47 protein-coding genes and 5 tRNA genes (2 of these 52 only partly in view) are annotated in these 57,671 nt (G+C 45.8%); 35 read left to right on the top strand and 17 right to left on the bottom strand.

The window, feature by feature from the left end; all coding sequences use genetic code 11:
- Positions 1-1,394 carry the 3' portion of a TonB-dependent receptor gene (locus tag DBX26_RS04360; protein WP_118117977.1) on the top strand. 568 nt of this gene lie to the left of the window's left edge, so 1,394 of the gene's 1,962 nt are visible here — the last part of the coding sequence; its start codon lies off the left edge, out of view; its stop codon occupies positions 1,392-1,394.
- A 65-nt stretch (positions 1,395-1,459) separates the two neighbouring features.
- Here the strand turns inward: DBX26_RS04360 and DBX26_RS04365 are convergent, their stop codons facing one another.
- Positions 1,460-2,773: a hemolysin family protein gene (locus DBX26_RS04365; protein WP_118117979.1), complete on the bottom strand. Its 1,314-nt coding sequence runs from the start codon at positions 2,771-2,773 to the stop codon at positions 1,460-1,462.
- 194 nt (positions 2,774-2,967) lie between these two features.
- On the opposite strand from DBX26_RS04365, the gene DBX26_RS04370 reads away from it, so the two are divergent.
- The 14 genes from DBX26_RS04370 (at position 2,968) to DBX26_RS04435 (ending at position 21,470) form a co-directional block, all read left to right on the top strand.
- A complete protein-coding gene (locus tag DBX26_RS04370) occupies positions 2,968-4,197 on the top strand; it encodes a DEAD/DEAH box helicase (protein WP_014231201.1) in 1,230 nt (409 codons plus the stop codon).
- A 244-nt stretch (positions 4,198-4,441) separates the two neighbouring features.
- Positions 4,442-5,104, top strand: a complete 663-nt coding sequence (locus DBX26_RS04375; RefSeq protein ID WP_014231202.1) for a TrkA family potassium uptake protein — start codon at positions 4,442-4,444, stop codon at positions 5,102-5,104.
- Positions 5,101-6,468, top strand: a complete 1,368-nt coding sequence (locus tag DBX26_RS04380; RefSeq protein WP_118117981.1) for a TrkH family potassium uptake protein — start codon at positions 5,101-5,103, stop codon at positions 6,466-6,468. The genes DBX26_RS04375 and DBX26_RS04380 overlap by 4 nt, the downstream gene beginning before the upstream one ends.
- Positions 6,469-6,737: 269 nt before the next feature.
- Positions 6,738-9,731 carry a M6 family metalloprotease domain-containing protein gene (locus tag DBX26_RS04385; RefSeq protein ID WP_118117983.1) on the top strand — a complete coding sequence of 998 codons (2,994 nt, stop codon included), beginning with the start codon at positions 6,738-6,740 and terminating at the stop codon, positions 9,729-9,731.
- Between the two features lie 159 nt (positions 9,732-9,890).
- The gene (locus DBX26_RS04390) at positions 9,891-11,360 is read left to right on the top strand and encodes a protein adenylyltransferase SelO (RefSeq protein WP_020336131.1); all 1,470 of its coding nucleotides are present in this window, start codon (positions 9,891-9,893) and stop codon (positions 11,358-11,360) included.
- Positions 11,361-11,500: 140 nt separating this feature from the next.
- Complete coding sequence (locus tag DBX26_RS04395) at positions 11,501-12,226, top strand: response regulator (protein WP_118117985.1); 726 nt, start codon at positions 11,501-11,503, stop codon at positions 12,224-12,226.
- A complete protein-coding gene (locus DBX26_RS04400) occupies positions 12,216-13,658 on the top strand; it encodes an ATP-binding protein (protein WP_014231207.1) in 1,443 nt (480 codons plus the stop codon). The genes DBX26_RS04395 and DBX26_RS04400 overlap by 11 nt, the downstream gene beginning before the upstream one ends.
- Before the next feature lie 161 nt (positions 13,659-13,819).
- Positions 13,820-15,067 (top strand): ABC transporter substrate-binding protein, encoded by a 1,248-nt coding sequence (locus tag DBX26_RS04405; protein WP_014231208.1) that lies wholly within the window; start codon positions 13,820-13,822, stop codon positions 15,065-15,067.
- Between the two features lie 82 nt (positions 15,068-15,149).
- On the top strand, positions 15,150-16,073 hold the full coding sequence (locus DBX26_RS04410) for a carbohydrate ABC transporter permease (protein ID WP_014231209.1): 924 nt from the start codon (positions 15,150-15,152) through the stop codon (positions 16,071-16,073).
- Positions 16,070-16,927, top strand: a complete 858-nt coding sequence (locus tag DBX26_RS04415) for a carbohydrate ABC transporter permease (protein WP_118117987.1) — start codon at positions 16,070-16,072, stop codon at positions 16,925-16,927. Before DBX26_RS04410 ends, DBX26_RS04415 begins: the two co-directional genes overlap by 4 nt.
- A 5-nt stretch (positions 16,928-16,932) precedes the next feature.
- Positions 16,933-18,048, top strand: coding sequence for an ABC transporter ATP-binding protein (locus tag DBX26_RS04420; RefSeq protein ID WP_118117989.1), 1,116 nt, complete (start codon positions 16,933-16,935; stop codon positions 18,046-18,048).
- Positions 18,049-18,347: 299 nt separating this feature from the next.
- Positions 18,348-19,346, top strand: coding sequence for a TRAP transporter substrate-binding protein (locus DBX26_RS04425; protein WP_020336137.1), 999 nt, complete (start codon positions 18,348-18,350; stop codon positions 19,344-19,346).
- 69 nt (positions 19,347-19,415) lie between these two features.
- Positions 19,416-20,105 carry a TRAP transporter small permease gene (locus DBX26_RS04430; RefSeq protein ID WP_065296539.1) on the top strand — a complete coding sequence of 230 codons (690 nt, stop codon included), beginning with the start codon at positions 19,416-19,418 and terminating at the stop codon, positions 20,103-20,105.
- Between the two features lie 3 nt (positions 20,106-20,108).
- Positions 20,109-21,470 carry a TRAP transporter large permease gene (locus DBX26_RS04435; RefSeq protein WP_014231214.1) on the top strand — a complete coding sequence of 454 codons (1,362 nt, stop codon included), beginning with the start codon at positions 20,109-20,111 and terminating at the stop codon, positions 21,468-21,470.
- Positions 21,471-21,509: 39 nt separating this feature from the next.
- Here DBX26_RS04435 and DBX26_RS25630 read toward each other — a convergent pair whose 3' ends face one another.
- The 3 genes from DBX26_RS25630 to DBX26_RS04450 form a co-directional block, all read right to left on the bottom strand.
- A complete protein-coding gene (locus DBX26_RS25630) occupies positions 21,510-21,692 on the bottom strand; it encodes a hypothetical protein (protein WP_065299294.1) in 183 nt (60 codons plus the stop codon).
- A 75-nt stretch (positions 21,693-21,767) separates the two neighbouring features.
- Positions 21,768-23,105: a sigma-54 dependent transcriptional regulator gene (locus DBX26_RS04445; RefSeq protein WP_020336140.1), complete on the bottom strand. Its 1,338-nt coding sequence runs from the start codon at positions 23,103-23,105 to the stop codon at positions 21,768-21,770.
- Positions 23,106-23,107: 2 nt separating this feature from the next.
- Positions 23,108-24,916, bottom strand: a complete 1,809-nt coding sequence (locus tag DBX26_RS04450; RefSeq protein ID WP_118117990.1) for an ATP-binding protein — start codon at positions 24,914-24,916, stop codon at positions 23,108-23,110.
- Positions 24,917-24,962: 46 nt separating this feature from the next.
- On the opposite strand from DBX26_RS04450, the gene DBX26_RS25790 reads away from it, so the two are divergent.
- The 8 genes from DBX26_RS25790 (at position 24,963) to DBX26_RS04485 (ending at position 34,309) form a co-directional block, all read left to right on the top strand.
- Positions 24,963-25,148 carry a hypothetical protein gene (locus DBX26_RS25790; RefSeq protein ID WP_020336142.1) on the top strand — a complete coding sequence of 62 codons (186 nt, stop codon included), beginning with the start codon at positions 24,963-24,965 and terminating at the stop codon, positions 25,146-25,148.
- A 292-nt stretch (positions 25,149-25,440) separates the two neighbouring features.
- Positions 25,441-26,745 (top strand): trigger factor, encoded by a 1,305-nt coding sequence (gene tig, locus DBX26_RS04455; RefSeq protein ID WP_014231219.1) that lies wholly within the window; start codon positions 25,441-25,443, stop codon positions 26,743-26,745.
- 105 nt (positions 26,746-26,850) lie between these two features.
- On the top strand, positions 26,851-27,477 hold the full coding sequence (clpP, locus tag DBX26_RS04460) for an ATP-dependent Clp endopeptidase proteolytic subunit ClpP (RefSeq protein ID WP_014231220.1): 627 nt from the start codon (positions 26,851-26,853) through the stop codon (positions 27,475-27,477).
- Between the two features lie 70 nt (positions 27,478-27,547).
- Complete coding sequence (gene clpX, locus DBX26_RS04465; RefSeq protein ID WP_014231221.1) at positions 27,548-28,828, top strand: ATP-dependent protease ATP-binding subunit ClpX; 1,281 nt, start codon at positions 27,548-27,550, stop codon at positions 28,826-28,828.
- A gap of 130 nt (positions 28,829-28,958) precedes the next feature.
- On the top strand, positions 28,959-31,310 hold the full coding sequence (gene lon, locus DBX26_RS04470; RefSeq protein WP_118117992.1) for an endopeptidase La: 2,352 nt from the start codon (positions 28,959-28,961) through the stop codon (positions 31,308-31,310).
- 191 nt (positions 31,311-31,501) lie between these two features.
- Positions 31,502-31,774, top strand: coding sequence for an HU family DNA-binding protein (locus DBX26_RS04475; protein ID WP_014231223.1), 273 nt, complete (start codon positions 31,502-31,504; stop codon positions 31,772-31,774).
- Between the two features lie 203 nt (positions 31,775-31,977).
- On the top strand, positions 31,978-33,837 hold the full coding sequence (ppiD, locus tag DBX26_RS04480) for a peptidylprolyl isomerase (protein ID WP_020336144.1): 1,860 nt from the start codon (positions 31,978-31,980) through the stop codon (positions 33,835-33,837).
- Between the two features lie 187 nt (positions 33,838-34,024).
- Positions 34,025-34,309, top strand: coding sequence for a ComEA family DNA-binding protein (locus DBX26_RS04485; protein WP_031779272.1), 285 nt, complete (start codon positions 34,025-34,027; stop codon positions 34,307-34,309).
- Between the two features lie 82 nt (positions 34,310-34,391).
- On the opposite strand, the gene rrtA is transcribed toward DBX26_RS04485, so the two are convergent.
- The gene (rrtA, locus tag DBX26_RS04490) at positions 34,392-34,943 is read right to left on the bottom strand and encodes a rhombosortase (RefSeq protein WP_020336146.1); all 552 of its coding nucleotides are present in this window, start codon (positions 34,941-34,943) and stop codon (positions 34,392-34,394) included.
- Positions 34,944-34,946: 3 nt separating this feature from the next.
- Between rrtA and DBX26_RS04495 the strand changes: the two genes are divergently transcribed.
- Positions 34,947-35,570 (top strand): tRNA-uridine aminocarboxypropyltransferase, encoded by a 624-nt coding sequence (locus DBX26_RS04495; RefSeq protein ID WP_065296543.1) that lies wholly within the window; start codon positions 34,947-34,949, stop codon positions 35,568-35,570.
- On the opposite strand, the gene DBX26_RS04500 is transcribed toward DBX26_RS04495, so the two are convergent.
- The 3 genes from DBX26_RS04500 to DBX26_RS04510 form a co-directional block, all read right to left on the bottom strand.
- The gene (locus DBX26_RS04500) at positions 35,567-36,889 is read right to left on the bottom strand and encodes an anti-phage deoxyguanosine triphosphatase (RefSeq protein WP_118117994.1); all 1,323 of its coding nucleotides are present in this window, start codon (positions 36,887-36,889) and stop codon (positions 35,567-35,569) included. The genes DBX26_RS04495 and DBX26_RS04500 overlap by 4 nt on opposite strands.
- Positions 36,890-36,912: 23 nt before the next feature.
- Positions 36,913-37,497 carry a 5'-deoxynucleotidase gene (gene yfbR, locus DBX26_RS04505; protein ID WP_014231229.1) on the bottom strand — a complete coding sequence of 195 codons (585 nt, stop codon included), beginning with the start codon at positions 37,495-37,497 and terminating at the stop codon, positions 36,913-36,915.
- A gap of 90 nt (positions 37,498-37,587) precedes the next feature.
- The gene (locus DBX26_RS04510) at positions 37,588-38,802 is read right to left on the bottom strand and encodes a pyridoxal phosphate-dependent aminotransferase (protein WP_014231230.1); all 1,215 of its coding nucleotides are present in this window, start codon (positions 38,800-38,802) and stop codon (positions 37,588-37,590) included.
- A gap of 217 nt (positions 38,803-39,019) precedes the next feature.
- Between DBX26_RS04510 and DBX26_RS04515 the strand changes: the two genes are divergently transcribed.
- The 7 genes from DBX26_RS04515 to DBX26_RS04545 all read left to right on the top strand — a co-directional run bounded on the left by DBX26_RS04515 (position 39,020) and on the right by DBX26_RS04545 (position 46,550).
- A complete protein-coding gene (locus DBX26_RS04515; protein WP_065296558.1) occupies positions 39,020-40,327 on the top strand; it encodes an isochorismate synthase MenF in 1,308 nt (435 codons plus the stop codon).
- Positions 40,324-42,042 (top strand): 2-succinyl-5-enolpyruvyl-6-hydroxy-3-cyclohexene-1-carboxylic-acid synthase, encoded by a 1,719-nt coding sequence (menD, locus tag DBX26_RS04520; protein ID WP_118117996.1) that lies wholly within the window; start codon positions 40,324-40,326, stop codon positions 42,040-42,042. The genes DBX26_RS04515 and menD overlap by 4 nt, the downstream gene beginning before the upstream one ends.
- Positions 42,029-42,823 carry a 2-succinyl-6-hydroxy-2,4-cyclohexadiene-1-carboxylate synthase gene (menH, locus tag DBX26_RS04525; protein WP_118117998.1) on the top strand — a complete coding sequence of 265 codons (795 nt, stop codon included), beginning with the start codon at positions 42,029-42,031 and terminating at the stop codon, positions 42,821-42,823. The genes menD and menH overlap by 14 nt, the downstream gene beginning before the upstream one ends.
- Before the next feature lie 26 nt (positions 42,824-42,849).
- Entirely contained in the window at positions 42,850-43,716 is an 867-nt protein-coding gene (gene menB / locus DBX26_RS04530; protein WP_118117999.1) for a 1,4-dihydroxy-2-naphthoyl-CoA synthase, read from the top strand.
- A 126-nt stretch (positions 43,717-43,842) separates the two neighbouring features.
- The gene (gene menC, locus DBX26_RS04535) at positions 43,843-44,832 is read left to right on the top strand and encodes an o-succinylbenzoate synthase (protein ID WP_020336155.1); all 990 of its coding nucleotides are present in this window, start codon (positions 43,843-43,845) and stop codon (positions 44,830-44,832) included.
- Entirely contained in the window at positions 44,817-46,250 is a 1,434-nt protein-coding gene (menE, locus tag DBX26_RS04540) for an o-succinylbenzoate--CoA ligase (RefSeq protein WP_118118001.1), read from the top strand. Before menC ends, menE begins: the two co-directional genes overlap by 16 nt.
- Before the next feature lie 120 nt (positions 46,251-46,370).
- A complete protein-coding gene (locus DBX26_RS04545; RefSeq protein WP_118118003.1) occupies positions 46,371-46,550 on the top strand; it encodes a hypothetical protein in 180 nt (59 codons plus the stop codon).
- Between the two features lie 25 nt (positions 46,551-46,575).
- On the opposite strand, the gene DBX26_RS04550 is transcribed toward DBX26_RS04545, so the two are convergent.
- The 3 genes from DBX26_RS04550 to DBX26_RS04560 form a co-directional block, all read right to left on the bottom strand.
- Positions 46,576-47,508: a YeiH family protein gene (locus tag DBX26_RS04550; protein WP_118118005.1), complete on the bottom strand. Its 933-nt coding sequence runs from the start codon at positions 47,506-47,508 to the stop codon at positions 46,576-46,578.
- Between the two features lie 132 nt (positions 47,509-47,640).
- Positions 47,641-49,515 carry an MFS transporter gene (locus DBX26_RS04555; RefSeq protein ID WP_065302123.1) on the bottom strand — a complete coding sequence of 625 codons (1,875 nt, stop codon included), beginning with the start codon at positions 49,513-49,515 and terminating at the stop codon, positions 47,641-47,643.
- A 13-nt stretch (positions 49,516-49,528) separates the two neighbouring features.
- Entirely contained in the window at positions 49,529-50,119 is a 591-nt protein-coding gene (locus tag DBX26_RS04560) for a TetR/AcrR family transcriptional regulator (RefSeq protein ID WP_118118007.1), read from the bottom strand.
- Positions 50,120-50,435: 316 nt separating this feature from the next.
- Between DBX26_RS04560 and DBX26_RS04565 the strand changes: the two genes are divergently transcribed.
- Positions 50,436-51,311, top strand: a complete 876-nt coding sequence (locus DBX26_RS04565) for a Tim44 domain-containing protein (RefSeq protein ID WP_014231241.1) — start codon at positions 50,436-50,438, stop codon at positions 51,309-51,311.
- Between the two features lie 430 nt (positions 51,312-51,741).
- Here the strand turns inward: DBX26_RS04565 and DBX26_RS04570 are convergent.
- From DBX26_RS04570 to DBX26_RS04590, 5 genes are all read right to left on the bottom strand, one after another.
- Positions 51,742-51,826, bottom strand: a tRNA-Tyr gene (locus tag DBX26_RS04570).
- An 86-nt stretch (positions 51,827-51,912) separates the two neighbouring features.
- Positions 51,913-51,997 (bottom strand) — tRNA-Tyr (locus tag DBX26_RS04575).
- An 86-nt stretch (positions 51,998-52,083) separates the two neighbouring features.
- Positions 52,084-52,168: transfer RNA gene (locus DBX26_RS04580), tRNA-Tyr, on the bottom strand.
- A gap of 86 nt (positions 52,169-52,254) precedes the next feature.
- Positions 52,255-52,338 (bottom strand) — tRNA-Tyr (locus tag DBX26_RS04585).
- Positions 52,339-52,424: 86 nt separating this feature from the next.
- Positions 52,425-52,509: transfer RNA gene (locus DBX26_RS04590), tRNA-Tyr, on the bottom strand.
- A 282-nt stretch (positions 52,510-52,791) separates the two neighbouring features.
- On the opposite strand from DBX26_RS04590, the gene DBX26_RS04600 reads away from it, so the two are divergent.
- The 3 genes from DBX26_RS04600 (at position 52,792) to DBX26_RS04610 (ending at position 57,557) form a co-directional block, all read left to right on the top strand.
- Positions 52,792-53,886, top strand: coding sequence for an efflux RND transporter periplasmic adaptor subunit (locus DBX26_RS04600; RefSeq protein WP_024372700.1), 1,095 nt, complete (start codon positions 52,792-52,794; stop codon positions 53,884-53,886).
- Positions 53,886-56,999: a multidrug efflux RND transporter permease subunit VmeF gene (gene vmeF, locus DBX26_RS04605; protein WP_020336162.1), complete on the top strand. Its 3,114-nt coding sequence runs from the start codon at positions 53,886-53,888 to the stop codon at positions 56,997-56,999. The genes DBX26_RS04600 and vmeF overlap by 1 nt, the downstream gene beginning before the upstream one ends.
- Before the next feature lie 240 nt (positions 57,000-57,239).
- Positions 57,240-57,557, top strand: coding sequence for a DUF1244 domain-containing protein (locus tag DBX26_RS04610; protein WP_014231244.1), 318 nt, complete (start codon positions 57,240-57,242; stop codon positions 57,555-57,557).
- A gap of 79 nt (positions 57,558-57,636) precedes the next feature.
- Here the strand turns inward: DBX26_RS04610 and DBX26_RS04615 are convergent, their stop codons facing one another.
- Positions 57,637-57,671, bottom strand: partial view of a PLP-dependent cysteine synthase family protein gene (locus DBX26_RS04615; protein WP_118118014.1) — the final stretch only. 1,060 nt of this gene lie beyond the right edge of the window; the window shows 35 of its 1,095 coding nt (coding positions 1,061-1,095); its start codon lies off the right edge, out of view; its stop codon occupies positions 57,637-57,639.

Raw genomic sequence — 57,671 nt, forward strand, 5'->3', positions numbered from 1 at the left:
GCGATGGCTGGAAAGGCCATGCTTACGCAAGTGGTGAACTGACGCCAGAACTGGCAGGTAGCATCATCGTTGAAAGCTCGACTCGTGATCCATGGCGCACCGATGCGACGCCTGATTACGATGCTTTGGAGAAAAAAGATACCACAAACGTGTTTGGTGAAATGTCATGGCAACTGACCGATGAGCAAAAGCTGATTGCCGATGTAACTTACACCAAGGACGAACGAAAAGCCGAGTGGGTGCACCCTCGTTCCGGAGACCAAACCAATACTCAGGATTCTACGCGCTGGAATTACGGTTTAACGCATGAAGGTAATTGGTCAGGGTTTGACTCTCAGGCTCGTTTGTATGGCGAAACCATGGATTTGAATGACGGCAGTACCGCGTACACCAATGGCTCGGCGGACGTTGAGTTGCAGAATAATTACGCCGATTTCAAACTGTCTGGTTTATGGCGAGACAGCCACGAGTGGGTATTTGGCGGCGAATTCCGTACCTCTGAACTGACCAACAGTCGCGACATTCCTTCTGGTGATATCGATTACCACCAAGGTGCAGTGTTCCTGCAGAGTGAGTTCGATTTGGACAAACTGGCGTTGACGCTGGGTGGCCGTGAAGACTTCCATGAGGTCTACGGCAGTCACTTCAGCCCACGTGCTTATGCAGTCTACAGTTTTACCGATGAATTTGTTGCAAAAGCGGGCGGCGGCGGCGGCTTCCGTGCTCCGGGTATGATGGAGAGTAGCGACCAAGTTCGTGTGATAAGTTGTGGTAACCGTTGCTGGTTAACCGGTAACGATGATTTGAAACCGGAAGAGTCAGAAAGCTATGAAGCGGGCCTGGCTTACGAGACGGACTCGCTAGGTCTGGGCTTGACCTACTACTACTCTAAGCTGAAGAACAAAATCGAACGAGACACCAGCACCGCGGTGGGTATGGATGGCACCATGCCAATCATCACTTACCAAAACATTGGCCGAGCAGAAATCAAAGGCATAGAGGTGGAAGCTTGGTATGACATTACTAAGAACATCAATTTGTCAGCGAACTACACGTACACGGATGCAGAGGATAAGAGCTCTGGCGAAAAGCTAACAGATACGCCTGAACACTTGGCAAACTTGGATGTGAACTGGCAAGTATTCGACTCGTTGACCACTTTTGCTCGCGTCAACTACATCGGTAAGCAGGTGATCACAAATCTAAGTAGCGAAGATAAAACTGTGGACGGCTACACATTGGTTGGTCTGGGCGTTTCTTATGACCTCCAGCAAGTGAACCTGAAAGCGGGTTTGAACAACATCTTTGACGTTGAGCTGGATGACGAAGATGACTACTACGGTTACTCAGAGAAAGGTCGCAGCGCGTACGTAAGTGCAACTTACCTGTTCTAATTCAGTAGATTTCACATCAATAAAGAACGCCTCCCACTGGAGGCGTTTTTTTATGCCGCTTACTTCTAAGTCTCAGGTTCTTCGGGTGTTTCCGCAGGCACTTGTTGGGATGCTTTAACTTGCACGATGCGGTTACTTTTCATCAGCAGTACTTCAAATTGCCAGTTCTGGTACTCGATGATTTCTCCTTGAGCAGGCACACGATCTATTAACCAAGTAAGGAAGCCGTTTAGGGTCTGAAAACCTTCGCTTTCTTCTCCTTCAATGTTGCTCAGCTGGAGTTTGTTTTTGAGTTCATTTAATGGGATGAGTGCGTCCATCAACCAACTGCCGTCTTTTTGCTGTTTTGCCCATATGTGCTGAGGCTCCATACCCAGCTCTCCGGCGATTGACTTGAGTAAGTCATAGAAGGTCACTAACCCTTGCACATCACCATATTCGTCGACGATAAATACCATCTCGGTACTGGTTTGTTGCATATAGTTCAGTAAAGGCAGTCCTTTCATCGACTCGGGTACAAAACGCGGTTGCTTTAGACGTTTATTAAGCCGTTCAATCGAGATCTTGTCATATTCATCCAGCAGCACTTTGGAAGAAATCGTACCGATGATGTTATCCAGGCCGCCTTTGCATATTGGCCAAACCGAGTGCTGGGTTTGTCGAAGGCTTTTTAGGGTTGCGTCAATGGGTAGTGTGGCGTCGAGGTAATGAATTTCAGAGCGAGGCGTCATTAACGAGAGTGCAAGGCGGTCGTTAAGATGGAGTAGATTTTGGATCATCAATTGTTCCTGAGGCTCAATAGCGCCAGATTCGGAACCTTCGCTAACGATGGCGACGATATCCTCTTCTGTGACGACCTCACTTTTACTCTCATTTTGCCCCAATATCCTGAGCAAGGTATCGGTGGTAAAGGTCAAAAGAAAAACAAATGGTCGGGCTAAGTTGGCTAACCAATGAATTGGGTAAGCCACATTGATGGCAATCATCTCTGCATTATTTTGCGCGATACGTTTGGGAACCAATTCACCTATTACAATGGCGAAGTATGTGATCAACAGAACCACACTAAACGTGGCTACAAAGTTGGCAATCTCTTTTTCTACACCCTGACTCACTAACCATTGCCCTAAAGGAACGGAGAGTGTGGCTTCGCCAAAGATGCCGCTTAGTAGACCAATTACAGTGATGCCGATTTGGATCGTTGATAAAAACTGTGTCGGATTATTCTTGAGTTCCAAAGCCAGTGTTGCGCGTTTGCTGTTTTCTGCCATCGTTTTTAGACGGCTTGTTTTGGCTGCGACCAATGCAATTTCCGACATCGCAAAGACGCCATTGAGCGTAATTAAACCTATCAATCCTACTAGCAATAAAATATCCATGAAGCCTTCCAGTCATCCACACGTTAGTAGCATAGCGAGATTCCGGCTGAGTAAATGTGAAGTAGCGGATAAATCCCGTTTTCTTGCTAAGCTTATGTTTTATTTAAAGGGTAGAACTTCTCAGTACAGCTAAGCTGATTAATCACTCTGTTACTGATACACTACGCGCCCATTTCCTCCGTTGAGACGTTTCTATGCCATTTTCTAAGCTTGGTTTAAGCGCACCAATCACTGATGCAGTGATGGCGCTAGGTTATGAAAAACCGACTTCTATTCAGCAAAAAGCCATTCCGATTGTACTGCGCGGGCGTAACTTGATCGCAGCAGCGCAAACCGGTACCGGTAAAACAGCCAGCTTTGTATTACCAATCTTAGAGAAGCTCAGTCAGGGTGAAACGCAGCGTAAAAAACGTGCGCGTGCCATCATTCTTACGCCAACGCGTGAGCTAGCGCTTCAGGTACACCAAAGCATTGAAGCCTACGGTAAGAACCTGCCATTACGCTCAATGGCGATGTTTGGTGGCGTTGAATACGCACCGCAGAAGCAAGCATTGATCGAGGGTGTGGACATTGTTGTCAGTACGCCGGGTCGTCTGATTGATCTGTACGGTCAACGCTCGATTCACTTTGATGAAGTAGAAATGCTGGTCTTAGATGAAGCAGACAAGATGCTGGATATGGGCTTTATCGATGCAATAGATAAAATCGTTGATTGCATGCCAGAGGATGTGCAAAGCCTGCTGTTTTCCGCCACGCTTTCTAACCCAGTTCGTGACTTAGCCAAGAATGCGATTGTCGATCCTGAAGAGATTACGATTGCGAAACATAGTGCTTCTAAATCAAACATTAAGCAGTGGATTACAACCGTCGATAAAGACATGAAATCGTCGTTACTGAGCCACATGCTAAAAGAGAATGACTGGTCACAAGTTCTGATATTTATCGAAACCAAACACGGCGCTGCGAAATTGGTCAGCCAGCTGGAGAAGCGTGGCATTGTTGCGGAAGCGTTCCACAGTGGGCGTAATCAGCGTGTGCGTCAGGAGCTGATTGAGCAGTTTAAAGCCGGGGAGATCCAGTACCTGGTCGCGACAGGCGTTGCGGCTCGCGGTATCGATATCGATAATCTGCCAGTGGTTATTAACTACGACTTACCTTACCCGGCGGATGAATACGTACACCGAATTGGACGTACAGGTCGTGCTGGTGCGCAAGGTGAAGCGATTTCACTGGTATCAAAGGACGACTTCAAAAACTTATGCATGATTGAAAGCCGATTAGGCCACTTGCTTGAGCGTGTTGAAATTGACGGATTTGCACCAAGAAAACCAGTACCAATTTCTATTCTTAACTATGTGCCAAAGAATAAGCGCAAACCTCAGGAAGACCGTTCTCAATCTGATAAACGTCAGACGAGAGATTGATAGCAGGGTAAATACCTCTTGATAGTAAGCCGCATTTTAATGCGGCTTTTTTTATATTCTTGATCTTTAGATATCTATCTTTTGTTAAGCATAACGATGAAAAAAAACAAATCATGTCATACGCTTAACATTTGTAACCTAAGCTTGGTAAGGCTTTGGTTAATTTTCTGTCGTCTGGTTTGCACAGGGGAAAAAATAGGCGCAGACTTTTTCTCTTGCTACTAAATGCATAAAAGAGGCATAAATGAAAAAAGGTGATAAGCAATTCGCTGTTATCGGCCTTGGTCGATTTGGTTTGGCTGTATGTAAAGAGCTGCAAGATGCGGGCTCTCAAGTTTTAGCGGTAGATATTGACGAAGAAAAAGTAAGAGAAGTTGCTGGGTTTGTAAGTCAGGCTATCGTTGCAAACTGCACCCACGAAGAGACGGTCGCTGAGCTTAAACTCGATGATTACGATATGGTGATGATTGCGATTGGCACCGACGTTAACGCCAGTATTCTCGCCACCTTGATTGCGAAAGAAGCAGGGGTAAGATCGATTTGGGTAAAAGCGAACGACCGCTTTCAGGCCAGAGTCCTGCAAAAAATTGGGGCTGATCATGTCATCATGCCAGAGCGTGACATGGGTATTCGTGTTGCACGTAAAATGCTCGACAGGCGAGTGCTCGATTTCCATCCATTGGGCAGCGACTTGGCAATGACCGAGTTTGTGATTGGTTCTCGCTGGATGGGAAAAAAGCTAGGCGAGCTGTCTCTATGTCAGGTTGAAGGTGTGCAAGTTCTTGGCTTTAAACGTGGGCCGGAGATCACTAAAGCGCCCAGCATGGATGTGACCTTAGAAATTGGCGACCTTATGATTGTGGTTGGCCCAGAGGAAAAACTGGCCCGCACATTGAAGTCACTATGATGCATTTTCACCAAAAAGGCTTATTTTACGTCCCAGATAGCCAAAGGACAAAAGAGAAGGGCAGCGAGCCTCGGATTATCCTAATGAGTTTTCTCGGAGTGCTATTGCCCTCTGCGATACTTCTCACGCTTCCCGTCTTTTCTGTCAGCGGATTATCGATCACCGATGCTTTATTTACGGCGACTTCTGCGATCAGTGTAACGGGCCTCGGCGTTGTGGATACCGGTCAGCACTTCACGTTGGCGGGTAAAATTCTCTTAATGTGCCTAATGCAAATTGGTGGATTAGGGCAAATGACTTTGTCTGCTGTGCTGCTCTATTTATTCGGTATGCGGTTGAGTTTACGTCAGCAAGCATTGGCCAAAGAAGCGCTCGGTCAGGATCGGCATGTTAACCTGCGTAATCTGATTAAAAAAATCATGGTATTTGCCCTAGTGGCAGAGACGCTGGGTTTTATCGTTCTGTCTTTTCGCTGGGTGCCGGAAATGGGCTGGCAGACTGGAATGTTCTACGCGTTGTTCCATTCAATTTCCGCATTTAATAACGCAGGCTTTGCCTTATTCTCAGATAGCATGACCCGATTTGTGAATGACCCTTTGGTGATCTTTACCCTTGCAGGGTTGTTCATTTTCGGTGGCTTAGGTTTTACTGTTGTCGGGGATATCTGGTTAAACTGGCGTAAAGGGTTTAACTCCTTCCATCTTCATACTCGAATCATGCTGATTGCGACGCCAGTACTATTGTTGGTGGGCACGCTACTGTTTTGGCTGTTAGAGCGAAGCAATCCGACTACGATGGAATCGCTACCTTTGTCAGCGCAGTGGCTTGCAGCATTTTTCCAGTCGGCGAGTGCACGTACCGCTGGTTTTAACAGTGTTGATTTATCTCAGTTCTCTCAGCCAGCCTTACTCATCATGATTATTCTGATGCTGATTGGTGCTGGTTCTACCTCAACTGGCGGCGGGATTAAGGTTTCGACTTTTACCGTTGCTTTTTTGGCGACCTGGACTTTTTTACGCCAAAAGAAACACGTCGTGATATTCAAACGCACCGTCAACTGGCCAACTGTCACTAAGTCGCTCGCGATTATCGTGGTGAGCGGAGCAATACTGACAACCGCAATGTTTCTACTGATGATTACTGAGGATGCGGCGTTTGATAGAGTTATGTTTGAGACGATATCCGCCTTTGCCACAGTCGGCCTTAGCGCAGGTCTGACGGCAGAACTATCGGAACCGGGAAAATACATCATGATCGTGGTGATGATCATTGGCCGTATCGGTCCTTTGACTTTGGCTTATATGTTAGCTCGCCCAGAACCTACTCTGATTAAATACCCAGAAGATACGGTATTGACCGGTTGATTTATAAGAGAAACATCAGAACTTTGCTTTGATCGCTGTTTAAAAAGCAGCGATCTCCCATCTGGATCAAATACGAGGTCTGCCACGCAAATTTGTTTGTGAAATTTCGAACCTTTATGCCATCGTTTTCACCTTTCTGTACCATGCATTCGACAAATCTATATTAACGGCCGGACTTAACTTGCAGGCATAAGCTTCACCAATGGAAACTGTGACTATAGGCGTTGATGTAGCGTGCTGAAAGCGAATTGAGAACAAGGAGTCGTATTTTGAAATTCAACCTAGTTGCGTTAACCGTGTTATCTGCTTTACTGGCAGGAAAGAGCATGGCAACCACACCACCGTCACCTATCTGGCATGAAATCAAGTTAACTGACGGAACGTCAAGCGAAGCGATTTTAAGAGGGACCGCAGATTTCCACTGGTTTGAAGATAAGCAAGGCAACGCGCTTATACAGAGAGACGGAGACTGGTTTTTTGCGCAAGTTTTGCGTGAATCAGACGCCCTAGAATTAGTGTCTACAGGTATAAAGAAAACGCAAACTTCTGTAGCGCCCGAATCTTCCAAGTCTCGACCAGATTTATCTATCCAGCCCCACCTTTCCTCATTACGAACCATGGAGCCTATGGCGCGTAAGAACCTATTCCGTGCAGCTTCAGATACAGATGTAGTTTATAGGGCAATGAGTAGCTCTGGAGTGACGCAGCAACCTCTCTTAGTTGTCCAGGTTTCGTTTACTAATCAGGTTATGAAGCATGATTTTGAGCAACGAGTCTTCGATCAAAACGGGCAAAGTGTCGTTGACTATTATGACAAGAACTCTTTGGGGAAATATAAGGTTATCCCAGCGATTGAAAGCTACGGTACGGTGAACGATGGTGTGATTGACGTGACTGTACCACTGCGTCATCCAGATTGTCATGCCAGCACCAGCGATAGCCTTTGTACAGATAAAATGAACCTTGTGTTCGCAGAAGCGTATCGCAAGCTTGACCCATATATAGATTTGTCGAGTTACGATCGTGATCGGGATGGCACCGTGGATGCGACAGAGCTGTCGGTTATGTTTGTATTTGCTGGTGGTGACCGTTCGACGGGAGTTCTAAACAAGCCGGCAATCTGGCCTCATAGGTACTTTCATAACGATGTTCAAATCGATGGCACGACTATTAAAGACTACTGCTTGTTTGCTGACTATCAGGCAACGCACCAATCTACCTTAGGGGTTATCGTTCATGAACTAGGGCACCTAATGCTCGGATTGCCTGATCTTTACGCTCGATACAGTAAGGCGTCGATCGGTACTTGGGGCGTCATGGGTGCGGGCTCATGGTCGATGAAGCCCGGCGATTCTTATCCTGGTGAAACGCCAGTCAATATGACTGCATGGAGCAGGCATGCCGCTGGTTTTGTAGTGCCGACAATTGCTCATCAAAGTAACATGCCTCACGGATTAACAGATGATGAAGTTAAGCTGGTCTACCTTGATCCATACCTCAAAGAATATGGTCCGCGAGTGTATTTAGAAAATCGAACTTTCAAAGATTATGACCAAGCTTTGGCTGCTGAAGGTGTACTTGCCATGTCTGTCAACATTCTCAATCAGTTCAATGGATTGGGGAATATGCAAGTTCAAGTGATGCAAGCGGATGGCAGAGGTGAATTGGAAAAGGGCGAACGAAGCGATCAGGGTGATTTATACCCTAATGGCGGCAGCGAGATTTCTGATTTCTCTAACCCAGGGTTGAATGTCATCACAGGGTTCGACACTGATGTTTCGATTTCAGATATTTCTAGCAGTGCAAATGGCGGTAGTTTTTTACTAACCAAACTGAATGATGCGAATAAATCGGCGTGGTTAAACACCTTCCATCAAGAATTCGTCTTCTCAAATGATGAAAATGTGTTGGCAGTGCTGCTTGATTTAAGTCGAGATACAGAGTTGGATGGATTACAGATCTATGCTGAGAAAAGTTCACCACAGCGCGATATGACCTTTCGCGTGTGGCGCTTCCCTAACGAGGGTAATAATGAATATAGCTTGGTATTGAATCAACAAAATGCGGAACTATTGCAACAAGGTAGTTTCAAGAAGTCATCTCGGATTCTATTTCCGCACGCGACACAGTTAAGTGCTGGTCAACATATTATTGTGGTTGAAATTGAAGGTGGTGAATTCGAAGAAAGCTTCAACTTTAGCCGCTTATTGGATATGGAGAAAGCAACTCAACCCAAGATGTGGGTTGGCAAGAGCAGTGAGCAGTATTCTGAAGGCTTGCTTGAGTCTAGCTTCTCAACGGTTCCGTTTGCTGTATTGCTGAACTACGAAAACGCCAAGATTGTTGAAGCACAGCCAGATATTTACCAGACGGATAAGAACACAGTACTGTCACTGAACTTGATGTCTAACGACGTCGTTGCTACCGACTACCAGTTTGAGGTCGAGGTATTTCAACAGCCTGTCCACGGCACCATTACAGACAATCAGTACCAACCTGATCATAACTTTGTCGGATTTGACAGTTTCCAATACCGATTGGTGTCGGCAGATGGTTCACTCGCTTCCTCTACAGTCAATGTTTCGATTGAAGTAATAGGGTTCAATGCTGCCCCAAATGCTGTTACAGATGTCATTAGCACCGAGTTGAAAGCTGGGAACCGTGTATCGTTATCCGCCGCCAACAGCAGTGACCCCGATGGCGATGCTTTGACTTATCAGTGGAAGCAGGTTGCTGGCGATACTGTCTCTTTGAGTAATCCAAGTGATGTGACTGCCAGTTTCGAGATTCCTAAGGGAGCTAAAGCAGGGGACGTTTTCACATTCCAACTGACGGTGACAGATGTGAGTGCCGCTTTATCTATCGCTTTGGTCGAAATTGAAGTTCAAAACAGTGCACCGATTGCCTCAGCTGATGCGGTGACGGTAGCGGTGAATGAACGCATTGTGATCGACGTACTGGCGAATGACACCGATATGAACGGCGACAGCCTCGTGGTTCAAAGTGTGGATAACATTTCAGGTATTGGTTCTGCGTATATTGAAAATGGTAAGGTGACTTATCAGGCACCAGATAGCGCAGCTGATAATGGCATGTTGGAGTACGTGATTTCTGATGGTACAGGCGCGACAGCAAAAGGTGTAATCAGCGTTGAAGTTGTCGCAGCCAGTAGTAATAAAGGTAAGAGCTCAGGTGGCGGCGGAAGTGTCGGTTACTGGTCTCTTATGTTACTTGCGCTGTTAGGTTGGAGACGTCGTCACTAATACCAATCTCGTTCTAGACGTAAGCCACTCACTTCGAGTGGCTTATTTGTTTTCGAGCGATAGAAGCAGTAAATACCCATGTTGAATTCATGGCTGAATGGTGATTGGGATCGGACGTATACTGACTAGTAGTTAGTCTTTTTAGATAAGGAACCCAATATGTCCATTTGGCAAGGGGTCAATTTCACCCATCGTTACAGCCAACTGCCTTCGGCATTTTTCACTTTCATAGAGCCACAACCGTTATTGAACACTCAATGGGTGGTTTGGAATGGGGATTTTGCCCAGCAGTTTGGTTTGCCCCCTATAGCCGATGAAACGCTGCTTGAGGTGTTTTCTGGCCAAGCAAACTTTGATGAATTTCGTCCATTAGCGATGAAATATGCAGGGCATCAGTTCGGTACTTACAATCCGGATTTAGGCGATGGTCGAGGGTTGTTACTGGCTGAAATCCAACGACAGGATGGTACGTGGTTTGATATCCACCTAAAAGGCGCAGGTCTTACTCCTTATTCGCGCATGGGTGATGGCAGAGCAGTGCTGCGTTCGACGATTCGTGAATATTTGTGCAGTGAAGCCATGCAAGGACTCGGAATACCGACTACCCGTGCGCTGGGTATGATGGTCAGCGATACGCCGGTTTACCGTGAAAAAACGGAAAACGGCGCGATGTTAATTCGTATGGCGGAAACTCATATTCGATTCGGTCACTTTGAGCACTTCTTTTACACCAATCAACTGGCAGAGCAGAAGCTGTTGGCGGATAAGGTCATAGAGTGGCACCTGCCTGAATGCGCTCAAGCCGAAAAACCATACGCTGCGATGTTTGCCAATATTGTGGAGAAAACGGCGGACATGATTGCGAAATGGCAAGCTTTTGGCTTTGCCCACGGCGTTATGAACACCGACAACATGTCTATCCTTGGTCAAACTTTCGATTATGGACCATTTGGATTTTTGGATGACTACGATCCTGGCTATATCTGTAATCATTCCGACTATCAGGGGCGTTATGCGTTTGACCAGCAGCCGCGAGTTGCACTTTGGAACCTTTCGGCACTGGCACACGCGTTATCTCCGCTGGTGGAGCGTACAGATTTAGAAGCTGCACTTGGCCAGTTTGAGGTTCGTTTAAGCCAGCAATTTAGTCGCTTGATGCGCAGTAAGCTTGGTTTAAAAAACAGAATCGATGAAGATTCGCGCTTGTTTGAATCTATGTTTGAGTTACTCAATCAGAACAAAACAGACTATACGCGCTTTTTTAGAACGCTATCTAACTTAGACAAAAAGTCGCCTCAAGATGTGATTGATTTGTTTATTGATCGTGAAGCAGCCCAAGCGTGGTTAGATCTTTATCTGGCACGATGCGAGTTAGAAGTCGATGAGCTAGGCAGACCAGTCACCACAGAACAGCGTTGTGAACAAATGCGTCGTGCGAATCCGAAGTACATTCTTCGTAACTATTTGGCCCAACTAGCAATAGATAAAGCCGAAGAAGGCGATTTCAGTGAAGTCAATCGGTTGGCCGCACTACTGCGTCACCCTTACGATTCTCAGCCTGAGTTTGAAGAGTACGCGAAATTGCCACCAGAGTGGGGCAAAAAAATGGAAATAAGCTGCTCATCATAAGGGATTTATTTTAGTGGTTTGTTAATAAGATGTGACATTTGTCCGCGACAGGTTCAAAGTATTTATAAATTGTCGCTGAATATGAATTCTGGTACCGATTACACTTGCTCTGAAATATAAGTGATACATTGGATGGAAAAATGTCAGCTAGAATTCTGGTCGTAGATGATGATCAAGAAATTTGTGAATTGCTACAGGAGTATCTGACGAAACAAGGATATATCGTCAGTGCCGTGAATGATGGTGAGCAAATGCACCTTCACATTGAGCAACATGGGTACTCAGACCTTATTTTGCTCGATGTGATGTTACCCGGTGAAGATGGTTTTTCTTTATGTCAGGCGGTTCGTCGGCATTCGTCTACACCAATCATTATGTTGACCGCAGTTTCAGATGACACCGACCAAATCATCGGCTTAGAAATCGGCGCTGATGATTATCTCGCCAAGCCATTTAATCCGCGTCATCTTAATGCACGCATTAAAGCCGTATTGCGCCGAGTTAAAGTGACCAAAGAAGAGCAAGTCAGTCCTTTAACAGCCAAGCCTATTCGTTTTGGTGACTGGCTGTTGGACACTTTGTCACACAGAATAACCCATCAAGAAACCCAACAGTCGCACGATTTATCCGGCAGTGATTTTTCGCTGTTGATGCTTTTTCTAAAACGTCCGAATCAAATAATAGACCGAGATACGATCTCAGTAGAGACGCGAGGTCGGGAAGCGTTACCCTTTGAACGAGGCATCGATGTTCAGCTCAGCCGTTTGCGCCAACGTCTCGGTGAAAGCACCAAATATCCACATTACATAAAGACGATGCGAGGCAACGGTTACTTACTCGCTGTGCCAGTCAGTTATGAACAATAAATGGTGGCGTTTTCTCAGGCGATTTAAGCCAAACTCGTTAGTTAATCGTACATTAGGCTTAACGTTATTGGCGGTGATTTTGGCTCAAGGTGTGGCAACAACCATTTGGTATACCGAGTCAAAACAGAAAGAACTGGCGGGGATTCGCGATGCGTCTCAAAGCATGGCGAATATGTTCTCCTCAACGGTAACCTTCTTTCAGTCGTTGCCTGTCAGCTATCGTCATATTGTGCTCGACCAGATCCGTAATATGGGCGGGACGCGCTTTTTTGTGTCGTTTAATCGAGAGCAGCTCATTGTTGAACCAATTAAAGATACTCCGCTTAAGTTGGCTTCTCTCGAAGCGATAGAAGAGGTGCTGAAAAAGAAGCTCCCAAAAGTAGACACGATTTTGGTTGACTTCTCGTTGCCCGAAAACCTACGTTTGCTGAAAAACGATATCTATTTGAGCGATTTACCCAAGTCGTGGGCACATCACACCCTAACGTTGAGCCCAATCGATCCTCCGGTGTTGGTTGTGCAACTCGAACTAGCCAAAGATGAGTGGCTCTATATCGCCGCTTTGCTGCCAGCCCCTTACGTCAATCTAGACGATACCTTAATTGAGCGAGAGCAGATCCTGTTTCTGATTTTTTCTACCACGATTTTATTGGTTCTCACTTATTTGCTGATGAAAAGGCAGGTGAAGCCGTTAAAGCGATTGGCAAAAGCCGCCAATGAAATGAGTATGAACGTAGAGCAGGCTCCGCTACAAGAAGAGGGCGCGAGTGAGCTTGTCACCGCCACACGAGCATTTAATCGGATGCAGCAGCGAATTCGTCATTATATTTCTGATCGGGAACAATTGTTTTCTTCAATCTCCCACGATTTAAAAACGCCCATTACCCGCCTAAGGCTGCGCGCTGAGCTGCTGGAAAGTGATATCAAACGTGAAAAATTTAACCGCGATCTTGATGATCTGGAAATGATGGTGAAGGGGGCGCTTCAGACCGTAAGAGATACAGAGTTGCATGAAAATACGGTCAATGTTGACCTGAATGACGTCATTACTAGCGTGATTGAGCCTTATAATCAGCAACAAACACGGGTGACGTTTTCGCCTAGTCCCATTAAATCAATCGTTGCAAAGCCATTGGCGATAAAACGCGTTATCGGCAACTTGGTTGATAATGCGGTGAAATATGGGGAAAAAGCGGAAATAACCCTCACCAACTTTGATGGCCGGGTCAAAATCGAGATTTGTGATCAGGGGCCGGGCATTCCAGAAGATCAGCTCGACATGGTATTTGAGCCGTACTATCGGTTGGCTGATGATGATCAGGGCCACGGGTTAGGGCTTGGAATTTGCCGTAATATTCTCCACGGTCATGGCGGAGATCTCATAATTGACAACTTGCCTAGTCGCGGGCTACGTGTTCAAGTGTTTGTTTAATATCAATTAAAAACTCAATGTAACATGATTGTTACGTTAAGGTTACGCTTTGTTTCAATCAAAATTTTCTCATTGGATAGACTGACTTTAGTTCAAGTATCAACGCTTGAGGTCATCGAGTCGTCGACCTGAATGTCTAATCCAATACACGGAAGATAATAATGAAACTAAATAAAACCCTACTAACTCTTTCTCTGCTCTCTGCGGCAAACATGGCTAACGCGGGTGAAGTCGAAGTGCTTCACTGGTGGACGGCTGGTGGTGAAGCAAAATCTGCGGCTGTTCTGAAACAAATGCTGGAAGAACAAAATCATACCTGGAAAGACTTTGCAGTCGCTGGTGGTGGTGGCGAGTCAGCGATGACCGTGCTTAAAACTCGCGCGGTATCTGGCAATCCTCCATCGGCGGCTCAAATCAAAGGACACGATATTCAGGAGTGGGGCAGCTTAGGTTTCCTTACTTCACTGGAAAGTACGGCGAAGCAGGAAAAGTGGGATGACCTACTACCGTCTGTTGTCACTAAAGTGATGAAGTACAAAGATGAGTATGTGGCTGTACCGGTTAACGTTCACCGTGTTAACTGGCTGTGGGCAAACCCGGAAGTGCTGAAAAAATCAGGTGTAGAACTTCCAACAACGCTGGACGAGTTTTTTGCTGCGGCAGACAAAATTAAAGCGGCCGGCTTTATCCCACTTGCTCATGGTGGGCAGCCTTGGCAAGACGCGACCGTGTTCGAAGCCGTCGCACTGGACGTGCTGGGAAGTGAAGACTACAACAAAGCGTTTGTAGACCTAGATATGGACGTATTGTCTGGCGATAAAATGGTCGAAGTTTTCACCAAGTTTAAGAAGATCCACGACTACATTGACGCTAACTCACCAGGGCGTGACTGGAACGTTGCGACCTCGATGGTGATTAACGGTGAAGCGGCTATGCAGATCATGGGTGACTGGGCGAAAGGTGAATTTACTGCGGCGGGTAAAGTGCCGGGTAAAGACTACATTTGTGCGCCTGCGCCAGGCACTGACGGTCAATTTACGTTCAACATTGATAGCTTTGCTTTCTTTGAACTCAGCAACGAAGAGAACAAAAAGGCACAGCAAGACTTAGCTCGTACCATTCTGACCAAAGAGTTCCAGGAAGTCTTTAACCTGAACAAAGGCTCCATTCCAGTTCGTCTTGATATGGATATGGCGAAATTTGACCAATGTGCTCTGGACTCAATGGAAACCTTCAAAGCCAGTGCTCAGTCCGGTGATTTAGTGCCGAGTATGGCACACGGCCTGTCGACCACAAGCTATGCGCAAGGTGCAATCTACGATGTTGTGACCAACTTCTTCAACGATGACAATGCGGATCCGAAACAAGCAGCACAAAAGCTAGCGAAAGCAGTGAAAGCCGCTATCTAATCCATTGACAGATCACACCCTAAAGGGCGTACAGGCTTGTAGGGAGCCTATGCGCCCTTCCTTTAAGACGTAAGGATTCGTTATGGAGCATGTTGTGAATCGGTATCCAAAGAAGTCCCACGCGAAACTCAGTTTGGCGGACAGACTTCAGCACTGGTTGCCGAAAATCGTCCTTGCCCCGACCGTTCTGGTAACTGTGGTATGCATCTATGGTTACATCTTCTGGACGGCGGCATTATCAATGACCAACTCCCGTTTTCTGCCAAGCTTTAACTTTGTTGGTTTTACTCAGTATGAAAAGCTGATGGATAACGATCGCTGGATCACTTCTATTAGCAACCTTGGTATTTTTGGGCTGCTATTTATGCTCATCGCTATTGTTCTTGGCGTGGGCTTAGCCATTTTGCTTGATCAAAATATTCGTCAGGAAGGTGCAATTCGGACCATTTATCTTTATCCGATGGCACTCTCCTTTATCGTGACGGGTACCGCCTGGAAATGGATTCTCAATCCTGGTTTGGGTATTGAGAAGTTGATGCAAGACTGGGGTTTTACCAATTTCAAATTTGACTGGTTAGTAAATTCTGACCTGTCTGTGTACACCTTGGTGATAGCCGCTGTTTGGCAGTCGTCTGGTTTTGTCATGGCGATGTTTCTGGCGGGTTTGCGCGGCATTGATTCATCCATTATCAAAGCGGCACAAATCGACGGCGCAAGTCTGCCAACCATTTACTGGCGCATCATTATGCCTTGCTTAAGACCTGTTTTCTTTAGCTCGGTAATCATCACTTCACACATTGCGATTAAGAGCTTCGACCTGGTAACCGCTATGACGGCTGGTGGCCCGGGGTACTCTTCAGATTTGCCAGCGCTGTTTATGTACGCGCACTCATTTACTCGTGGTCAGATAGGTTTGGGGGCTGCAAGCGCGATGATGATGTTGGCAGGTATTCTCGCCATTTTAGTTCCTTATTTGTACTCAGAGCTTAGGGAGAAAAAGTCATGATGCGTAGTGTGAATTTCTCTCGGCTGTTTATCTACTTCGGGTTAGCGTTTTTTTGCTTATTTTATTTGATGCCGTTGTTCGTGATGGTGGTGACTTCATTCAAAACACTGCCAGATATTAAAGCGGGCAACTTGATGAGTCTGCCAACCGAATGGGTCTTCGATGCCTGGTATAAGGCGTGGGACAACGCTTGTACGGGCGTGAAATGTGAAGGGGTAAAAGGGTATTTCTGGAACTCGTTCCAAATGGTGATTCCTGCAGTGGCGATCTCTACGCTGTTGGGCGCATTTAATGGTTACGTTGTGACCAAGTGGCAATTCCGGGGTTCAAACTTGTTCTTCAGCTTGCTGCTGTTTGGCTGCTTTATTCCGTTTCAGGTAATTTTGTTACCAATGGCGGCGGTGCTCGGTAAGTTAGGTTTGGCAAATACAACCACCGGCTTGGTTATCGTTCATGTGATTTATGGTATGGCGTTTACCACGTTGTTCTTTCGTAACTTCTACATCAGTATTCCGGATGAGCTTGTCAAAGCCGCGAAGTTGGATGGGGCAGGTTTCTTTACCATTTTCTTTAAAATTCTTCTGCCAATCTCGACGCCAATCATCATGGTGACGGTGATTTGGCAGTTTACCGCTATTTGGAATGACTTCTTGTTTGGGGTTGTCTATTCAGGTTCCGAAACACAGCCAATTACGGTTGCCCTGAACAACTTAGTTAACACCAGTACAGGGGTGAAAGAGTACAACGTCGATATGGCGGCGGCGATCATTGCAGCGTTACCAACGCTACTCGTTTATGTATTAGCAGGAAAATACTTTGTTCGTGGCCTTACGGCTGGATCGGTAAAAGGATAATTATTATGGCAACACTCGAACTTAAACAAATCCGTAAAACCTATCCAAAAGCGGAACAAGAGACGTTAAAAGGTATCGATATCAGTATCGATTCGGGAGAGTTTCTTATCTTGGTTGGCCCATCTGGTTGTGGCAAGTCGACACTGATGAACACCATTGCGGGTTTAGAGAACATCAGTTCCGGTGACATCGTGATTGATGGTAATAATGTGTCGAATGTGGAACCGAAAGATCGCGATATTGCGATGGTGTTCCAATCGTATGCGCTATATCCAAATATGACGGTAAGAGGCAACATCGAATTTGGTCTCAAGATTCGTAAAATGGCGAAAGAGGCAATTGATGCCGAAGTGGAGCGAGTAGCGGAAATGCTACAGATTGATCATCTGCTTGACCGTAAGCCTTCGCAATTATCAGGTGGTCAGCGCCAGCGAGTTGCGATGGGACGTGCGCTTGCTCGTCGCCCGAAGCTCTATCTGTTTGACGAGCCACTTTCGAACTTAGATGCGAAGCTGCGTGTTGAAATGCGCCACCAGATCAAGCGTCTTCACCAGCAACTGAATAGGACGATTGTGTACGTAACGCATGACCAGATTGAGGCGATGACACTCGCGGACCGTATTGCGGTAATGAAAGACGGTGAGTTACAGCAACTCGGAACACCACAAGAAATCTACAACAAGCCTAATAATATGTTTGTCGCAGGTTTTATGGGCTCACCTTCGATGAACTTCATTAAAACCATGGTCGATTTGGATGCTCAGGATAACCCCGTGATAAAAGTGACAGGCAGTAACGCGCAGGAGCATCACATCAAGCTGCCAGCTTCGATGCGAAAACAAGATGGCAAAGAGATTGTGATTGGCTTGCGTCCGGAACATATTACGGACAGTGAGAACCAAGATTCTACCGCAACGACGAAACTCGACCTCCAGCTTGAAGTCCTTGAGCCAACGGGGCCAGATACCATCGCGATGATTAAGGTCAACGATCAAGAAGTCGCTTGTCGCTTGTCTCCGGAGTTTGATGTAAAGGTCGGTCAGGTCGCGCCGCTGCATTTTGATTTGTCCAAGGCGGTTTTCTTTGACGCTTCAACTGAGCAACGCATAGAGTTTCACTAACGATAAGAGCAAGGCAAATCAACAACTCGTAACTTTTAAATGGCAGCCAAGCGGCTGCCATTTTTATTTGCTGATTTACGGATGTGTCTAAATCCACCCACTTAATCATTTGGCGTGGGTAGATTTCACCCATTTCAAAAATAATTTTGTGATCTAGGTAAATGCATCGTGAATGGTATCTTTTTAAGTGTCTGATTTATAAAAATAAAAACATAGTTAAAGAAAGTGGTTCGGTCCTTGCTTTAGTAGATGTATCAACACCCAGTGATGGGGTTGTTCATTTATCAAGGAGAATAATAATGTTTAAGCCTGTTACCCTACTAACTGCCTCAATTCTTGCTGTTACCAGTTTTAACGCTGCCGCAAACTGTGACCCAGGTGAGCTGGTCATCAAATTCAGCCACGTAACCAACACCGACAAACACCCGAAAGGGATCGCGGCGTCGCTGCTTGAAAAGCGTGTCAATGAAGAGATGAACGGTAAGGCGTGTATGCAAGTGTTCCCTAACTCGACGCTTTACGATGATGACAAAGTACTTGAGGCTATGTTGAATGGGGACGTACAACTTGCTGCACCTTCACTGTCTAAGTTTGAAAAGTTCACCAAAAAATTCCGTTTGTTCGACCTTCCTTTCCTTTTTGATGACGTAGACGCTGTTGACCGCTTCCAAAACTCTGAGGCGGGTGAAAAGCTTAAGAATGCGATGAACCGACGTGGTATTCGAGGACTAGAGTTCTGGCACAACGGTATGAAGCAAATCTCAGCCAACAAGCCACTGGTTCACCCGGAAGATGCTAAGGGGCTTAAGTTCCGCGTACAGGCTTCCGATGTATTGGTTGCGCAGTTTGAGCAATTGGGTGCTAACCCTCAAAAAATGTCATTTGCCGAAGTGTACGGTGGCTTGCAAACCAAAGTTATCGATGGTCAGGAAAATACTTGGTCGAATATCTACGGTAAAAAGTTCTTCGAGGTTCAAGACGGTACGACTGAAACCAACCACGGAATTTTGGATTACCTAGTGGTTACTTCTACCAAGTGGTGGGATGGACTTCCAGACGACGTACGTGACCAGCTTGCGACGATTCTTAAAGAAGTGACTCAAACCCGTAATGCTGAGTCAAACCGCGTAGAGCAACAAAACAAAGAGTACGTTATCGAAGCTGGTGGTGTGGTTCGCGAGCTGACGCCAGAACAGCGTGAAGAATGGGTAGCAGCGCTTAAACCAGTTTGGAACAAGTTTGAAAAAGACATTGGTTCAGAGTTAATTGAAGCGGCATTAGCGGCCAACCAAAAATAACTCAACATAATGATAAGCGGCTCCCGTTCGTCGGGAGCCAAACTTACCTGATTCGAGCGATGTACCGTTATGGAACACTCATTTTTTTCGAAAGTCGGTCAGTTTACCGACAAGGTTGAAGAGACCTTAATTGCTTTCTTCCTCGGAGCGATGACGATGCTGACATTTGTCAACGTCGTGATGCGTTACTTATTCAATGACAATATTCTTTGGGCGCTTGAAGTTACTGTTTTTCTTTTTGCCTGGATGGTTCTCGTAGGCGCTTCATACGGCGTGAAAAAGCATTTTCACATCGGTGTTGACGTGGTGATTAACTTATTACCTGAACGGTTTAGAAAGGCTTGTGCTTTGCTTGCCGTGTCATGTTGTTTGACATTTTCAATTCTACTTCTCATTGGTTCATGGAATTACTGGTACCCGTTTGCCACAGAGCGAGCATGGTACGAGACGGATGATATTCCGATGCCAGAGATGTTGCAGTTTATGGCTGACTGGCTGAACGAAGGCGAGCGCTACGAGAAGCTGCCTCGATTTATTCCTTACATGGCGCTGCCAATTGGTATGGCGTTACTGACGTTTCGTTTTGCTCAGGCGGCCTACCAAATACTGACTGGCAAGCTTGACCGTCTGATTTCCAGCCATGAAGGTGAAGAAGAGTTAGAAGCACTTAAAGAAGAGCTTAAAGATGCGGGTGATGTGATGGAACCCACGCAGGGCAAAGACAACAGCCAAGATAACAACAAGAACAAGGAGCACTAACCGATGGATATTTTATGGTTATTCTTGATGGTGATTGGCTTCATGCTGTTGGGCGTTCCGATCGCGGTTTCACTGGGCCTATCCAGTATTTTATTTTTGATGTGGCACTCAGATGCGTCTCTGGCATCGGTTGCTCAAACGCTTTTTAATGCGTTTGAAGGACACTACACTTTACTTGCTATCCCGTTTTTCATCCTCGCATCGAGCTTTATGTCAACTGGCGGCGTAGCGAAGCGCATCATTCGTTTTGCGATTGCAATGGTCGGCTGGTTCCGTGGTGGTCTTGCTATGGCTTCGGTTGTGGCATGTATGATGTTTGCCGCGCTGTCAGGGTCGTCACCGGCGACGGTAGTTGCGATTGGTAGCATCGTTATTGCAGGTATGATCAAAAACGGCTATTCCAAAGATTTTGCCGCAGGGGTTATTTGTAACGCGGGCACACTTGGTATCCTGATCCCACCTTCTATCGTAATGGTTGTGTATGCAGCAGCGACAGATGTGTCGGTAGGTCGTATGTTCTTAGGTGGTGTTATTCCGGGCTTATTAGCCGGTGTGATGCTGATGATTGCCATCTACATTGCTGCCCGAGTTAAGAACTTACCGAAACAACCTTTTGTCGGCTGGAAAGAAGCCATCGCGGCAGCTAAGGACGCAATCTGGGGATTGATGCTGGTAATCATTATTCTCGGTGGTATTTACGGCGGGATTTTTACACCAACGGAAGCGGCGGCAGTGGCAGCGGTCTACTCCTTCTTAATAGCAAACTTTGTTTACAAGGACATGGGGCCGTTTGCCGATAAACAGAATACCAAGCCTGCCGTGGTGAAAGTCATTCAGAGCTTTGTTCACAAAGACACTCAGCAAACGCTGTTTGAAGCCGGTAAGTTGACGATCATGCTGCTGTTTATCATCGCAAACGCGCTGATACTGAAGCATGTTCTGACAGAAGAACGCATCCCGCAGATGATCACCGAGTCGATGCTTTCTGCTGGTTTAGGTCCAATCACATTTTTGATCGTGGTAAACGTTCTGCTCTTGATTGGCGGCCAGTTCATGGAACCTTCTGGTTTGTTGATCATTGTGGCGCCACTGGTATTTCCTATCGCCATTGCTTTAGGGATTGACCCTATTCATTTGGGTATCATGATGGTGGTGAACATGGAGATTGGGATGATCACGCCGCCTGTAGGGCTTAACCTCTTTGTTACAGCAGGGGTGGCTAAAATGTCGATGATGAGTGTTGTTAAAGCGGCGTTGCCTTGGGTGGCGGTAATGTTCCTGTTCCTCATTATCGTAACGTACATTCCTTGGGTTTCAACATGGTTACCGACGATGTTGATGGGGCCGGAGATTATTACCAAATAACGGGCTCAGACTCATTAATGCAAAAAGAGGTGTGACATGTCACACCTCTTCGTCTATTGATTTGTAGTCATGTCTTCTGGGCTGAGAGTTTATTCTTCGCTCGTAGCCATGCCATTTTTGTTTATTCTTTCTGCGATCCTCACCGGAGCGTCGTTCTTCCTGATAATGTCCGTCGACAACCACTGTTTCCCTAATCACAGGTATCTTCGTTTTCTCATTCATGCTTAGCGCTACCAACCATGGAACTATAAATAGTATGAGACAGGTTGACTAAAGCGACAAATGTGATGTCAGGTTTTATTTATACAGATCTTTATCAATCTGATAGCGTTGCATTTTGTCATACAGTGTTTTGCGAGGAACATTCAATTGAGTCATGGTTTGCTTAATACTGCCATTATGCTCGAGCAATGCGCGCTCAATGGCTGCTTTTTCAAACTCTGCCACTTGCTCAGCCAAGCTAGAGGAAGGAGCCGGAACCGGGCTTGTATCTCCGAGTTGAATCAATTTCCCAAGCAGGACAAAGCGCTCTGCTGCATTTCTCAGCTCTCGTACATTGCCGGGCCAGTCATGCGCCATCAAAGTCGCTAAATCTTGAGACGACAAGCTCGGGGAGCTTTTTCCGTATCGAGAGGCCGCTACGAGCAAAAAGTGATGGAAGAGAGCAGGGATATCCTCTTTGCGCAGCCGCAGAGGGGGTAAATCCAGTGTGACGACATTCAGTCGATAGTAGAGATCTTGGCGAAATGTACCTTCTTCGGCGGCACGTTTTAAATCCACTTTGGTTGCCGCTATTACGCGAATATCAAGGGGAAGGAGTTCGTTTGAGCCGACTCGTTCAATAACCCGCTCCTGAAGAACGCGCAGTAGTCGAATCTGTGCTTGAATGGGCATGGATTCGATTTCATCCAGGAATAGTGTCCCGCCTTGAGCAAATTCGAATTTACCAATCCGGCGACTTTCTGCGCCAGTAAATGCGCCTTTTTCATGGCCGTAGAGTTCACTTTCGATCAGGTTTTCCGGTACCGCACCACAGTTTACGGCGACAAAGTTGTGATTTCTGCGCAAGCTTTGTTCATGTAATGAGCGAGCGACGAGCTCTTTACCTGTACCTGTCTCACCGAACAACAAAATATCGGCATCGGTATCGGCAATGTGAGAAATCGTATCGCGTAGCATCTGGATACTGACCGTTTCGCCGATAATTCGAGGGCCGAGAGCCTGACTGGCTTTGAGTGATTGCCGTAACTTCTCGTTTTCATTCGTAAGCTGACGCTTTTCGATCGCGCGCTTGACCGTTTCAACCAACTGTTCAGGAGAAAATGGTTTTTCAATAAAGTCGTAGGCACCTTGATGTAACGCGTTCACCGCCATTGATATGTCACCATGCCCAGTAATCATGATCACTGGCAGGTGGTTGTCTCTTTGCACCAGAGTATTAAGTAGATTCATTCCTGATATGCCGGGTAAACAAATATCAGTGATAACAACGCCAGGTTCCTCGCCGTTTTTCATCGCCAGCAGAGCGGACTCTGCATCGGGGAAAAACTGTGCGTCGATATCGGCCAGCTCGAACGTCTGTTCTATTGCTAGCCTGAGATCCGCTTCATCATCAATAAAAAACACCTGACACATAATTATTCCTCTGAACCTTTTTCAGCGTGTATTGCTACAACAGGTAAACAAACTGAGAATCGAGCGCCACCCTGCGCTTGGTTGTAAGCACTTAATTGGCCGTTCATTCCACTCAATATTTGCTGTGATATCGACAGTCCCAAACCCAGGCCATTTTTCTTGGTAGTCAGAAATGGCTCACAAAGTTCGGTGAGGGAACGTTGTCCTATCCCTGGGCCATTATCATCGATATGAACCATGATTTGATTTCGATTCTGGTCATGTTCTATCGAAAGCCAGACCTGTCTATTCTCTTGATCTTTGACCGCTTCAATCGCGTTACTTAGCAGGTTGACTAGGACTTGTTCCAGCTGAATCGTGTTGATAAAAACCTCTGCATCCTGTGTCATTAGATCGGTCGACAAGTTTACGCGGGCTGACTTGAAAGCAGGCTTCATTAACTCTTTGGCAGAGGCGACGACAGGTAACAGTCGAGTTTTGGTTAGCTCAGTACCACTGGTTTTCTTGGCAAATGAGCGCAGTTGTTGGCTGATATTCGCCATACGATCAGTGAGCGCTGAAATACGGCTTAAATTGTCTTCGACTCGTTCAAATTTTTCTTTTTGTAAGAATAGCTTACCGTTTTCCGCGAAACTGCGAATTGCCGCAAGGGGATTATTCAGTTCATGGCTAATGCTTGCGGACATTTGACCCAGTACAGCGAGTTTTGCTGCCTGAACCAGCTCATCCTGAGTGACACGTAGTGTTTGCTCTGCCTCTGTTCGTTGAGCGATCTCTGCTTGCAATTCCGCAGTACGAGCCATTACTTGATATTCCAGTTTTTGATTGGCTTCTTGCTGAATCAGCTCGAGTTGTAAATGGCGTTGTTGGCGGTGATAAATCAGCTGGCCGATAAGGAATAGAATGGTAAAAATGAGAGTAAGTACCAGCAGGTAACCCAAGGTTATCCATACGATTGATTGTTTAGGTGACAATACCCTCATGGTCAGTTTTATCTCGGGAAGAGCGAGAGAAGAAACCACCAGAGTGCCTTTATTGTATGGGTAACCTTGCTTTAATTCGCTAATAGGTAGGCTCAGATCTCCGACGAAATTTAAACTACGAATTTGCGTTTCAAGATATTGTCGGCTGGCCCAAACTTGTTTTTTTTCTACCTCACTAAGCTGTTGTAAACTTTTGAGTAGCCAGTCCGTTCTGCTGCTCATGAATACAATGCCGTTAGGATCACTGGCGACAAATACGCTATCTGGTTGCTGCCAGTTATCTTCGATTTTACTCAAATCCATTTTTACGACCACAACGCCAATCACGCCGCCTGCGTAAACGATGGGAGAAGAGTAGTAGTAGCCCCGCTTACCAGACGTGGACCCAAGCGCGTAGTATTGGCTCTGCTCACCGATGATGGCTTGTTTGAAATAAGGACGAAAAGCAAAATTGCGCCCGACAAATGAATGCCTTTGCCGCCAGTTACTGGAGGCGATGGTGGTTCCCCATTGATCAATGAGATAAGTGTCGGAAGCCGCAATGACTTGATTTACTGATTCCAGGTAGCGATTCGTCACTTCAAGTTGCGCGCTATTTTTTGGGTGCAGCAATGCTTCAAACAAAGGTGCATCTTTTGCCAGTAGGTTAGGAATATGAGCGTACTTATCCAATTTGTTCTTAATATGGCTAGAAAACTGTTCAAGCTGAGACTGGTGTTTATCCAGTAGCGATTGATAACTGTTTTTCCAGACCCAGTGGCCGCCAACAAACGCACACAGGAAATATAAGGCGAAAAAAATCAGTAGAATACGGTTTCGTTGTGACATTCCTTCGTTCCTGACTTTGCTACTTCTTTGTAATTAAGAAATGTTAATGGCTTGTAGGTTAGATTGGGGATTTAGTTGCCAAGTCTGTGGAGTAAAACAAGAGCAAGATCTCTTTTTACGCTTTTCAATAAAAAAAGCGGTCGATTCCCTTGAAAAAGTCGCTATTGTCCCCATTCTAGATATGCCGATGTTTCTGATGCGGGTGTTTTATCGCATTTTTTACAAAAAATGAGGCAACATTCGAGAATTTAGTGCAGACAATGTCCACATAGTGGCTATTGGCTCGACAGGGTAGTAACAGATCGCTAGAATGTCGCGTCTAAAAATCTGTCTTGAGGCTAATAGGAGATACCTTTGGTGATGACACTGAAGATATCACTGATTAGTCCGGTACTGATGAACAGTATCGATACTCGATTTAAATTAGGTGCTCGGACAGAACACAACACAAGGATGAAGCGTTAACTCAGGTGAGTTACGCTCATACGCTCGGAAAACCGAGCCACTTTAGAGGTTTATATATAATGCAAGTTACTGTTGAAACGCTAGAGGGCCTAGAGCGCCGTCTAAACATTACTGTTCCAGCTGCAAACATCGAAGACGCTGTAACAGCTGAACTACGCAACATCGCTAAAAACCGTCGTTTCGATGGTTTCCGTAAGGGTAAAGTGCCTCTAAAAATGGTTGCTCAGATGTACGGCAAAGCAGTACGTCAAGACGTTCTTGGTGAAGTTATGCAACGTCACTTCATCGAAGCGATCGTAAAAGAGAAAATTAACCCAGCTGGCGCGCCAACTTTCGCTCCTGTAGAAAACAAAGAAGGTGCAGACCTAGTTTTCACAGCAACTTTTGAAGTTTACCCAGAAGTAGAGCTTAAAGGCCTAGAAAACATTTCTGTAGAGAAGCCTGTAACTGAAGTTAAAGATGCAGACGTAGAAGAGATGATCGATACTCTACGTAAGCAGCAAGCAACTTGGACTGAAGTTGAAGAAGCAGCAGAAGACGGCAAGCGCGTAAGCATCGACTTCGTTGGTTCTATCGACGGTGAAGAGTTCGAAGGCGGTAAAGCTGAGAACTTCCCACTAGAAATGGGCGCTGGTCGCATGATCCCAGGTTTCGAAGACGGTATCGCAGGTAAGACTGCTGGTATGGAATTCGACATCGACGTGACTTTCCCAGAAGACTACCACGCTGAGAACCTAAAAGGTAAAGCAGCGAAATTCGCTATCAAAGTGAACAAAGTTGAAGCACGTGAACTTCCAGAGCTTAACGACGAATTCGTTTCTAAGTTCGGTGTTGCTGAAGGCGGTGTAGAAGCGCTTAAAGCTGAAGTTCGTAAGAACATGGAACGCGAACTTAAGCAAGCTGTTAAGAACCGCATCAAAGAGCAAGCTCTTGACGGTCTAGTTGAGCAAAACGAAATCGACGTACCTGCTGCACTTATCGATCAAGAAATCCAAGTTCTACGTCAGCAAGCTGCACAACGCTTCGGTGGTAACCCAGAAGCAGCTGCACAGCTTCCACGTGAACTGTTCGAAGAGCAAGCTAAACGTCGCGTAGTTGTAGGTCTTCTACTTGGTGAAGTAATCAAGTCTGAAGAGCTAAAAGCGGACGACGAGAAAGTTAAAGCGCTAATCGAAGAAATGGCGACTGCATACGAAGATCCATCAGAAGTTATTGCTTACTACGAGCAAAACGAGCAAATGATGAACAACATGCGTAACGTAGCGCTAGAAGAGCAAGCAATCGACGCGATCATCGCTAAAGCACAAGTTTCTGAGAAAGAAGTAGGCTTCAACGAGCTACTTAACCAGCAACAACCTGCTTAATAAGCAATATCTTGCGTAGAAGGTTGACTTCACGTTAACTATTCTGCTAACAATGGTCCGTATGATACTCATCATCCGGGCCATTTATTTTAGGGACATAAGAATATGAGCTACCAAGAAAAAAATGCAATGTCGCCAATTATGGACGCACTAGTACCAATGGTGGTTGAACAAACTTCCCGAGGCGAACGTTCTTACGACATCTATTCCCGATTGCTAAAAGAGCGTGTGATTTTTTTAACAGGTCAAGTGGAAGACCACATGGCAAACCTTGTCGTGGCTCAACTACTTTTCCTAGAATCTGAAAATCCAGATAAAGATATTTTCCTATACATCAACTCTCCAGGCGGCAGCGTAACAGCAGGTATGTCTATTTATGACACCATGCAGTTTATCAAACCGAATGTAAGCACAGTATGTATGGGCCAAGCATGCTCAATGGGTGCCTTCCTACTTGCTGGTGGTGCTCCGGGTAAGCGTTACGTTCTGCCTAACTCACGTGTGATGATCCACCAACCGCTAGGTGGTTTCCAGGGTCAGGCTTCTGATATCCAAATCCATGCTCAGGAAATCCTGACTATCAAGCAGAAGCTAAACAAGTTGTTAGCAGAACATACAGGCCAGCCACTTGAAGTGATTGAGCGCGATACTGATCGTGACAACTTCATGTCAGCAGAGCAGGCTGTGGAATACGGTATCGTGGATGCAGTGTTACGCCATCGCGGCGAGTAATTTGCCAGCGCATTTTGGCAAAAATTGATATACACTCATTCATGAAGAGTAAAGGCTAAGAGGTTAGCGAATGACAGATAAAAGCAAAGAAAGTGGCAGCGGTAAATTGCTGTACTGTTCTTTCTGCGGCAAAAGTCAGCACGAAGTTCGCAAGCTAATCGCAGGTCCGTCAGTGTACATTTGCGACGAATGTGTCGACTTATGTAACGATATAATTCGCGAAGAAATTAAGGATGTTCTCCCTAAGAAAGAATCTGAAGCGTTACCAACGCCAAAACAGATCCGCGAACACCTTGACGACTATGTGATCGGGCAAGATTACGCGAAAAAAGTGCTTGCAGTTGCGGTATATAACCACTACAAGCGTTTACGCAATGGTGATACAACGAGCGAAGGTGTAGAGCTTGGTAAGAGTAATATCCTTCTAATTGGTCCTACAGGTAGTGGTAAAACATTGCTTGCTGAGACACTAGCTCGATTCTTGGATGTGCCATTTACAATGGCTGACGCAACTACGTTAACCGAAGCAGGTTACGTGGGTGAAGACGTAGAAAACATCATCCAAAAGCTTCTGCAAAAATGTGATTACGATGTAGCTAAGGCTGAACGCGGCATCGTATACATTGATGAAATTGATAAGATTTCACGCAAAGCTGAAAACCCATCCATTACGCGTGACGTATCTGGTGAAGGTGTTCAGCAGGCACTGTTAAAACTTATCGAAGGCACGGTTGCTTCTGTTCCACCTCAAGGTGGTCGTAAGCATCCTCAGCAAGAATTCCTACAAGTGGACACGTCTAAGATCCTGTTCATCTGTGGTGGTGCATTCGCAGGCCTTGATAAAGTGATTGAACAACGTGTAGCAACAGGTACTGGTATCGGTTTTGGTGCTGAAGTTCGTTCTAAGAATGAAACCAAAACTGTCGGTGAGCTATTTACTCAGGTTGAGCCTGAAGATCTAGTGAAATACGGTCTGATTCCTGAATTCATCGGCCGTCTGCCAGTAACTACTACATTGACAGAGCTTGATGAAGAAGCGCTTATTCAGATTCTATGTGAACCGAAGAACGCGTTGACCAAGCAGTACGCAGCATTGTTTGAATTAGAAAATGCTGAGCTTGAGTTCCGTGAAGACGCACTACGCGCAATTGCTAAGAAAGCGATGGAGCGTAAAACGGGTGCTCGTGGTCTACGTTCAATTCTGGAAGGTGTTCTACTTGAAACCATGTACGAGCTACCATCTGCAACAGATGTGAGTAAAGTGGTTATTGATGAATCAGTCATCAATGGCGAGTCAGAACCGCTGCTTATTTACAGCAACGCCGATAATCAGGCCGCTGGAGCAGAGTAAATCAAGCCATGAATAAAAAGGAGGTAAGTAATTACCTCCTTTTTTTATTTCTCTTATTGAATCCAAACAATTAGCCCCCATATACTGCCTTAAGTAATACGTTAAACGTGAAAGCGGAAGAGAGAATTATATGAACTTGGAACGTTCCGAGAGTATCGAGATCCCGGTACTACCTCTACGTGACGTAGTGGTCTACCCGCACATGGTCATTCCATTGTTTGTTGGTCGTGAAAAATCGATTAGCTGTCTAGAAACGGCGATGGAAACAAACAAACAAGTTCTGCTTGTGGCACAAAAGCAAGCGGATACAGACGAGCCAACGGTTGACGACCTATTTGAGGTAGGTACGGTAGCCACCATTCTTCAGCTTTTAAAGCTTCCTGATGGCACAGTAAAAGTACTGGTTGAAGGTCAGCAGCGTGCGAAGATTAATCACTTTAAAGAGAGCGATTTTTTCTTAGCTGAAGCTGAATTCATCTCGACACCTGAGCTGGATGAGCGTGAGCAAGAAGTTATTGTTCGTAGTGCGATCAACCAGTTCGAAGGCTTTATCAAGCTGAACAAAAAAATCCCACCAGAAGTTCTGACTTCGCTAAATGGGATTGATGAAGCCGCGCGTCTAGCCGATACCATCGCAGCTCACATGCCTTTGAAATTGGTCGACAAGCAACAGGTACTTGAGATCATCGACGTTACCGAGCGTTTGGAATTCCTTATGGGCCAAATGGAGTCGGAAATCGATCTGCTGCAAGTTGAAAAACGCATCCGTGGCCGCGTTAAAAAGCAAATGGAGAAGTCTCAGCGCGAGTACTATCTGAATGAGCAAATGAAAGCGATTCAGAAAGAGCTAGGTGAGATGGAAGATGCGCCGGATGAATTTGAAACGCTGCAGAATAAAATCGAAGAGTCCAAAATGCCTCAAGAGGCGCGTGAAAAGACAGAACAAGAGCTACAAAAGCTTAAGATGATGTCTCCAATGTCTGCGGAAGCAACAGTGGTGCGTAGCTACATCGATTGGATGGTGAGCGTTCCTTGGGCTAAGCGTTCTAAAGTGAAAAAGAACCTGGCTAAGGCAGAAGAGATTCTAAACGAAGATCATTACGGTCTTGAGCGCGTCAAAGAGCGTATTCTGGAATACTTGGCAGTACAAAACCGTATTAACAAGCTGAAAGGCCCAATCCTTTGTCTTGTTGGTCCTCCAGGTGTGGGTAAAACCTCTCTTGGCCGTTCGATCGCATCTGCGACTGGGCGTAAATACGTGCGTATGGCGCTTGGTGGTGTGCGTGACGAAGCTGAGATTCGTGGCCACCGTCGTACTTACATCGGCTCACTACCGGGTAAGCTTATCCAGAAAATGTCTAAAGTTGGGGTTAAAAACCCGCTATTCCTTCTTGATGAGATCGATAAGATGTCTTCTGACATGCGCGGTGACCCAGCGTCTGCACTGCTAGAAGTTCTGGATCCTGAGCAAAACAACTCGTTCAACGATCACTACTTGGAAGTAGATTACGATCTGTCGGATGTAATGTTTGTTGCGACGTCTAACTCGATGAATATTCCAGGTCCGCTTCTTGACCGTATGGAAGTTATCCGTCTTTCTGGTTACACAGAAGATGAAAAACTGAACATCGCGAAACGCCACTTGGTAGATAAGCAGTTGAAGCGTAACGGCCTGAAACCAAACGAGATTGTTATCGAGGACTCAGCGATTGTCGGCATTATTCGTTACTACACTCGTGAAGCGGGTGTACGTAACCTAGAGCGTGAAATTTCTAAGATCTGTCGTAAGGCGGTGAAGAATATCTTGCTGGATAAAGACATCAAGTCTGTGACCGTATCCATGGATAATCTGAAAGAGTACTTGGGTGTTCAGCGTTTTGACTATGGTAAAGCTGACGAAAGCAACCGTATTGGTCAGGTGACGGGTTTGGCTTGGACTGAAGTTGGTGGTGATTTGCTAACGATTGAAACTCAGTCTATGCCGGGCAAAGGTAAGCTGACACAGACGGGTTCTCTTGGCGACGTGATGCAAGAGTCTATCCAAGCAGCCATGACAGTTGTTCGCTCTCGTGCTGAAAAGCTGGGTATCAACACCGATTTCTACGAGAAGAAAGACATCCACGTGCATGTTCCTGAAGGTGCGACACCAAAAGATGGCCCAAGTGCTGGTACAGCAATGTGCACTGCTTTGGTCTCTGCGTTAACTGGTAACCCAGTGAAAGCGGAAGTGGCGATGACGGGTGAAATCACACTACGTGGTGAAGTTTTGCCTATCGGCGGTCTAAAAGAAAAATTACTTGCGGCACATCGTGGCGGCATTAAAACGGTACTGATTCCAAAAGATAACGAGCGTGATTTGGAAGAGATTCCAGAGAATGTTATCGCAGATCTGACAGTTATCCCGGTTCAGTGGATTGATGAAGTACTGAAAGTTGCACTCGAGCGAGACCCGACGGGCGTTGAGTTTGAAGCTAAAAAATAGTGATGTGTAGCAAAAATAAGTAAAAGTTTGCGCTGATAAGCCTAAAAAGGCTTGTCAGCGTTTTTTTTGGGCGCTAAGTTAGTTTTGATAGCTCTCAGCCCTTTATGTATAAGGGTTGAAGCATATTTATTAATTATGGAACGAAAAGTCATCACAAAAATAATCACAGATGGCACAAAGGGGAAATTACAGTGAATAAAACTCAGTTAGTTGAACAAATCGCAGAAAATGCAGATATTTCTAAAGCGTCAGCAGGTCGTGCACTAGATGCATTCATTGAAGCAGTAAGCGGTACGCTTCAAACAGGTGACCAAGTTGCTCTAGTTGGTTTCGGTACTTTCAGCGTTCGTACTCGCGCTGCACGTACTGGTCGTAATCCAAAAACTGGTGAAGAAATCCAAATCGCAGAAGCAAAAGTGCCTTCATTCAAAGCTGGTAAAGCACTAAAAGATTCAGTGAACTAATTCATAGGGCTTTGACTCTATAAAGGCTATTTGAATAACTTTTGCTCAAACAATTCGTTTCGAACAAAAATTTACAATCTTCGGGCCGAACTTTCTTAAATTATGCGCATCATACTGATGCGCATTTCTTTTTCTGGTACTATTGCGGCATTATTTCTATTAGATAGAAGCAGTAGGCTTCAATTGTGGAGAGCAATTAAATTATGATGGATCGACTACGCGAAGGCGTGAATAGCATCGCGGTCAAAATTATCCTTGGGCTTATCATCCTGTCTTTCGTATTCGCAGGTGTAGGTAGCTACATTGTTGGTGGCACTAACAACGCAGCAGCGAAAGTTGGTAACACGGATATCCCTCGTGGCGAGTTCGAGATGGCTTACCAAAATGAGCGTAACCGCATGCAAGCTCAATTGGGTGACTACTTCTCTCAAATGCTGGCAGATCCGGCATACGTTGAATCTTTCCGCAAATCGGTTCTTGATCGTATGATCAATGATGTGTTGCTTGATCAGCAAGCAGAAGCACTTGGTCTTCGAATCAGCGATGAGCAGGTTCGTAGCATGATTCTGGAAATGCCTCAGTTCCAGTCAAACGGCCAATTCGATCAGGAAATCTACCAAGCGTCTTTACGTCGCGCCGGTTTCTCACCAGATACTTTTGCTGAATACATGCGTCGTGAGCTCGTTCGTGAGCAGCTGCTTAATGCTCTACAAACCAGTGAGTTCACTCTTCCTGGTGAAGTACAAGTTCAAGGTGAGCTTTTCACTCAAACTCGTGATATCCGCACTGTTGCTATCGATTTCGAAGAGTTTGCGAAAAACGTAGAACTAACCGATGAAGAAATTCAAGATTACTACAAAGCGAACCAAGATAACTTTACTCGCCCAGAGCAAGCTAAAGTGGCTTACATTGAACTGTCTGCTGAAGCACTGAAAACACAGATCGAAGTATCTGATGAAGAAGTGCAAAAGTATTACGACGAACACCTAGATAAATACTCTTCAGAAGAGCAGCGTCGTGTCGCTCATATTCTGGTAGAAGGTGATGATGAAGCGAAAGCTCAAGCTATTTTGGATGAGTTAAATAACGGTGCTGAGTTCGCAACACTTGCAGAAGAAAAATCTGATGACTTTGGCAGCGCTGAAATTGGTGGTGACTTAGGTTGGATTGAGCGTGATGTAATGGACCCGGCGTTCGAGGAAGCGGCTTTCGCACTTGAGAACGTTGGCGATGTGTCAGAGCTAGTGAAGTCTGATTTCGGTTACCACATTATCAAGCTTGAAGAGCTAAAAGATTCAGTTGCAAAACCATTTGCTGATGTAGCTGCTGAAATCAAACAAGAACTGGTTGATCAGAAAGCGGTTGATAAATTCTATGAGCTACAAAATGAGCTTGAACGTGTTGCCTTTGAATACCCTGATTCACTGGACGACGCATCGAAAGCGGTAGATCAAGAAGTGAAAACGACTGGCTTTGTTTCTCAAGCGGATGCACCAGAAGTACTTCGTAACCCTGCTGTGATGCAAGCTATCCTAAGCCCTGAAGTTAAAGAAGACGGTCTTAACTCTGAAGCGATCGAAGTGGCACCTGAACACATTGTCGTTGTTCGTGTTGAAGAGGCTCGCCCTGAGACGGTTCTTCCTCTTGACGAAGTGAAAGACCAAGTGGTTACTGAACTTTCACGAGTGAAAGGTGAGCAGGGTGCACTAGAGCTTGGTACAAAAGTTGTAGCGGCTCTGAAAGAAGGCAAAACGGAAGTTCTTGCTGAAAATAACTTAGCGTTCGGCGAGAAAGAAACAGTCGATCGTCGCTCTCCGTTTGCACAGACTGTATTTGCTATGGCAAAACCAGTTGAAGGTAAGCCTGTATACGCGCAATCGAAAGATCTAGAAGGCAACGTTGTTGTTATTGAACTGGATGCGGTTAACTCTGAGCTAGATAGTGCCCTAGAGGATCAAGTAGCAATGCAAATGGAACGTTCATCTTCGCAACAAGATCTGTCTTCTGTACTGGCAGTGCTACGAGCGAATACCGACATCGAATACTTTGTTGTGAGCAACTAAGCAGTAATAATGTAATTTGCATGTCAACTAAAACGGGTCGCGCAAGCGGCCCGTTTTATTTTCTGCTCAACAAACTTCAATGAATAGCGAGCTTTACCTAAATTAGTTCCGATGTTTTTATCAGCAACAATACTGAGACCATCGTTGAAATTTATATCTCAACTAATAGGGAGAGCATATGTTTAATATGAAATGGGTTTTAACTTTATTGTTATGCGTATTTGCACCGTTTGGGTTGGCCGCAGATACAACAGCGGATAAATATGAAGGAATTGAAATTACCGTAAACATCAATTCAGCGACAGCTGAAGAGATTGCAACAATGCTGAAAGGGATTGGTGAAAAGAAAGCGCAAGATATTGTCGATTATCGTACAGAGCATGGCCCATTTAAAACAGTGAGTGACCTGGGGAATGTTAAGGGAATCGGAGATGCTACTTTGAAGAAAAACGAGGGTCGCATCATCCTCTAGCCACGGCTTTTGTTCATTGCGTTATTGAGTTTAGTATCCGGTTACTGTTTTTCGAGCCAAGTTATTTCTTGGCTCGGTTTTTTTACCCAAACAAACGGCGACGACTGCCTTTTTCCAGCAGTGCCATACCCAGCCCGCCAATCGTCCCAAATAGGTGGGCATCAATTGCGACGCGTGCACCAATCATAGCTGCTGTGCTTGTTGATGGGCCGTAAAGCTGTTCCCAAACCACTTTAGCTATCAAACCGCCAACGAGTAGTAAGCTGCTTCTTCTGGCTTCGAACACCTCTCTTAACGCCCAAAAGCCAAACAGGCCATGCAGCACACCAGAAAGTCCCACATAGACTTTCATGTTGGTGAACAAATTCAAAGCACCGACGAAAGTACACAGCAGTAGAAAGACAATGAGGAAGTTTTTTGTACTCGGGCGGAAAACAAAGCTAATAATCCATAGTCCGGCCAGGTTCATGCCTAAATGAGCAAAGTTGGTATGAGTTAAATTTCCTGTTACGATTCGCCACCATTCACCGTGGCGAATATTATAGGCGTGCCACTCGCTCAGGCTCGCCATTGGTTCAAATTGCAGTGCTACGCAGATAACGCTGATGATAGTCAGCAAAGTATAAAGGTTCACTCTATGTCTCGTTATTGTTCTCAGTGTGGAAAATCGCGCAAAGCTTGTATTTGCTCTTGGATTGTACCGCTAGAAAGCGAAGTCGAACTTATCATTCTTCAACATAGTAGTGAAGAGCATCGGCCACTTGGTACGGCACGGATTCTAAAATTAAGCTTAGACAACTGTACTTGTTTGATCGGTGAAGATTTTTCTCAGGATGAATCCTTAAACAACTTACTGGCGGATGGCGATTATGAGCATTTGATTCTCTACCCATCGGAGCAATCCGTATGCCTGTCTGAAGTTGAAGAAGAGAAGCGTATAAACAACAAGAAAATTCGTCTTATCCTGTTGGATGGAACCTGGAAGAAAGCGTACAAGATGTGGCAGCTTTCAACCAACCTACATGATTTACCAACGGTGAAGTTGCCTGCAAACCTTCAGGGTGGTTATACGATCCGAAAAGCACCTTCTCAGAACAGTTTATCGACGGTAGAAGCGGGCTTTTATGCACTAAGCATACTTGAACCTCAACAGAACTTTACGCCTCTGCTGAATGTGTTTGAAAAGATGATTGAGTTTCAAATCGCCCAGATGCCTCCGGGCGTTTTTGAAAAGAATTATCTGAAGGACAGTAACGACTAAAGCACGATCGACGAGAATAATTGTCGATGCAGTTTCTGCGCATGGCTGTCGGTCATGGCTGAAATGTAGTCAGCAATGACCCTCATTTTGTCGCTTTCAGTGTCAGCCTGGCACCAAAGCTCTTTGGTGTGTATCGGAAGTAAACGTTCAGGCGCGGCCGTCAGCGCTTCAAAGATATCCATGATAATTTGTTGACCTTTGTACTCCACAATTTGCACTTGTGGAACCTGGATGACGTACTGGCTAACGAAGTGTTTCAAAACATCGAGGGCTTTTGCTGTTTGCGGCTCTAAACAAGCATTCCAGGCGAGAAGCGGACTAGTGAAGGCGACATCCACAGGCTTAATTGAAATACTGGTCAGCAATGCATTGACCATACCGCCAATCGCGTCTTTTCGTTCATGGTGTTTACCACTGAACAGCATTTGCCCAATGGAGTCGATATGTGCCTCAAACCACGGGTCACCACAGTCGGCTAATTGGCTGGCAGCGCCTTCTTGCCATTGATGGGGCGTTACCATGCCGAGAACAATCGCATCTTCTAAGTCATGAACGCCATAGGCGATATCATCGGCTAACTCCATGATGGAGCAATCAAGCGATTTAAAGCGCGTTTTGCTGTGTTCCAAATCGGATTCTGGCTCATTGCGCATTTGGCTAAGCTGAGCTTTATCATTGTCTGTAAGCGGCTCGAGTACCCAGTCGAACAGCGCTTTGTCGCAGTCGTATATTCCTTTCGCTGGGTACCATTCGTGCGCTTTCAGTTTTCGTTGGTGTTCTGCTGGCGCAGGTAAAACGGTTGAGCGAGTCTGGCTTATTAGAGCGGGGTACTTTATCAGACCGAGCAGAGTTCGGCGCGACAAGTTCATGCCAAAGTGTTCTGTATACGGCTCTAGCTTGGTCACGATACGAAAGGTTTGAGCATTACCCTCAAAACCACCATGTTCTCGCATCATGTAATTTAGCGCGATTTCACCACCATGCCCGTATGGAGGATGACCGATGTCATGTGCCAGACAGAGCGAATCTATCAGGCTATCTGATGGTAATAGATCGCGAAATTCCGCTTGTTTCTTTTTGAGCTGAGCAACGATTCCCGTTCCCAGCTGAGCCGCTTCAAGTGAATGGGTTAACCGGGTGCGGTGAAAGTCTTCTAAGCTGTTACCGTGCACCTGGGTTTTAGCCTGTAGGCGACGGAATGCGGCAGAGTGCAGGATTCGGGCTCTGTCACGTTGGTACGGGCTTCTGTGGTCATCTCGACGGATCTTATGTTCATCGTCATGGCGTTGTTGCCATTGTGAGTGCAATTCAAATGACACGAATATCTCCTTTGACTAAGACCTTAACTGATTTCATCCAGTGACAACTCAAAGCTTGGTGCAAAGGTAGTCAGAAAGTAATCCATTTCTGGTGTGTGACGCTCTTGCAATGTCACTTCAAGTCTCTTTTTCGCTAAAGCAAACTCGTGGTTACCTGCACTCAATTCCTCCAAGCATTTCAAATAGGCGCAAATGGAATCAGCTTGCTTGACAATTTTTGCGTCTTCTTCGTGTGCGGAGTGAGAGAGAAGAAATGGGGCAAAGTCTTCATGAAATTCTTCAGGAAGCATAGACAGAAGCTTTTGCTCAGCAGCGGCTTCAATCTTTTTATACTCTTTCGCGATTTCTGGATTGTAGTACTTAACAGGCGTTGGTAAATCGCCAGTAAGCACTTCACTTGAATCGTGATACATCGCGAGAAGGGCAATACGTTCAGGGTTCAGAGCGCCGCCGAACTTCTTGTTTTTGATTAACGCGAGGGCATGGGCAACAAAAGCGACTTGTAAGCTATGTTCCGAAACGTTTTCTGGTGATACAGAGCGCATCAAAGGCCAGCGTTGGATCAGCTTCATTCTTGCCAAGTGGGCGAAAAAATGGCTCTCTTTCATAGCTTTCTCCGTTTCTGGTGTAAAAAAGGAACTCACTAGGAGTTCCTCTAAGCATATGAGAGATCAGTACTAATTACTACCAGTGATTCATTACTGGCTATAAGTCGTTAAGAAGCGCTCGAATCGTCCGATTGCGGTTTCAAGATCTTCGACATGTGGGAGTGTCACGATGCGGAAGTGATCCGGTTTTGGCCAGTTAAAGCCGGTGCCCTGAACCAAAAGCACTTTTTCTTGTTTCAGGAAGTCCAACACCATTTGCTGATCGTTTTTGATGTTGTACATCTTGGTATCAATTTTCGGGAACAGATACATAGCGCCTTTCGGCTTAACGCACGATACTCCCGGGATTTGCGTGATCAGCTCATAAGCGCGATTACGCTGCTCGAGCAGGCGACCACCAGGTAAAATCAGTTCATTGATACTCTGGTATCCACCCAGTGCGGTTTGGATTGCGTGCTGCATTGGCACGTTTGCACACAAACGCATTGACGAGAGCAGTTCCAGACCTTTTATATAGCCAGGTGCGAGGTGCTTCGGCCCTGTAAGGAACATCCAGCCACCGCGGAAACCACATACACGGTATGCTTTTGACAGGCCGTTGAACGTCATCACGAGCACGTCTTCAGTCAGTGTCGCAACAGAGGTGTGTGTCGCACCGTCGTAAAGAACTTTATCGTAGATTTCGTCTGCAAAAATAATCAGATTGTGCTGACGCGCAATTTCAATGAATTCAAGTAAGAAATCACGGCTGTAAACCGCACCCGTTGGGTTGTTCGGGTTGATTAAAACGATGCCGCGAGTTTTCGGCGTGATTTTACTCTTGATATCTTCTAAATCTGGATACCAGTCTGATTCCTCATCACAAATATAGTGAACCGGTTTACCACCCGATAGTGCCACAGAAGCAGTCCACAATGGGTAATCCGGAGCAGGAATTAGCAGCTCGTCACCATTGTTTAACAGCGCCTGCATCGACATCATGATCAATTCTGATACACCATTGCCTACATAGACATCTTCTACGTCTAGAGAGCGAATGCCTTTACGCTGATAATGCTGAACCACGGCTTTACGAGCCGAATAGATCCCTTTGGAATCGCAGTAACCTTGAGAAGTTGGCAGATTTCGGATTACATCGACTAAAATCTCATCAGGGGCGTCAAAACCAAATGGGGCGGGGTTACCAATGTTTAGCTTTAGGATTTTATGCCCTTCTTCCTCCATGCGCTTAGCATGTTTGAGTACAGGACCCCTAATGTCGTAGCAGACATTATCGAGTTTTGACGACATCCCGATATTTTGCATTGTTTAATTCCTAAAAATTCGTTAATTTCTTTATTAAAATACAATAATTTGTATTTTAATAGAATATATATCTGTAAATTATCTGTTTATAGTCTTTGTTTTGCACCTGTGCTGTTCTACGAGTTTGCAAAAGATCGCATACAGCCTTGATTTGCTTTAGGTCTAAACTTAGAGTAGCCATAAGTTACCCTTTATCCTCACATACTACGAGGTTGATTTGTCACAGTTCCATCAAGCCGTACAAAGAATTATCAAGCGAGTTCAGAAAATACAAGGCAATCCAATGCGTTTGGTCGAGCCTCTTGGCGAGAAACCACACTTTTCATTGATTGATTGGCTTGATGCGCAACCACTTTTTCCCAAGTTTTATTGGCAATCCCGTGATACTCGTGAAGAAGTTGTCGCTCTAGGACAATTGCATTCTTTTGTCGACCCTGGTTCAGCCTATACGATTCTGGGAGAGGGCCAGCGAGTTTGGGGCGGGCGCTCTTTTGACGGCCAGCATGAGAAAAACCGTCGCTGCATGACCTCGTTTTTCTTTTTGCCGCAAATAGAACTGATTCGCTTTGATGAGCAATGGTCTTTAGCGGTTAATGTTGCTGAAGATACATCACGTACATTAGCTGGATTACACAAGCTGGCTTGTGATGTCGCAGCCTTAACGCCAATTTCTACTCACATACGGTTAATAGAGCATACTCCGACTCAGCCTGAGTGGGGAGACCTGGTAGACAAAGTACTGAATGGTATTGAAAATGATGACTTTAAAAAGGTCGTTCTGGCACGTCGTTCCACGCTTCACCTCGATAGAGAGTTGAGTGCAGCACAATTGCTCAAAGCAAGTGCCAGCCAAAATCATCATAGCTTCCATTTTCTGTTCAGTTTGGATCGTAAGCACAGCTTTATGGGCTCTACCCCAGAGCGTCTCTATGCGCGGGTGGGGCATGAACTTCATACTGAAGCTTTAGCTGGAACCATTGGTCGTGGGGATAATGCGACCCATGATATGGAACTGGCTAACTGGCTATCGCAAGACCTTAAAAACCTGAAAGAAAATCAGTATGTTGTGGATGATATTGTTGAGCGTTTGTCCCCTCACTCTGAATCAGTCGAGGTGGAAACGGAGCCCCGATTGGTGCGACTGAGAAAAGTGCAGCATCTCAAACGTAATATCCACGCAAGCCTCAAAGCTGGCATAAATGGTGTGCAGCTGCTTTCTGCATTACAGCCTACCGCGGCCGTTGCTGGTTTACCTCGCCAAGAGTCTATGCAGTTCATCCTTGAAAATGAGCCGTTTGCTCGAGGTTGGTACGCAGGTTCTATGGGGTACATTAGTCACGAACGTGCGGAGTTTTGTGTCGCGATAAGAAGTGCTTTGGTACTTGGTGATCAAGTTCAGTTGTTTGCCGGGGCAGGGATCGTACCTGGCTCAGTTGCCGAGCATGAATGGGCTGAACTGGATAAGAAAATGTCAACGTTGTTAACGCTCATCTCTGAGCACCCGCCACTTGGAGTGGCATCATGAGTCATGATCAAGCCGTACTAAATCGTATTTGGTCTGAAACACTGTTGATAGAGCTGAATCGATTTGGAGTTGAGCATGTGTGCATCGCGCCTGGTTCACGTTCAACACCGTTAACGCTGGAAGCCGCCGATAATCCTAATTTTACGATTCATACCCATTTTGATGAGCGTGGATTAGGCTTTATGGCGTTGGGCTTAGCGAAAGCCAGTCAAAGTCCGGTAGCGGTCATTGTGACTTCGGGTACTGCTGTCGCGAACTTACTGCCAGCGATTGCGGAAGCTAAATTAACCGGTGAGAAGCTGGTGCTGTTAACCGCAGATCGTCCGGTAGAACTGGTTGGCTGTGGAGCGAATCAAGCCATCAATCAATTGGGCATTTTTTCTCAACATGTGTCTGCGAGCTTGAATCTGCCAAGTCCGACAGAAACTACGCCACTTAACTGGTTGCTTACATCCGTTGATGAAGTGATGTTTACACAGCAGCTGGAAGGGAGCGCTGTACATATTAACTGTGCTTTCCCTGAGCCTCTCTATTCCATATGCTCTAAACGCGAATATCAGCACTATCTCAGCTCTGTCACCGCTTGGAGGGAGAGCCACCGTACTTACACTCAGCGTTTTTCGTCTCTCGCAGTCAGCGACATCCCTTGTTTGGAACAGAAAAAAGGTGTTGTGATCATTGGTAGTTTGCCTTTGGAAGAGTCCGAAGCTGCGCTTTCATTTGCTCAAAAGATGGGTTGGCCGGTATTGGCTGATCCACAAAGTGGTGTCAGCTCCGAGTGGGGGCACTACGATTTATGGTTGACCTTGCCGAATCTGGTACAGCAGCTTGAATTGTGTGACCTGATCATCCAGTTCGGCAGCCGCATTATCTCCAAGCGTCTTAATCATTGGATTGAAACTCAGGTTACCCGGGGAGTTGCAGAGCGAGAAACTGAATATTGGTATATTTCCCAGCGCCCAGGCCGAAATAACCAAAGCCATCTGCCGCAACTGCATTGGGTTGAATCGCCAAAAAGTTGGGTGGAACGTGTCGCTGCTGTCAATTCAATTGAGTCTGGATGGGCAAGCCAGCTAAAAGCAGACGTTGAGCAAATCAGCCTGCACATTAGACACTCGTTTTTAAGTGCATCGACCTTCGACTTAAATGAAGTTGCCGTGGCGGTTGATATCGAAGAAAGAGCGAAAAACGTAGACGTCTTTCTTGGCAATAGCCTGTTTGTCCGTTTAGTCGATATGTTTGGTCGTCTGGGCCAAAGTGAGGTGTTTTCTAATCGTGGCGCTTCTGGTATTGATGGAATTCTGGCTACGGCATCTGGCGTACAGCGCTCTCGTGACAATCCATTACTGGTTTATATTGGTGATACATCCGCGTTGTACGATCTTAACTCTCTGTCGCTGTTTACTCATTCGAAGCGGCCTGCTGTTATTGTTATTACCAATAATGACGGCGGCGCCATATTTGATATTCTCCCTGTGCCACAGGAACATCGCCAGACCTATTACCAAATGCCTCATGGTTATCAGTTTGAACATGCGGCAAAACAATTTGGCTTGAGTTACCAACAGCCCAAAACGTTAGAACAGTATCAGGCACTGGTCTCCGATCACTTTGAGCGTGGCCAAGGTACACTGGTAGTAGAAGTACAAACACCACCTAGCCAAGCGGTGGAACTGATTAAAATATTTAATAAAAACCTGCATGCTAAGTTCTAAATACTTTACGGCAACTGGAAAACACCAAAGCGTCAAACTCCCTACTTTGGTGTTTTTGCATGGCTTGTTAGGAAGTGGGGAGGATTGGCAAACCTGTATCGATGAGTTGACCGAGTTTGAACGGGTGACCATAGATCTACCCGGCCATGGGGCTAGCCAGGCTACCTGTTGCTCCGATTTAGATGATTGCTGCAAATCCCTTAATTCCACACTATCTTTATTATTTTCTTCTCACCAACCGCTTGTTTTGATTGGTTACTCCATGGGTGGCCGAATTACCATGCATGGATTAGCCAAGAACTGCTTTCCAGATCTCAATATTTGCGCCGCGTTTATTGAGGGGGGAAACTTCGGGCTTCAAACAGAGTCAGAGAAACGAGCGAGGTTTGAAAACGACTATCGCTGGGCGTCGCGCTTTGAAATTGAACCTATTGAACATGTTTTGAGCGATTGGTATCAGCAAACGGTGTTTTCTTCACTAAACCATGAGCAAAGACAAACATTGATTGCAAAGCGTAGTGCTAATCTTGGCGATGCTGTCGCGAAGATGTTACGTGCGACATCGTTGGCAACACAGTCGTATCTGTTACCAGCATTACAAGCGCAACCAGTACCGGTTTATTACCTTTGTGGTGCGAAAGATAAAAAATTCTGTCAACTGGCAGCAAATAGCGGGTTGATGTATCGACAAATTGAGGGAGCCGGACACAACGTCCATCAAGAGCAACCCAAACAATTTGCGATGTATATAAAGCAAATAATTGAATCTCACTTAAAGTGAGAGTAACGATAACAATGGGAATCACCATGGCAAAAACAGTAGGCATTTCTGAAGAAGAACTTTACGCTCCGGTTGAATGGAAAGATTGCAGCGAAAAATACGATGATATCCATTATCACAAGTCTGTAGATGGCATTGCGAAAATAACCATCGCGCGTCCACAAGTGCGTAATGCGTTCCGCCCTCAAACAGTGAAAGAGATGATTGATGCATTAGCAGACGCACGTTATGACTCTGCTGTTGGTGTGATTATTTTAACCGGTTTGGGTGAAGATGCGTTCTGTTCTGGTGGTGACCAGAAGATCCGTGGTGATTACGGCGGTTACAAAGATGATCAGGGCACTCACCATTTGAATGTTCTGGACTTCCAACGTGACATCCGCACTTGTCCAAAACCAGTCATTGCTTCTGTTGCTGGCTGGGCTGTCGGTGGTGGTCATGTTCTGCACATGATGTGTGATTTAACCATTGCCGCTGATAATGCGCAGTTTGGTCAGACTGGTCCTAAAGTCGGTTCGTTTGACGGCGGTTGGGGTGCCTCTTACATGGCTCGTATCGTCGGTCAGAAAAAAGCACGCGAAATTTGGTTCCTGTGTCGTTTCTACAATGCGCAAGAAGCATTAGATATGGGCTTAGTGAATACCGTTATACCACTGGAAGATCTTGAGAAAGAAACCGTTCGCTGGTGTCGTGAAGTACTTCAGCACAGCCCAATGGCGCTGCGTTGTCTGAAAGCGGCGTTGAATGCTGACTGTGATGGTCAGGCAGGCTTACAAGAACTGGCAGGTAACGCGACCATGATGTTCTACATGACCGATGAAGGTCAGGAAGGCCGTAACGCCTTTAACGAGAAGCGTCGCCCAGACTTCGATAAATTCCCTCGTAACCCTTAATCCGTATAGAAGAGAAGCCATAGGGCTTCTCTGAATTAAATTTAGAGCCCAAGGATCTTGTCCTTCGGGAGGACGCTGATTTGTCTTTTAGCGTGCTTGGGCTATACGGACGACTAGGAGAGGATTATGCGTAAAGCTAAAATTTACCGTTACTGCCTTCCCATGGATAGTGGCGTAATACTGCGTGATAACAAACTGACCGAGCGTGTCGGTTACGTTATTGAGTTAACCGATGGTGAGCAGGTTGGCCTTGGTGAAGTGGCCCCTCTTGTAGGGTTTAGCCACGAAACTAGCGATGAGGCGGGTATGCAGCTTCAGGACCAGGCTGAACGTTGGGTTGCCGGATTGCCGATTGATTACGCCAATATGGTGCCGTCGGTTGCTTTCGGCTTATCAATGGCTCAGCTTGAATTAGCTGGAGAGTTGCCTCGTGATGGTCAATATCAAGCAGCGCCACTTTGTACCGGTGATCCTGACGAACTGATTCCAAAATTGAACGAGATGGAAGGGGACAAAGTCGCCAAGATCAAAGTAGGGCTTTATGAGCCTATTCGCGACGGTATGTTGGTGAACCTGTTTCTGGAATCCATTCCTCAGCTCACTTTGCGACTTGATGCTAATCGGGCGTGGACACCAGAAAAAGCTCAGCAGTTCGCCAAGTATGTAACACCTTCGTTGCGTCAACGGATCTCATTCTTAGAGGAGCCTTGCCGTTCGCCGGGCGACAGTCTGTCGTTCGCTATTAACACTGGCATTGCGATCGCTTGGGATGAAACCCTACAGGATGCATCTCGACGTGAAGATTTCCGTCTCGAAGATCTAACCGGCGTAAAAGCTATCATCATTAAGCCGACTCTGATTGGCTCCGTTGATTTTTGTATTAAGCTAATCGAAAAAGCAAAGTCTCTGGGCATGAAAGCGGTGATCAGTTCAAGTATCGAATCCAGCTTAGGATTGACTCAACTTGCACGTTTTGCGAAATGGCAACTTCCTGATGAAGTTCCGGGATTAGACACCATCGGACTGTTTAAATCACAGTTAGAGCAAGGTTGGCCAGAGTGTGAACTTCCAATTGCCCCTCTCGCTGAGCAGGAATTAGTGTGGCAATCAGCGTAGAGCCATTCGCGACAGAAAATAGCGCGATTGCACCTTGGATTTACTGGGCTCAGACGAGCCCATTTTCGACTGCATTAGTGACTCCGGAAGAGTCCTTAACCTGGCAGCAGCTTGAATCTCGTATTGAACATTATGCTCACTATTTGCGGGAGCAAGGAGTAGGGTGCGGAAGTGTTGTTACGCTCGTCGGCAAGAATAAAGCTGAGACGGTGTTGTTATATCTGGCGGCGCAGCAGATAGGCGCTATTGGGGCATTAACTATGCCACAGCCGTTCGAGGCTCTTAACGGCAAGTTGCACATTTTATACCAGTCAAAACAGCCGCGTTTCATGTGGTTTACCAAAGAGGTATTGGCCTCTTATTCTAAACTAAATCAAACCGCTCTGAACGGCACATTACTGAACTGTCCCAAGAATACATCACAATCATTAAACGCCAAGCAAGAGAGCGGTTATCGCCATGACAATGCGGCGTCGATTGTCTTCACTTCAGGTTCAACGGGCGTGCCGAAAGCCGTGGTGCATACTCATCGACAACATTACGCCTCAGCACAAGGTTTGCTGAGTGAGTTTACGTTCACTCAGCAGGATACTTGGTTGTTGTCACTGCCTCTTTATCACGTGTCTGGGCTGGCGATTATGTATCGTTGGTTGTTTGCTGGTGCAACGCTGAAGGTTGGTAATGGTCAGTTAGCACAGGATATTTTAGGTGTCTCTCATGCCTCACTGGTGCCTACACAACTTAAACGATTATTGGATGACAAGGCAGAGCTGTCTTTATCTCATGTTTTGCTGGGAGGGAGCCATGTCGATCATGAGTTGGCTTTGCGTGCAGCAAGTCAGGGGATTGAAACCTGGCTGGGCTACGGCATGACAGAAGCGGCGTCTACAGTGACAGCAAAGCAAATCGACAAAACCAGCAATGCTGGCCACGTGCTCCAAAATCGCGACATCAAGATAGTGGATGGCCGTATTTTTATCGGTGGGCAAACCTTAGCATCTGGCTATTTTTTTCAGGGTGACATTACGCCGTTGGTGGACGAATCAGGCTGGTTTGACAGCAAGGATTTAGGAGAGTGGCAGGGAAATGAGCTTAAGATTATTGGCCGGGCTGATAATCAGTTTATCTCGGGTGGTGAAAACATTCATTGTGAAGAGATAGAGGCGGTTCTGAACCAGATCGAGACTGTGGTGCAAAGTATTGTGGTGCCCGTTGAAGATAAGGAGTTCGGTCATCGACCTGTAGCGGTGATTCAAACCGACCAGTTGATGAGTTCAGAGTACTACGAACATTTCCTGCAAGCCAAACTTGAGAAGTTCAAGTGGCCAATCGCGTATCACTCGATGCCAAAGACATTATTAGCGGGTGGAATAAAGGTCTCTCGCAAAGCGGTAAAAGAGTGGCTGCAGAGGAATTGACCAATCTTAAGTAAGGTTAGTCAATTTTGCTATGTGTTAGTCAGAAAGGGAATTTTGTATCCTTATAACACTGAATCATAATTACGCTTCATTCTAAAGAATAAAAGCATAAGGTTCAGTATGGTCAAGACTGCGTTAATAGCGGCAGTTCTGCTACAAATAGGCATCTCACTAAACAGTGAAGGATTAGCTCGTTCTTTAGCTGAACTGACGGCATTTCTTATCGCGATCGCTTTAGTTTTTATCCACAAGCAACGAAGTGATCGTACGTCAGGCAGAACTGAGTCAGAAAGCGTTTGATTAATATTTTCTACGGTTGATTGGATCAGTGAATCAACAGCCATATCAGTGATGATACGGAAACTAAAACCCACAAACTGACACCAAACAGCAATGGCTTAGCACCAGCAGACTTCAGCTTGGAAACGGAAATACTGCATCCTATCAAGAATAAGCACACCACCAATGCCTGCTTGGCAACGGTAAAGATACCGTGATAGAGCACCTCGAATTGAGGTAAAAAGTCACTGAACGCAATGGCCGCGCAATACCAAAAGATAAAGTAAGGAATCGCAATCTTACTTGAACCATCTTCTCCATTATCTCGCGAGAAAATCACAGCACTAATTAATGCAACCGGAATGATCCAAAGCGCGCGAGCTAATTTGAGGGTCGTTGCTGTGGTAAGCGCTTCCTCACCATAAGTCGATGCGGCGCCGACCACTGAAGAGGTGTCATGAATGGCAATGGCTGCCCATGTGCCAAACGTATGTTGGTCTAGTTCCAGCGCATGGCCAATTACGGGGAATACGAATAGGGCGACCGAGTTTAGGACGAAGACAGTTGCCAGTGCCAAACCAATCTGTTCATCTTTAGCTCTGATCGCAGGTGCAACGGCGGCGATAGCACTGCCACCACAAATCGCAGTACCAGAAGAAATTAAATACGCCGTCGTTGTTTCAAGTTTGATGGCTTTGGCAATGAGCGAACCGATCACCAATGTACCAAGTATGGTTGCGATGATTAGACCGATACCATCAGACGTAACCGCCAGAGCCTGCTCGAAATTAATCCCAAACCCTAAACCGATAATGGAATAAGAAAGTAGCTTTTTGGTGAAAGACGCGATAGGCAGTTCGCCTGGCACAAAGCCAAAGCTAGCGAGTAGAAAGCCAATAACCAGCGCGATAGGTGAGGATACAAAAGGGGTCAGGCAAAACAGCAGCGCCAATCCAAAAAGAAGATACTTTTTATTCAAGGTTTATTATTCGTTATTGTTTGTGAAAGTGTGAGTATATCGCATCACTTATGGTCAGTTTGTCTTAATGATTTGAACACATGTTCAGTTATCCTAAACATGTGTTCAAATGAATAGATTCAACGGGGCTTATCAGCGCCAATCACCGCGTAATTCTCGCACCTTCTCAAACATCAATTGAGCCGTTGCGTCGTTTGGCTGGACTGGCGAGCCTGCTTCTATTTCCAGCTTCGACCAGAATCTGGTTGGAAGCCCTTTACAAGCTCTGCCTTTGCATCGGCTAAAGTAACTACCCCAAAGCCCTTTTAATGCTACTGGAATAACAGGGACTGGACTGCGGCGCAGAATAATATCAATACCGCGCATGAACTCTTGGATCTCGCCGTCAGAGGTCAGCTTACCTTCCGGGAAAATACACACGATATCGCCTTCGGCTAATGCTTGTTCGACGTCATTGAACGCTCTTCGGATTGAATTTCGATTACTGGCTGAAATAGGTATCACACCCGTTCGGCGCAAGAAGCCGCGTATCGGCGTCAGGTTGGCGTAATCTTCTTCCATTACAAAGCGAATTAAGCGAGGGCATACCGCGCTTAAAAGTAGTGCGTCCATATAACTGACGTGATTACACACAATCAAGGCGCCGCCGCTTTCTGGTAGATGATGCAGGTTCTTGTGTTTGACTCGGTAAATAGTGTGAGTCAGCATCCAAACAACAAAACGGACGACGAAGATAGGTACCTGCATAAACAGGTACACAGTGACAAGGAGGTTGAGTACTGCAAGTAATGCAAACAACTGCGGAATCGTCATTTCAATCACGCTTAAGCAGACAATACCTAATACCGCGCTACCGACCATAAAGAACGAGTTAAAGATGTTGAGCCCAGCAATGACCTGAGCACGTTCGGTTTCTTTTGCTCGGTGCTGCATTAACGCGTAAAGAGGAACAATGAATAACCCGCCTGATGCACCAATCATCAATAGGTAGAAAAACAGAAGCCAGTAATCCTGGAAGGCGATGAATTCACTAAAAGTTTGAAATTGAGGTAAGTCGCCTGGAATCGAGGTCGCCATCAAGTAACCGAATATTGTGATACCCAGCGCGCCAATTGGCACGATACCGACTTCAATTCGGTGATTGGAAATCCAGTTACAAAGCAATGACCCAAGCGCAATACCGATTGAAAAGAGGGCAAGTAAGAAGGAAACCGCGCTTTCTGTGCCGTTCAGATACACTTTCGTAAAGTTTGGAAATTGGGTCAGGTAAGCAGCACCCAGGAACCAGAACCAACTGATTGCCATAATACACTGAAAGACTACCCGATCAGACTTACAGATCGAGAGGGTGTGCTTAGTTTGTTGATATGGTTGCCAGCGGAAGGTCAGGTTCGGTGCACTAGCGGCTGAAAATGGGATAAAACGACTCGATAAATAACCGAGCAGCGCAAATAGCACCACACAAAATGCCGCGAGGTATTTGGCATTCTCTGATGAGGCAATAATGCCGGCTCCCAGCGTCCCAATCAGAATTGCGATAAAGGTACCGGCTTCGACTAAGGCGTTACCCGGAACCAATTCTTTGTCATTCAGGTTTTGTGGCAGCAGAGCGTACTTTACCGGGCCAAAAAATGCGGACTGAGTGCCCATCAAAAACAGCAGCAGTAATAACACGCCATAACTTTCGGTAATAAAGCCAATGGCGCCCAAAGCCATTATTGCAATTTCAAATAACTTTACCTTGCGGATAAACCATGACTTTTCGTACTTGTCTGCTAACACACCTGCTGAGGCTGAAAACAGAAAGAAAGGAAGAATGAATAAACCCGCGGCTAAATTGATGAACAGGTTGCTGGAAATAGGTAAGGCACCGGCACCAGCAAAGGCGACAAAAAGCAGTAAAACGTTCTTAAAAATGTTGTCATTGAAAGCGCCGAAAAACTGAGTAATGAAATAAGGCAGGAACTTTCTTTGTCTAAGTAAGGAGGGATGTCTGTCCGATGACATGTCGAATCCTTTATTACCAGTTATTGAGGTAGTTAGATAGCAGGTTACTTATTAAAACTTTACCGTCCACTGGTTCACTCGAGAAAAATTTATCATCTACGCTGAGTAGGGTAATGCCATGTACGCCAGACCACAACACACGACTGGCTTGAATTACTTCAGAGTCTGTGCGGTGAGGCGCAATTTCCGCGAGAAGTGACTCTAATATCCCCGTCATACCATCAATGCGTTTTGCTTGCCATTCAGGGAGCTCTGCGCCGTTCATGTTATGCTCGAATACTAATTGCCATCGGTATGGATGTTTAAGGGCAAAATCGTGGTAACAATAGGCCAGTTCAAACAGTGCTTCGTTTGCGTTTTTACAATCACTTGTCGCTTTTCTTGATTCCTGGGATAACTCATCCAGAGTCTGAGCTACAACATGTAAAAGTAGTAAGTTGTAGTTACCGAAAATGTTAACTAATGTACTTGGCACGTAACCGATCATGTTAGCGATCTTACGAAGACTAAGCTCGTGATAAGAGTTATCTTCTAAAAAATCTTTAACGGTTGCTAAGGTTAGGTTTATTAACTCTTCTCTGGTGTGATCGTTTCTGCGCGCCATACTTCAAACTGCTATATTGAACATTGTTCAATATGATAGTCGGCTAGTTATTCACCGTCAATAAATCCTGTATCCAAATGAGCATAACGAGAGATGGATTTGTCTGTTGTTACTGATACTTGCATAAGAAATGATCAGCGAGTGTAACTTTGGCAATATTCTGATACATGTCAGACGGGTTAGATTGTTTTAATGAGCATGCATACGGAGTATGATGAATCAACACTCATCTTTGACGTGCCACTATCTGAACACTAGAAATGATGATTCAGTTGGGCACATTCTTGGATAACTATCGTCAACTGTAAGGATAACGATGAAACGCATATTTTCGATTGTTGCTCTGCTAATGTTCACCGTTGCTGTAACACCTATTGCAGAAGCGAAAAAGTTTGGTGGTGGTAAGTCTTTTGGTAAGAGCTACAAGACTGCGCCTGCGCCAACACAGAAGCAAACAACAAACACGAGTACCGTCGGTAAAGATCAAACCGCCAAATCTTCAAGCAAGAAAGGCTTGATGGGTGGTTTACTCGGAGGTCTTTTAGCTGGTGGCCTTCTGGCAGCATTCTTTGGTGGTGCTTTTGAAGGTATCCAATTTATGGATATCCTTATTATTGGCTTGATTGCCTTCCTAATCTTTAAACTGATGCGAGGCATGTTGGCTGCGAAGCAGGGCAGTATGAATCAGCATCGTCAGCAGCCTGCATTTGGTGGTAACAGCTCGAAGTTCGAACAGCCGAACACTCAAAATTTTGAGCAGCAGCCAAACGTAAATGCTGGTGGTTTTGGTGGCTTCGGTGCACAAAGTGACGTTCCACATAACTTTCCTCCGGGCTTTGACCAGGCAGGATTTGTGAATGGTGCTCGCGAACACTACCGAATCCTACAAGGTGCATGGAACCACAACCAGCTAGAAACGATTGAAGAATATGTTTCTCCGAGCTTACTTGATGATCTAAAAGCAGAGCGCGCGAAACTGGATGGCGAACAGCATACTGATGTGATGTACGTTGATGCAGAGATTGTTCGTGCTGATTACGACGCAAACAAAGCTGAGCTTAGCTTGCAGTTTAGTGGCCGTTACCGCGATGCTGTCGAAGGTATCGAAGAAGATATCACTGATATCTGGCACCTTGAACGTGATCTAACGGTACCTAACGCACCTTGGTTGATTGTTGGTATTCAAGGTTAATCTTCAACAGCGTTCAATTTAGTATCAATAAAATCCCGCTTTTATAGCGGGATTTTTTGTACCTGAAAGTTACCATTAAGTTTTGGTGGGCAGTCTAGTAATACCAGTACCAGAAAAACTCTCATTGATGTGTTTGGTTACACTTGGTGTTAGCCACGTTATGCCTAGTAATGCGATAAACTCGTTACTGCAATTTACACCTTGTTCTCAATGCTTCTTCTAGCTCAATAACTTGCTGTTATTTTGGACTATGAGTATTAGCCACAGGGGGATAAATAACCGTCTGTTACTTTGTATTTAGCTGTGTTGAAGGAGCTCAGTATCTGAATGAGCAGTGAGAAGGTTAATGAAGGGAAATAACGTTTATAAGTCTGTAGGTTAACGAGGGGCAAAACGAAAAAAGCCAGCTCAATGAGCTGGCTTTTCAATATGGTGGAGGGGGACGGATTCGAACCATCGAAGGCAGTGCCGGCAGATTTACAGTCTGCTCCCTTTGGCCACTCGGGAACCCCTCCAGGGTGTTTTTATACTTAAAAGATGATTTCCCAACACATCGTTCAAGTTTGTCTAATGTTTAAAAGGAATAAACACCAGAAGAATATGGTGGAGGGGGACGGATTCGAACCATCGAAGGCAGTGCCGGCAGATTTACAGTCTGCTCCCTTTGGCCACTCGGGAACCCCTCCAGGGTGTTTTTATACTTAAAAGATGATTTCCCAACACATCGTTCAAGTTTGTCTAATGTTTAAAAGGAATAAACACCAGAAGAATATGGTGGAGGGGGACGGATTCGAACCATCGAAGGCAGTGCCGGCAGATTTACAGTCTGCTCCCTTTGGCCACTCGGGAACCCCTCCAGGGTATTTTTATACTTAAAAGATGATTTCCCAACACATCGTTCAAGTTTGTCTAATGTTTAAAAGGAATAAACACCAGAAGAATATGGTGGAGGGGACGGATTCGAACCATCGAAGGCAGTGCCGGCAGATTTACAGTCTGCTCCCTTTGGCCACTCGGGAACCCCTCCAGGGTGTTTTATACTTAAAAGATGATTTCCCAACACATCGTTCAAGTTGTTCTAATGTTTAAAAGGAATAAACATCAGAAAAAATATGGTGGAGGGGGACGGATTCGAACCATCGAAGGCAGTGCCGGCAGATTTACAGTCTGCTCCCTTTGGCCACTCGGGAACCCCTCCAGGGTATTTTTATACTTAGAAGCTGTTTTCCCAACTCATCTCCCAAGTGCGGAGCGAATCATAGCAAACTCGCTCCGACTGTAAAGTATTTTTCTTGCGTTTATACGTCGAATGCTGTCTTTTTATGCAAAGATGCTAGAAAGTCAGCGTTTTGTTTGTCATTTATACAGAATAAATCCTCATTTCTTCCGGAATTTACACTACTTGACGTTGAGGCTCGTAACTATTGATAAACTGTATGAAGTTTAATGACCTAAGTTTATTCGCTAATTGACTAAGAATATGAATATGAAAGCCACTTTATCCTTATCTGTTTTAACGCTTTCTCTATTATTGGCATCGCAAACTACTTTAGCAGCGCAGCGCGGCCCAACTGCTGTTACGGTTGTGACAGAGCAAGTAGAAACGCATGAAATCAATCAGTCTTTATCTCTAATTGGTAAATTAGAGGCAGCGGAGTCTGTAGTTGTTGCTTCTGAAGTGTCGGGCAAAGTCGAGCAAATTGCCGTAAAAGCGAATCAGAATGTCCAACAAGGGCAATTGTTGATTAAGTTAAATGATGACAAAGCAAGAGCAGCGCTTGTTGAGGCTCAGGCATACCTTAAAGATGAGCAACGTAAGCTCAAAGAGTTTCAGCGATTAGTCGCACGAAATGCGATTACTCCAACGGAAATTGATGCTCAGAAAGCCAGTGTTCAAATTGCAGATGCTCGCTTAGATGCTGCAAAAGCTAACCTTGCCGATCTCCATATTGCTGCACCATTCTCCGGGACTGTTGGATTTATTGATTTCAGCCGAGGAAAAATGGTCAGTGCGGGTACTGAACTTTTAACGCTGGATGATCTTTCGGTGATGGAATTAGACCTGCAGGTACCAGAGCGATACTTGTCGAAGCTTTCTGTTGGTATGGAGGTCCAAGCCAAGACAAGCGCATGGGGTGATCAAACTTTTATCGGTAAAGTGACAGGTATTGATACTCGTATTAGCACTGCGACATTGAATTTACGTGTTCGTATTCAGTTTGATAATCCGGAAAATCGCTTGAAGCCGGGAATGCTGGTGAATGCATCTTTAGCGTTTCCAGCCATTGAAGCGCCGATTATCCCAGTACAGGCATTGGAATATTCTGGTACCAAGCGATACGTATACGTCATTGATGAAAACAACAAAGCAACACGTACTGAGGTGCTGCTTGGCGCTCGCGTGGACAACGAAGTTGTGATTGAGTCAGGCGTAAAAGTCGGTGACAAGATCGTGGTGCAAGGCATCGTTAACATGCGTGATGGTGTTCAGGTCGAAGAAATCGTCGCTCCGCTTAAGTCGCCAAAAATGACTTCTACTAATCAGAGTAACGATTCGGATAAGGAAGAAAACTAATGTTACTTTCTGACATTTCCGTAAAACGCCCTATCGCGTCATTGGTATTGAGTATGTTGCTTTGCGTGTTTGGCTTTGTGTCATTTAGCAAGCTTTCTGTACGCGAAATGCCAGATATCGAAAGCCCTGTCGTGTCAATTACGACACGTTACGAAGGGGCTTCCGCCACAATCATCGAGAGCCAGATTACGTCAGTTCTCGAAGATCAGCTTTCCGGTATCAGTGGCATTGATGAAATCAGTTCGACAACACGTAACAGCTCCTCACGAATCACCATCACCTTTGACCTCGGGTATGATCTCAACACTGGCGTCAGCGATGTACGTGATGCGGTTGCCCGAGCTCAGCGTTCATTACCTGACGAAGCAGATGACCCAATTGTTTATAAGAACAATGGTTCTGGCGAGGCTTCTCTTTATATCAACCTTAGCTCGTCAGAAATGGATCGCACCCAACTGACGGATTATGCAGAGCGCGTGTTGATGGATCGCTTTAGTTTGATTTCTGGGGTGAGTTCCATCGATCTTTCTGGTGGTTTGTACAAAGTGATGTACGTAAAGCTGAAACCAGATCTTATGGCTGGTCGAGCAGTGACGGCTTCGGATATTACCACCGCATTGCGTAATGAAAACCTCGAGAGTCCGGGTGGGGAAGTGCGAAATGATTCTACCGTCATGTCGGTACGCACTGCGCGAACCTATAAAACACCAGAAGACTTTCAGTACCTAGTTGTTAAGCGCGCGAGTAATGGTACGCCAATTTACCTGAAAGATGTCGCGGATGTCTTTATTGGCGCGGAAAACGAAAACTCGACGTTTAAAAGTGATGGTGTGGTAAACATCAGTTTAGGAGTAGTGCCTCAGTCGGATGCTAACCCGTTGGAGGTGGCTGAACGTGTTCGATCTGAAGTGGATAATATCCAGAAATTCTTACCGGAAGGTACTCGCCTTGCGATTGACTATGATGCGACGGTGTTTATCGAGCGCTCGATAGAAGAAGTGTATAGCACGCTGTTTATTACCGGCGGTCTGGTGATTCTGGTGCTGTATATCTTTATTGGTCAGGCTCGAGCGACGTTAATACCAGCGGTGACGGTGCCAGTCTCGTTGATCTCGTCTTTCATCGCCGCGTATTACTTCGGTTTCTCTATCAACTTGATCACGCTAATGGCGTTGATTCTATCCATCGGTCTGGTGGTCGATGACGCCATTGTGGTCGTGGAGAATATCTTCCACCACATAGAGCGGGGAGAGTCTCCGTTGCTTGCCGCCTACAAAGGGACTCGAGAAGTTGGCTTTGCGGTTGTCGCAACTACGTTCGTTCTTGTGATGGTATTCCTGCCAATCTCCTTTATGGATGGCATGGTTGGCTTGCTGTTTACCGAATTTTCAGTATTGCTGGCGATGTCGGTAATTTTTTCTTCGCTGATAGCACTGACGTTGACGCCAGTATTGGGCAGTCAGATTCTAAAAGCGAACGTCAAACCAAATCGTTTCAATGAAACCGTCGATCGTATGTTCGCCAAGCTTGAGGCTGGTTATCGTGGTGCATTAAAAGGCGCGTTAAAAGTACGTTGGATTGCGCCTTTGGTTATCTTAGCTTGTATGGGCGGCAGTTATGTTCTGATGAATCAGGTTCCTGCGCAGTTGACGCCACAAGAGGACAGAGGTGTGATTTTTGCCTTTGTTCGTGGTGCCGATGCGACTTCGTACAACCGAATGTCCGCGAACATGGATATTGTCGAAGACCGACTAATGCCGTTATTAGGGCAAGGGTTCCTTAAATCATTCAGTATCCAAACCCCGGCATTTGGAGGTCAGGCGGGTGACCAAACGGGTTTTGTCATCATGATTCTGGAAGATTGGAACGAGCGAAACATCACTGCTCAACAGGCTTTAGGTCAAGTGCGTGGCGCGTTAGCCGGAATTCCTGACGTGCGTGTGTTCCCATTCATGCCTGGTTTCCGCGGCGGATCAAGCGAACCCGTTCAGTTTGTGTTGGGCGGCTCAGATTATGATGAGCTGCTGGTCTGGGCTGAAGCACTGAAAAACAAAGCGGAAGAGTCACCAATGATGGAAGGCGCAGAGATTGACTACTCTGAGAAGACGCCTGAACTATTAGTGACCGTCGATAGACAGCGTGCAGCGGAACTCGGTGTCAGCGTGAAAGACATCTCTGATACGCTTGAAATTATGTTAGGCGGTAAAAGTGAGACAACTTATGTCGATCGCGGCGAAGAATACGACGTGTATCTGCGCGGTGACGAGAATAGCTTTAACAATGCGGCAGATCTAAGCCAGATCTACTTGCGCACCAATAGTGGTGAGCTAGTGACGCTTGATACGGTTACCAAAATAGAGGAGGTAGCCGCTTCCATTCGTCTGTCTCACTACAACAAGCAAAAATCAATCACCATTACGGCGAACTTGTCAGAAGGCTATACCTTAGGTGAAGCGCTGAACTTCCTTGACCAAGAAGCGATTGATTCTCTACCGGGAGATATCTCAGTAAGTTACTCTGGCGAGTCAAAAGACTTTAAAGAGAATCAGTCCAGCGTAGCGGTTGTTTTTGCACTGGCCTTGCTGGTTGCCTATCTCGTACTGGCGGCTCAGTTTGAGAGTTTCGTCAACCCATTGGTGGTGATGTTTACCGTTCCAATGGGGGTATTTGGTGGCTTCTTGGGCTTAATCGTAATGAGCCAGGGCATGAACATTTACAGCCAGATTGGTATGGTCATGTTGATTGGTATGGTGACGAAAAACGGCATCTTGATCGTTGAATTCGCTAACCAGCTTCGTGACCGTGGGGTTGAGTTTGAAAAAGCCATCATTGATGCGGCAGCTCGCCGTTTGCGTCCAATCTTGATGACGGCATTTACCACTCTAGCTGGTGCTATCCCATTGATTTCGTCAACAGGGGCGGGTTATGAAAGCCGAGTCGCCGTTGGTACGGTGATTTTCTTTGGTATGGGCTTCGCGACAATGGTTACTCTATTCGTTATTCCGGCAATGTACCGATTGATTGCAGCGAATACGCGTGCACCAGGTCATGTTGAAGCGGAACTCAATAAGGCATTGAGTCAGGACACCAAAGGACGTATTGCTCACCCTTAGAAAGACTAAGTTGTTGATGACAAAAAGCACCGATTGATTTTCCATTCGGTGCTTTTTTGTTTTGTCTAAACCCGTTTTGCGTATGACGCAATGGTGTTTTTGGCAACTTGGCGTTACCCTGTGTGACGAATCATTTTTACAATAATAGGGCTTGTTGTTCACGCTTTAGCGATGGATGCGATTACGTTACTCCAACATATGCGGGCAGCAGCAAGTAAAATAGTCGAGAAGGAAAGTAAAGTGGCTGAATTTAAATACAAAAATCTTACGCAAGAAGAGCAAGATAAACTTGATGCAGCGACATTCCGTCGTCTTTTAGCCCACCTGGATGCAAATAAAGACGTACAGAATATTGACTTAATGATCCTCGCGGGCTTCTGCCGTAACTGCTTTAGCAAGTGGTACACCGCAGAGGCAGAAAAACTGGGTGTCGATTTAGACATTGATGATGCTCGTGAGCGTGTTTACGGTATGACTTACGATGAGTGGAAGCAAAACCACCAACCAGCAGCGACACCAGAGCAGCTAGCGGCTTTTGAAGCGCGTCAGAAAAAATAGCGCTATAAACGGACATTTATAGATAACAGCCCGCGTCGTGCGGGCTGTTTTGTTTTTCCTATCTCGTTGTTTAGCCTCTTTAGGCGATGACCGGCTCACAGCATGCAGGCTCAA

The organism is Vibrio sp. dhg (genome assembly GCF_003443775.1).
Classification (GTDB): domain Bacteria; phylum Pseudomonadota; class Gammaproteobacteria; order Enterobacterales; family Vibrionaceae; genus Vibrio; species Vibrio natriegens.

Excerpts from the sequence above, each read along its gene's own strand:
- ppiD (WP_020336144.1), top strand. The coding sequence starts at position 31,978 with ATGATGGATCGACTACGCGAAGGCGTGAATAGCATCGCGGTCAAAATT.
- DBX26_RS25630 (WP_065299294.1), bottom strand. The coding sequence starts at position 21,692 with ATGAATGAGAAAACGAAGATACCTGTGATTAGGGAAACAGTGGTTGTC.
- DBX26_RS04405 (WP_014231208.1), top strand. The coding sequence starts at position 13,820 with ATGAAACTAAATAAAACCCTACTAACTCTTTCTCTGCTCTCTGCGGCA.
- DBX26_RS04425 (WP_020336137.1), top strand. The coding sequence starts at position 18,348 with ATGTTTAAGCCTGTTACCCTACTAACTGCCTCAATTCTTGCTGTTACC.
- DBX26_RS04390 (WP_020336131.1), top strand. The coding sequence starts at position 9,891 with ATGTCCATTTGGCAAGGGGTCAATTTCACCCATCGTTACAGCCAACTG.
- DBX26_RS04375 (WP_014231202.1), top strand. The coding sequence starts at position 4,442 with ATGAAAAAAGGTGATAAGCAATTCGCTGTTATCGGCCTTGGTCGATTT.
- DBX26_RS04400 (WP_014231207.1), top strand. The coding sequence starts at position 12,216 with ATGAACAATAAATGGTGGCGTTTTCTCAGGCGATTTAAGCCAAACTCG.
- DBX26_RS04365 (WP_118117979.1), bottom strand. The coding sequence starts at position 2,773 with ATGGATATTTTATTGCTAGTAGGATTGATAGGTTTAATTACGCTCAAT.
- DBX26_RS04555 (WP_065302123.1), bottom strand. The coding sequence starts at position 49,515 with ATGTCATCGGACAGACATCCCTCCTTACTTAGACAAAGAAAGTTCCTG.
- DBX26_RS04380 (WP_118117981.1), top strand. The coding sequence starts at position 5,101 with ATGATGCATTTTCACCAAAAAGGCTTATTTTACGTCCCAGATAGCCAA.
- yfbR (WP_014231229.1), bottom strand. The coding sequence starts at position 37,497 with ATGAAAGAGAGCCATTTTTTCGCCCACTTGGCAAGAATGAAGCTGATC.
- clpP (WP_014231220.1), top strand. The coding sequence starts at position 26,851 with ATGAGCTACCAAGAAAAAAATGCAATGTCGCCAATTATGGACGCACTA.
- menD (WP_118117996.1), top strand. The coding sequence starts at position 40,324 with ATGAGTCATGATCAAGCCGTACTAAATCGTATTTGGTCTGAAACACTG.
- DBX26_RS04415 (WP_118117987.1), top strand. The coding sequence starts at position 16,070 with ATGATGCGTAGTGTGAATTTCTCTCGGCTGTTTATCTACTTCGGGTTA.
- DBX26_RS04445 (WP_020336140.1), bottom strand. The coding sequence starts at position 23,105 with ATGTGTCAGGTGTTTTTTATTGATGATGAAGCGGATCTCAGGCTAGCA.
- DBX26_RS04485 (WP_031779272.1), top strand. The coding sequence starts at position 34,025 with ATGAAATGGGTTTTAACTTTATTGTTATGCGTATTTGCACCGTTTGGG.
- DBX26_RS04410 (WP_014231209.1), top strand. The coding sequence starts at position 15,150 with ATGGAGCATGTTGTGAATCGGTATCCAAAGAAGTCCCACGCGAAACTC.
- DBX26_RS04450 (WP_118117990.1), bottom strand. The coding sequence starts at position 24,916 with ATGTCACAACGAAACCGTATTCTACTGATTTTTTTCGCCTTATATTTC.
- DBX26_RS04430 (WP_065296539.1), top strand. The coding sequence starts at position 19,416 with ATGGAACACTCATTTTTTTCGAAAGTCGGTCAGTTTACCGACAAGGTT.
- DBX26_RS04370 (WP_014231201.1), top strand. The coding sequence starts at position 2,968 with ATGCCATTTTCTAAGCTTGGTTTAAGCGCACCAATCACTGATGCAGTG.
- DBX26_RS04495 (WP_065296543.1), top strand. The coding sequence starts at position 34,947 with ATGTCTCGTTATTGTTCTCAGTGTGGAAAATCGCGCAAAGCTTGTATT.
- DBX26_RS04600 (WP_024372700.1), top strand. The coding sequence starts at position 52,792 with ATGAATATGAAAGCCACTTTATCCTTATCTGTTTTAACGCTTTCTCTA.
- vmeF (WP_020336162.1), top strand. The coding sequence starts at position 53,886 with ATGTTACTTTCTGACATTTCCGTAAAACGCCCTATCGCGTCATTGGTA.
- menC (WP_020336155.1), top strand. The coding sequence starts at position 43,843 with ATGCGTAAAGCTAAAATTTACCGTTACTGCCTTCCCATGGATAGTGGC.
- DBX26_RS04510 (WP_014231230.1), bottom strand. The coding sequence starts at position 38,802 with ATGCAAAATATCGGGATGTCGTCAAAACTCGATAATGTCTGCTACGAC.
- menH (WP_118117998.1), top strand. The coding sequence starts at position 42,029 with ATGCTAAGTTCTAAATACTTTACGGCAACTGGAAAACACCAAAGCGTC.
- tig (WP_014231219.1), top strand. The coding sequence starts at position 25,441 with ATGCAAGTTACTGTTGAAACGCTAGAGGGCCTAGAGCGCCGTCTAAAC.
- DBX26_RS04420 (WP_118117989.1), top strand. The coding sequence starts at position 16,933 with ATGGCAACACTCGAACTTAAACAAATCCGTAAAACCTATCCAAAAGCG.
- DBX26_RS04545 (WP_118118003.1), top strand. The coding sequence starts at position 46,371 with ATGGTCAAGACTGCGTTAATAGCGGCAGTTCTGCTACAAATAGGCATC.
- DBX26_RS04560 (WP_118118007.1), bottom strand. The coding sequence starts at position 50,119 with ATGGCGCGCAGAAACGATCACACCAGAGAAGAGTTAATAAACCTAACC.
- DBX26_RS04395 (WP_118117985.1), top strand. The coding sequence starts at position 11,501 with ATGTCAGCTAGAATTCTGGTCGTAGATGATGATCAAGAAATTTGTGAA.
- menB (WP_118117999.1), top strand. The coding sequence starts at position 42,850 with ATGGCAAAAACAGTAGGCATTTCTGAAGAAGAACTTTACGCTCCGGTT.
- DBX26_RS04565 (WP_014231241.1), top strand. The coding sequence starts at position 50,436 with ATGAAACGCATATTTTCGATTGTTGCTCTGCTAATGTTCACCGTTGCT.
- DBX26_RS04435 (WP_014231214.1), top strand. The coding sequence starts at position 20,109 with ATGGATATTTTATGGTTATTCTTGATGGTGATTGGCTTCATGCTGTTG.
- clpX (WP_014231221.1), top strand. The coding sequence starts at position 27,548 with ATGACAGATAAAAGCAAAGAAAGTGGCAGCGGTAAATTGCTGTACTGT.
- lon (WP_118117992.1), top strand. The coding sequence starts at position 28,959 with ATGAACTTGGAACGTTCCGAGAGTATCGAGATCCCGGTACTACCTCTA.
- DBX26_RS25790 (WP_020336142.1), top strand. The coding sequence starts at position 24,963 with ATGGCTTGTAGGTTAGATTGGGGATTTAGTTGCCAAGTCTGTGGAGTA.